This is a genomic window from Shinella sp. SUS2 (assembly GCF_001262505.1).
Classification (GTDB): Bacteria; Pseudomonadota; Alphaproteobacteria; order Rhizobiales; family Rhizobiaceae; genus Shinella.
In genome coordinates this window covers 114,582-170,431 of sequence record NZ_KQ410739.1, presented here as the reverse complement: position 1 = coordinate 170,431, position 55,850 = coordinate 114,582, and the positions used below count along the sequence as shown (strand labels likewise).

Sequence of the window (55,850 nt, the reverse complement as noted above, 5' to 3'; positions counted from 1 at the left end):
GAGCGGCGCGCCGAATGGGTGAGCTGCCCGGAAGCCGCCAGCCGCGTGCAGGAGCCGGGCCTCAAGGACCTCATTCTAGCCTTCGAGCGCACCATGCTCGCCGAAATCGCCGCGAACGGTGCGCCCGACGCCTGATTACGCGCCTGAACGGCCCTCGTCATATTGCCGCCGGTGCGCTGAGGCGATAGTGCCTGTCGGCTGAGCTCCCGACACGACCTCCGCGCAGAGGTCTGCCGCGGGATTTTCGACCGCTCGCGAGAAACCGGCTGCGGCCGATGCCGAGGCATCGGTGACGACCGGCGACCAAGGGGTGGCGAAAGCACCGGCAGACGACCGCGGCGGTCGTGCCAGGAGCTCCAAAACGGAGCAGCAGGAATGGCCAATTCACAGGTTCAGCTACGCAAGCCGACGCTGGACAAGGACCTGGAAAAATTCACCTTCACCGAACAGGCGACGCATTTCGTGCTGCGTCGCTGGACGGGTGTCGGCATCGCCCTCGTCTTCCTTCTCGTCGCCATGGCCGTGGCCAGCAGTTTCGCCACCGGCACGCCCGGCGTGCTCGTCGTCGCCATCACCGCGGCGCTTGCCGCCTACATGGCCATGAACATCGGCGCCAACGACGTGACGAACAATGTCGGCGCGGCGGTCGGCGCGCGCGCCATGAGCATGGGCGTCGCTCTCGTCATCGCCGCGGTCTTCGAGATCGCCGGGGCCTTGCTCGCCGGCCAGGGCGTCGCCGCGACGGTCGCCTCCGGCATCGTCGACCGGTCGATCTTCCCGAGCCCCGACGCCTATGCCTGGGCAATGATGGCGGCGCTCATCTCCGCCGCGCTCTGGATCAACATCGCCACGATCGCCAATGCGCCGATCTCCACCACCCATGCCATCATCGGCGGCGTGATCGGTGCGGGCGCGGCGGCCAGCGGCTTCCACAGCGTGCAATGGGACGCGATCGCCGTCATCGTCGTGAGCTGGACCGTCTCGCCGATCCTCGGCGGCGTGATCGCCGCGCTGTTCCTCTACTTCATCAAGGAATTCATCATCTACCGCGAGGACAAGATCGGCGCGGCAAAGACCTGGGTGCCGGTGCTCGTCGCGATCATGGCCGGCGCCTTCGCGGCCTTCATCGCGAATGGCGGCACCAACGGAACGCTCGACCTTCCCTTCCGCACCGCGCTTCTCATCGGCCTCGGCTTCGGCTTCGCCACCTATGTCGTCACGCGGCCGATCGTCCGGCGCCATGCGGAAGGCCTCGACAACCGCAACCAGTCGCTGCGCACGCTGTTCCGCATCCCGCTGATCTGTTCGGCGGCGCTGCTCTCTTTCGCCCATGGCGCCAACGATGTGTCGAATGCCGTCGGCCCGCTCTATGGCGTGGTCTCGGCGCTGCGCTCGGGCGCAGAAAGTGGCGCGGTCATCCCGCTCTGGGTCATGGTCATCGGCGCCTTCGGCATCTCGCTCGGCCTTCTGCTGTTCGGCCCGCGCCTCATCCGCATCGTCGGCACCGAGATCACCAAGCTCAACCCGATGCGCGCCTTCTGCGTGGCGCTCTCCTCCGCCGTCGCGGTGCTGACCGCCTCGGCCTTCGCCATTCCCGTCTCCTCGACGCATATCGCCGTCGGCGCGGTGTTCGGCGTCGGCATGTTCCGCGAATGGTACACCCGCAATTCGCGGCGGCGCATCGACTATATCCGCGGCCGCGGCAACCGCATTGCACCGGAGGAGGAAGACGATCCGGTGAATGTCGACGAGACGCGTCGGCGTTACCTCGTGCGGCGCTCCCATTTCATGACGATCGTTTCCGCCTGGATCGTCACCCTGCCCGTCTCGGCGCTCCTGTCTGCCGCCATCTTCCTCACGCTCAACGCGCTTTTCACCTGAGATATCGACCATGCGTGCCAATTACCGGATGCAGCGCCTCTTCGTCGGCGACACCCTAGCAGAGGGCGTCGCCTTCGAGGCGTCGAAGGACCATTTCCACTATCTCGCCAATGTGCTGCGCATGGCGGAGGGCGACGCCGTCCTGCTCTTCAACGGGCGCGACGGGGAATGGCATACCACCCTCTCCTTCCCGACCCGCAAGCGGCTCATCCTGACGCCCGTCGAGCAGACCCGGCCGCAGCCGGCGCCGTCAGATCTCCACTATCTCTTCGCGCCGTTGAAGGTCGGCCGGCTCGACTATATCGTGCAGAAGGCCGTGGAGATGGGTGCCGGCGTGCTGCAGCCCGTGCTGACCCAGCATGTGCAGGGCAAGATCACCAGCCTCGAACGGCTGCAGGCCAATGCCGTCGAGGCGGCGGAACAGTGCGGTATCCTGGCGATCCCGGAGGTTACGGCACCGAAAAAGCTCGAGGATCTGCTTTCCGCCTGGCCGCGCGAACGGCGCATCGTCTTCTGCGACGAGGGCCACGGCAGCCAGAACCCGCTTCCGGCGCTGGGGGCCATCGAGGAGCGGCAGCTCGCCCTGCTCGTCGGCCCGGAAGGCGGTTTTTCCGACGAGGAGCGCACGCTCCTGCGCAGTCTCGACTTCGTGACGCCCATCCCGCTCGGCCCCCGCATCCTGCGTGCGGACACGGCGGCGGTGGCCGCGATGGCCGTCATCCAGGCGGCGATCGGCGATTGGCGCTGAACGGCACCCGCGCGGATTTGCGGGAACGCAAGAAAGTGCTTTTATAAAAAAGTCGAATGGGTTTTTTTGAATCTGCCTTGAAAGGAATTCGCTTGCACCGCATCTAATTCCGGTCCAAGCACCCTCCCAAGGCCCGGCGTTCCGTCCGGGCGCCATCCGTTCAGAAGAAGACGCCCATGGCCCGTGACACCACCGACCAGACGCCGATCCGCACCGTCGCGGACATGGCGGATTACCTCGCCGCCGGCAACAAGCCGAAGGAGAAGTTCCGTATCGGCACCGAGCACGAGAAATTCGTCTTCTTTACGGCCGACAACAGTCCCGTGCCCTATTTCGGCGAGGCGAGCATTTCGGCGCTGCTGAACGGCATGCAGCAAAAGACCGGCTGGGATCCGATCATGGATGCCGGCAACATCATCGGCCTTGCCGAACCGTCAGGCATGGGCGCCATCTCGCTGGAGCCCGGCGGCCAGTTCGAACTGTCGGGCGCGCCGCTGGAAAACCTGCACCAGACCTGCAAGGAATCCAACCAGCATCTTGCGACGCTGCGCGAGATCGCCGAGCCGCTCGGCATCCGCTTCCTCGGCATGGGCGGCAGCCCGAAATGGACCTTTGCCGAAACCCCGCGCATGCCGAAAAGCCGCTACGACATCATGACCCGCTATATGCCGAAGGTCGGCACGAAGGGTCTCGACATGATGTACCGCACCTGCACGATCCAGGTGAACCTCGACTTCTCCTCGGAAGTCGACATGCGCCGCAAGATGCAGGTCTCGCTGAAGCTGCAGTCCATGGCGACCGCGCTCTTCGCCTCCTCCCCCTTCACCGAGGGCAAGCCGAACGGTCTTCTCTCCTGGCGCGGCGACATCTGGCGCGATACGGACAACAACCGCGCCGGCCTCATCCCCTTCGCCTTCAAGCCGGATTTCGGCTTCATCGACTATGTCGAATGGGCGCTCGACGTGCCGATGTACTTCGTCGTGCGCGACGGCAAGTACCACGACTGCACGCACATCACCTTCCGCCAGTTCATGGCCGGTGCCCTGAAGGGCGAGATCGCCGACTGGGAACCCAATCTCGGCGACTGGACGAACCACCTTTCCACGCTGTTCCCCGACGTGCGGCTGAAGCGCTTCCTGGAAATGCGCGGCGCCGACGGCGGCCCGTGGCGGCGCATCTGTGCGCTGCCCGCATTCTGGGTGGGCCTGCTCTATGACGACGGCGCCCTCGATGCCGCCGAGGCCCTGACGCGCGACTGGACGGTGGAGGAAGTGACGGCGCTGCGCAATGCCGTGCCGGCGGAAGGCCTCAAGGCCGATTTCCGCGGCAAGCCGCTGCTCGACGTCGCCCGCGAAGTGGTCTCGATCTCCCGCCAGGGCCTTGCCGCCCGCGCGCGGCTCAACGGCGACGGTGTCGACGAAACCATCTTCCTTGCCCCGCTCGACGAGGTTCTGGCGAAGAAGGCGACGCTCGCGGAAGACATGCTGGCGCTCTACAACGGCCGCTGGAACGGCTCCGTCGAGCCGGTGTTCACCGACTACCAGTACTGAGGCAAGACACCAAAAAGCGGTTTGCGCGGCCAAAATTCCCGTTATAGTGCAGGCACATGCCTGCCAACGGGAAGGGGTTCGTTATGCTTTCGCTCTACGACATGATGATGCAGGCGCAGAACGGCAATGCCGTCGAGACCATGGCGCGGCAATACGGGCTCGCGCAGGAACAGGCAGCCAAGGCCATCGCCGCGCTGATGCCGGCCTTTTCCGAGGGCTTCAAGCGCAACGCCGCCAATCCCTATGACCTCGCCGCCTTCATGACCGCGCTGACCTCCGGCAACCACGCGAAATATTTCGAGGACATCAGCAGCGCCTTCACGCCGCAGGGGCTTGCGGAAGGCAACGGCATTCTCGGCCATCTCTTCGGCAACAAGGACGTTTCCCGCGCCATCGCCGCGCAGGCGGCGCAGATGACCGGCATCGGCCAGGACATCTACAAGCAGATGCTGCCCGTCATGGCGAGCACGCTGATGGGCGGCCTCTTCAAGCAATCCTTCGCCCCCTTCTTCCCCGGCGCACAGAGCGGTACCGCCGCGGCCAATCCCTTTGCCGACATGATGCAGCAATGGGCGGAGGCGACCGGCATGGCCAAGAAGCCGCAGCCGTCAAACCCCTTTACCGACAATCCGTTCACACAGGCCGCCCAGGAATTTTTCGGCACGAAGAAGGAGGCAGCGGCCAACCCCTTTGCCGACAATCCCTTCGCCAAGGCCTTCCAGGACATGATGGCGGGCATGGCCGGCCAGCCGGCAGAAGGCGCGAAGCCGAGCGCGCCGGCGGGCTCCCCTGCCGATTCGCTGACGACCTTCGTCAACACGATGTTCGATACCGGCCTGGAAATGCAGAAGGACTATCAGCGCAACGTGGAATCGATCTTCGAGACCATCCGCAACGGCATGGAGACGGGCGGCGGGAAGAAGGCCTGAGCATCGAGGGGTGGTCACGCACGCCTCTCCGGGCATCAGGCGCCAGCAGATCGGCTATTCGACGAGGCCAAGCGGTTTTTCCATCAGGACCGTGGTGAGACCGCTCTGCCATTCCTCGTCCGGATAGTGCGCCGTTTCGACATAGCCCAGCGCCCTGTAGAAACCCCGGGCCTGCTCGTTGAACGTATCCGTTTCAAGCCGCACCCGCGGGAAACCTTTTTCGGCGATGTCCCCCTCCGCCCGGGCGAGCAGACGACGCCCAACGCCCCGGCGCTGGAAATCGGAATGCACATGCAGGGCATCGATGAAGTCGTCCACGCAATGGACAAGGCCGGCAACACGCCCATCGGCCTCGGCCACGAGCATATCAGCACCGCTGTGCGCGACGAAACCGCCGCCGATATCGGTCTCGATGTAGCGGCGAGCGGCAGCCTCCGTGATCTCCGGCCGCCAGGTGCGCTCGAACGTATCGCGCAGTATCGCCTTCATGGCAGGGAAGTCTTGCGGGTGCGCCGGACGGATCAAAATCGCGTCGATCATCGCGCTACCCCTTTGTTTCCGGGCAATTCCGGGTGAAATCGACTTTCGGAAAATCTTTGAAAAAGCCCGACGCGGACCTTGGGAGTCGCACGCCGGGCAAGCAGCAGGGTTATTGGCTCTCACCCTGCGGGGAAGTCAGGTGCCGACCCGGGAGATAGGTCGGCACGATCGGAAATCAATCCATACGGCCGCTGCGCAGGTGACGGCGGGCGCGCTCACGCGCCACGATCGTCAGATGCAGGCCCGCGTCGGTAAAGAAGGACGCGGAGCGTACATCCTGCACGTCGCTGCGGCACAGCCCCATATCGTAGAGCTGATGATCGTCGAGCTCGTTCAACCGATTGATCACGCGGCGATTCTGCCAGGCGCGGACAAATTTGTTGGCGACACCGCGAACGCGGGCAAAGAGGCTCGGCGCCGGACGGCGCGTTGCGAGAATATCGATTTCCAGTCTGCGGTCGATCATGCGCATGGCATTTCTCCTTTCCGGCCCGGCGATCCATCGTCCTTCGATGGGGTTTCGCGCGGCACCCGTGATCGTTCGTCGCCCGCAGGGATCGGGCGGCGGTTCAAAAGTCGGTTTTCAAGAAGAGCCGTCGCCGGGAGGTCGAGGGAGGCGGCAGATCCTGTCGAACGATGGCCTGGCGGAGAGGTCACTCGTTCGACACTTGCTTTTTCGCAGAAAGCCATTGATCAGTCCAACGAATGTTTCTAATAGTATCAATCAAACAATCTTATGGATATCGTTATGTCCGCTCCGCTAGACATAGACCAGCTCCAGACTTTCGTCGCGATCGCCGATACCGGCAGCTTCACCCGGGCCGCCGAGCGGGTTTTCAAGACCCAGTCGGCCGTTTCGATGCAGATGCGGCGCCTTGAGGAGCGCATCGGCAAACAGCTCTTCATGAAGGACGGCCGCGGCAATCGGTTGACCGCGGAGGGCGAGCGCCTGCTCAACTATGCGCGCCGGATGCTGCGCCTCAACAACGAGGCCATCGCCGCCTTCGACGACAACCGCCTCGAGGGCCTGCTGCGCATCGGCACGCCGGACGATTATGCCGACCGCTACATGCCCGAGATCATCATGCGGTTCGCCAAGACGCACCCGAATGTCGAGCTCTTCATCGTCTGCGAGCCTTCGGTGGACCTCGCGGAAAAGATGGCCAAGGGCGAGCTCGACATCGCGCTCGTCACCCACAATCCGCGCCAGCGCCAGTCCGATGTCGTGCGGACGGAGCCGCTCTGCTGGGTCATGTCGGCCAACCATCCGCTGCCGGAAAACGCGCCGGTGCCGCTCGCCGTCGGTCGGCGCGACTGTCAGTGGCGGCAGATCGCCTGTGCGGCGCTCGATTCGGTCGGGCGCGACTACCAGGTGCTGTTCACCAGCTGGTCCTCGACCGTCGTCGCAGCAGCCGTGATGGCGGGCATGGCGGTTTCGGTCCTGCCGGAATCGGCGCTGCGCCCCGGCATGAAGGTGTTGACGCAGGCGGACGGCTTTCCGCCGCTCGCGCCGGTGCAGATCGGCATCATGCGGCGACCGGGTCTCTCGCCCTCGCTTTCCAATGCCATCACCAGCCATATCACCGCCTGCCTCGACAACATCACACCGTTGACAGCCGCCGACGACCTGCCTGAGGCGGAGGTGAAGCTCTTCCCGCGTGTGTCGCGCCTGAGGCCCGGCAACATCCTGCCCGGATGGTGACGCAGCTTCCCCTCGACGGCATTCCCGCAGGCAAGGCCGGGCCGTCGATGGTTACAATCCGCCCTGCCCGCGAAGACGAGGTCGAGGCGCTGCGCCAGATCGAGCGCTCGGCCGCACAGGCCTTCCGCCTGATCGAGGCCTTCTCGTGGCTCGCCGTTGGCGACGTGCAGAGCGCGGATCGGCACTGCGACCTCATCGAAAAGGGAACGAACTGGGTGGCGGCAACCGGGGACGACCAGCCGGTCGGCTTCCTGAGCGCCGAGATTGCCGAGCGGGAACTGCACATCTGCGAGATTTCCGTCGATCACCTGCACCAGGGCTTCGGCATCGGCCGCAAGCTGATCCGGCACGCGATCGACGCGGCCGCGGCGCACCGCCTCGACGCGGTGACCCTGACGACCTTTAGTACCATCCCCTGGAACTGCCCCTACTACCAGCGGCTCGGCTTCGGCACGCTGGACGAGGCCGCGCTGTCGCCGCGTCTCAAGGCGGTGCTCGACCTTGAGGCCGAACACGGGCTGCAGCGCGACACGCGCTGCGCCATGCGCCTCGACCTGCCGGCGGCGTAGAGCGCTTCGAAGACAGGCAGCGCTGTCCATGACCCCGGCATGTCTCCATGCCGGGGCCGTCGATCCATCCAAACGTCCGATCAGTCGTAGGTGGCCTGCTTGCCGTCGAAATAGATCGTGTTCGCCTCACAGATGTTGATCGAGGTCTCCTCGCCCTTGATGCTGGAGCCGTCCTCGGCCTCCCAGCTCACATAGAACTCGATGTCGCACGGACCGTCGTAGTTGAACTCCATATTGGCCGTCTCGCCGCCATCGAGCTTGAAGTTCATCCAGTTGGCGCTCCAGTCACCGTTTTCGCCGGTGTAGAAGCCGTCGATGATGTAGCCGGAATCGTTCTTGATATCGAACTTCATGCCGGCTGCGAGGGTCATGGGCGCAGAAATGAGCAGGGCTGCCGCAGCAAGGGCGGCAACCGACTTGGTCGCGATGAATTTCACGGAAAATATCCTGTTTGACTGATGATGATGTCGCACGCTCGCGCCCCGCAATGTTTTGCTGGGTTCGCAGGTTTGCGATGTTGCTGTTGCCCCTATCGAAAGCGGGGCCGCGCCCTGATGGAACCCGGCCCCGTTTGCTTATACGGAACAGTCACTTATTTTATTCTGGCACAATTTTCCGAAGGCCGCTCAGGCGAGGTTCTTTTTCAGGAAATCCACGGTGCGCTGCCAGGCGAGGTCCGCCGCGGCCTTGTCGTAGCGCGCGGCCGATGTGTCGTTGTTGAAGGCATGGTTGACGCCGTCATACATGTGGATCTCGAAGGTTTTGCCGTTTGCCTCCAGCGCCTTGCGATAGGCGTCGATGCCGGCATTGATGCGCTCGTCGAGGCCGGCATAGTGCAGCATCAGCGCAGCCTTGATGCCGGGCACGTCCTCGGCCGCCGCCTGCGCTCCGTAATAGGCGACACCCGCCTTCAGGTCCGGCGACCTGGCGGCGAAGCGATTGACGAGGCCGCCGCCCCAGCAGAAGCCGACGGCGCCGACCTTGCCATTCGCACCGTCGAGCTTTGCCAGGAACTGCAGGCTTGCCTCCGCATTGGCCACCGTTACCGCCGGATCGAGCTTGCCGATCATTTCGCGAGCCTGATCCTCATTGTCCGGCGTACCGCCGGACGGCGAGAGGAAATCGGGGGCGAGCGCGATGAAGCCATCCAGCGCCATCCGGCGGGCGACATCGCGGGTGTGCGGGTTGAGGCCGCGGTTCTCGTGGATGACGATCACGCTACCGAGCGGCGCCGTCGCCTCCTTCGGCCGCACGAGATAGCCCTTCATCTCGCCCGAGCTGCCGCCATAGACGACATCCTTGGCGGCAAGGCGCTGATCATCCGACGCGATGATCTCGGCGCTCGCCGAATTGGCGGCGAGCAGCGGGGCGATGGCGGCAGCCGCCGCACCCGACCCGGCGAGCGCCGTCAGGCGCTCCATGAAACGGCGGCGATCGAGCGTCAGATGGGTGTATTCATCATAGGCGTTGATCATCGCCTGCGTGATCTGCGGCTTGTCCATGGCGGATCCTCCGGCTGGTTCTCCGCAGGATAAGATAGGCCGCGCGCGAAAAGCTGCCGAACACAACTGCGTTACCGCAAGGGTCAGCCGATGTTATGCCGGCTGGTCGCGGATCAGGTGAAGGCAAGCCATATGCCGAGCCAGAGCCAGAGGAGGCCGAGCACCGCAAAGCCGGCAATGAAGAGCGGCCGGCGATAGCGCAGGCGGTTGCTGGTGACATGCACATAGGCATGGGCATAACGAAGCGCCACGAACAGCCAGCCACCGGCGACGGTCACCGGATTGTCCGCATCGACGAGATAGAGAAGGATGCTGACGGCATAGAACAGCACCGGCAACTCGAACTGGTTGGCGATGGCGTTCTTGACGACGAGGCTTTCGGTGGGCTCCTCGCGATTTTCGCGGAACTGTTCCGGCCGGGCCTGCCCTTGCCTGACGGCCCGCATGCGGCGCATCGACAGCAGAAGGTAGAGAGAGAAGACGAGCGCGACATGCGCGATCATCGGCCAGATCGTGGCTTCCGTGGGAGACATGGTTATCCTTCGGCTTGTCGGTTTGAACCGGTTTAGGGGTTTCCGGTGAAAGCCTCAACCGGAAAGGACCATTGCGACAAGCCGAAGGAGGAAGCGATTATTGCGGCGTCAGATTTTCGGTGCCCGAACCGTCCTTGCCGCTGATCGTCCAGGCGCCTTCCAGCGATCCGTCGCCCTTGACCTGATAGACGATGAGGCCGACCGCATCGCCAAGCACGTAGCCGGCGGCGAAGGCATCGCCATAGAGCATGCAGATGCCGTTCGACGTGGTCGAACCGGTATGCCACTCGATCGAGCAGGTCGTCTCGCTCGTCAGCTCGATCGTCGCCGTGCCGCCATAGGTCGAGCCGTCGAGATTCGTGCCTTCGACATTGTAGGTGCCGGCATTGACCGTCTGCGCATGCGCAGGCACGACCAGACCCAGGCCCAGAAGGGCGCCAGCCAGTATCTTCTTCATGTTGTCCCCCAGTGAAACCGGCGAGATTGCCGGTGGCCGATCCTAGCGCATACGTGGAAAAACAAAACAGGATTCGCGCAGGCCCCGGAGACGAAAATGCCCGGCAAAGCCGGGCATTCGAAGGCATATCAGCGATCGGCGATCGATCAGACCGCGCCCGGATAATTCGGGCTTTCGCGGGTGATCGTCACGTCATGGGCATGGCTTTCGCGAAGGCCCGCGCCGGAGATGCGCACGAAGGTCGCCTTCTCCTGGTAATCCTTGAGGTCCTTGCCGCCGACATAGCCCATGGACGCCTTCAGGCCACCGGCGAGCTGGTGCAGCACGCCCGAAACCGGGCCCTTGTAGGGCACCTGGCCCTCGATGCCTTCGGGCACCAGCTTCAGCGTGTCGCGCACTTCCGCCTGGAAGTAGCGGTCGGCCGAGCCGCGGGCCATGGCGCCCACCGAGCCCATGCCGCGATAGGCCTTGAAGGAGCGGCCCTGGTACAGGAACACCTCGCCCGGGCTTTCATCCGTGCCGGCGAGCAGCGAGCCGACCATGACGGCCGAGGCGCCGGCGGCGATCGCCTTGGCAAGGTCGCCGGAGAACTTGATGCCGCCGTCGGCGATGACCGGGATACCCTGAGCCTGCGCCGCCTCGACCGAAGCCATGATGGCGGCAAGCTGCGGCACGCCGACGCCGGCGACGATGCGGGTGGTGCAGATCGAGCCCGGGCCGATACCGACCTTGACGGCATCGGCACCCGCATCGATCAGCGCCTTGGTGCCGTCGGACGTGGCGACGTTACCGGCCATGATGCGCACGGAGTTCGACAGCTTCTTCACGCGGGCGACGGCGTCCAGCACGCGCTGCGAATGGCCGTGCGCCGTATCGACGACGATGAGGTCGACGCCCGCCTCGATCAGGCGCTCGGCACGTTCGAAGCCGTCATCGCCGACAGAGATGGCGGCGGCGGCGCGCAGGCGCCCCTGCACATCCTTCGACGCATTCGGGTTGAGCTGCGACTTCTCGATGTCCTTCACCGTGATGAGGCCGACGCAACGGCCGTCGCCATCGACCACCAGCAGCTTCTCGATGCGGTGCGTGTGAAGCAGGCGCTTGGCTTCCTGCTGATCGACACTTTCCTTCACCGTGATCAGGTTCTCACGGGTCATCAGTTCATAGATCTTCTGGCTCTGGTCGGAGGCGAAGCGCACGTCGCGGTTCGTCAGGATGCCGACGAGGCGGCCGGCCTTGCCATTGCCGCCATTCTCGACGACCGGGATGCCGGAAATGCCATGCGCCTTCATCAGCGACAGCGCGTCGGCAAGCGTCGCATCCGGGCCGATCGTCACGGGATTGACGACCATGCCGCTCTCGAATTTCTTCACCTGGCGGACTTCCTCGGCCTGTTCGGCGGGGGTCAGGTTGCGGTGGATGACGCCGAGGCCACCGGCCTGCGCCATGGCGATGGCGAGACGGCTCTCCGTCACCGTGTCCATGGCGGAGGAGAGGATCGGCAGGTTGAGTTCGAAATCGTGCGCGATGCGGGTGGCGATGTTCGTCTGGCCCGGCATGACCTCGGAGTGACCAGGTTGCAGGAGGACGTCGTCGAAGGTCAGGGCTTCGAGACCGGTTGCCGTTTCAATGATGCGCGCCATGGGCCAAGTTCCTTTTAGGATAAAGCTTACGCACCAAGGGGAACATTGGGAGTTGTCCGCCTCGGTCGCTTGCAAGAAATTCTTGGAAGTTGGCGAGGGCTGGTAACACGTTCATGACGGCTTGGGAATAGCAAAAGCGGCCGCTTCCCCGCATTGCGCGATTGACGAATTCTTAGCCGTGTCCGCTGCCGGTCTTTTAAATCTTCGCGTGTATAACCGTTTTCGTGGCCAGGACAGAAAGGGCCATACACAAAGCAACAATAGAAGAACGGGGAAATCGATGTCTGCACTGAAGAAAAGAGCACGTGCGCTCGAAGACGAATTCGCCTACCAGCAGGAATTCATGTTCAAGGCCAACGCGCGCCGCAATGCGCTGCTCGGCCTGTGGGCTGCCAATACCATGCACCGCCCCGACGGCGAGGCCTATGCCCGCGAACTCGCCATGGCCGACGTCAGCGCTGCGGACGGTGCCTTCAACCGTGTCCGCGCCGACCTTCGCTCGGCGGGCGTCAACTGTCCCGACGACGAGCTGCGCGACCGCATGGTCATGATGCTCAAGGATGTCGCCCGGGACATGCGCGGCTACTGACAAATCCTTTCGAGGAAACGGCCCGCCCTTGACGAGGCGGGCCGTTTCGATTCCGGGGAACGGAAGGCGTTCAGACGTCGAACTGGTAGCTCACCGGCACAAAGCGGTAGCCCTCGCCCGCCTTCTCCACGAAGCCGGCCGCCGGGAACGGCATGTGGTAGCCGACGAAGGCCAGCCTGTCGGTGGCGATCATGTCGAAGACCTTCTTGCGCGTCGCGGCGGCCTGAGCCTTGTCCATGTCGAAGCGCACTTCCCAGTCGGGCCGCTGGAGCGAGAGCACGAAGTGGTTGGCGGTGTCCGCCGTCAGAATCAGCGCCCTGCCCTCCGATTCGACGCGGAAGATCATGTGCCCCGGCGAATGGCCGAAGGCGTTGAGCCCGCGAATGCCGGGCACGACCTCGCCCTCGTCCTCGATGAAGGTGAGCTTCTCCGCCAGCGGCTGCACCTTGGCGAGCACGTTCTGGTGGCTCTGTTCGGCGGGCGTTCCCATGCGCTCCGGATTGACCCAGAAATCATATTCCGTGCGGCCCGTGACGTAGCGCGCATTCGCAAAGGCCGGTTTGCCGCCCTCCATCAGGCCGCCGATATGGTCGCCATGCATATGGGTGATGACGACGACGGAGATCTGATCCGGCGTGTAGCCCGCATAGTTCAACCCTTCCAGAAGACGGCCCATGCCCGCCTCGCGTCCGCCCTCGCCCATGCCGGTATCGAAGAGCACGACCTCCGAGCCGGTATCGACCAGTGTCGGCGTGAAGCTGTTGACGAAACGGTCGGCCGGAAGGAAATTTTCGGCCAGCAGGGCGCCGACGGCCTCGGCGGGCTGGTTGGTGCCGAACGTCTCGTTCGGCGCACCGGAAGGGCGCATGCCGTCGCGCACCGTCAGCACGCGGAAACTGCCGAGCTTCAGGCTGCGGGTCTCAAGGGGGCTCACGCGCATGTCGGTGGCGTCGCTTTCCGATTGGGCAAGGGCGGTGGCGCGGTTCAGCACCAGGGGCGCGGCCAATGTGCCGAGGCCCGCGGCGAGAAACAAGGACCGGCGCGAGATTGTCGAATGGTCTCCCATGGATCTTCCTCTTTGGTGAAGGGCTGCCTTGCCGGCCGAGCGTCCGGCTCGGCATGAAGATGACATGCGTCCATCTAGGGCGCTGTCACGATCCGGGCACGCGGTTTCACGGGCTTGTGATGCGCAGGCGCGAGACGCGTCCCCGCACCCACGGCCCTTTTACCGCCGTTTTCCACGTCCCCTGCCGGCAACACCGCTGCGCCTCCTTGCCCGCAATGCGGCCCGGGAAGGGCCTTACGATTTGACAGATCGCAACGCGGGGCGCAGAAGTCGGGCGGGCCTGCACGAGGGCCTTGCACCCTGATTTGCCGATGAACCGTATCGTCCCGCTCATCCTTGCCGTCGCGCTCTTCATGGAGCAGATGGACTCCACCGTCATCTCCACCTCGCTGCCGGCCATCGCGGCCGATCTCGGCGTGGGGCCGATCACGCTGAAACTGGCGCTCACCTCCTACATGGTGTCGCTCGCGACCTTCATTCCGCTCAGCGGGTGGATGGCCGACCGCTTCGGCGCCAAACGCGTCTTCCGCCTCGCCATCCTCGTCTTCGTCATCGGCTCCATCCTCTGTGCGGTTTCCGGCAGCCTTCTTGCCTTCGTCGTCGCACGCTTCCTGCAGGGCATGGGCGGAGCGATGATGACGCCTGTCGCACGCCTCGTCCTGGTGCGCAGCACCTCGCGCGCCGAACTCGTCTCGGCCATGGCGCTGCTGACGATCCCCGCGCTTGTCGGCCCGCTCGCCGGTCCGCCGCTGGGCGGCTTCATCACCACCTACTTCTCCTGGCACTGGATTTTCCTGATCAACGTGCCGGTCGGCATTGCCGGTTATGTGCTGTCCGGCCTCTACCTCCCGGATATCCGCGCCGCCGCGCCGCCGCCGCTCGACTGGCGCGGCTTCTTCCTGAGCGCGGTGGCCGCGTCCGGCACGATGTTCGGCCTCTCGGTCGTCAGCCTGCCTGCCCTGCCACCCGTCATCGGCATCGCCGCAACGGCCATCGGCCTTCTCTGCGGCGTGCTCTATGTGCGCCACGCCCGCCGGCACCCGGCGCCGCTGCTCGATCTCAGGCTTTTCCGCGACAGCGCCTTCCGTGCAGCAGCCATCGGCGGCACGCTGTTTCGCATCTCCGTCGGCGCAGTGCCCTTCCTGATGCCGCTGATGCTGCAGGTCGGCTTCGGCCTCTCGCCCTTCCAGTCGGGCCTCGTTACCTTCACGGGTGCGATCGGCGCCATCACCACCAAGTTCCTCGCCAAGCGCGTGCTGACCTTCGCCGGCTTCCGCACGACGCTGATCGTCGCCAGCATCTGCGGGGCGATTCTCACCTTCGTGAACGGCCTTTTCACGCCCGCGACACCCTTCTGGTTCATGGCCGGCGTGCTCTTGATCGCGGGCTTCGCGCGCTCCTTCTTCTTCACCAGCGTCAACGCGCTGTCCTTCGCCGATATCCCCGACGCGGATGCCAGCAAGGCGACCTCGATGAGCGCCGTGCTTCAGCAGATCAGCCTGGCACTGGGGGTCGCCGTTGCCGGCGCGATCCTCGAAATCGAGACCGCGCTGACAGGCTCCCCGCTGGAACTGCGCGATTTCCAGATCGCCTTCATGATCATCTCCGCCCTGACCCTCGCCGCCGTCCTGCCCTTCATCACCATGGCCAAGAATGCCGGCGCCACCGTCTCGGGCCATCGTCTGCCGGGGCCGGACGAGGAAGCGGCAACGGCGAAGTAACCCGCCCCCACCCGCAAACCGGCGCGAACCCCAAGCGTGCCGCAAATCCCCGGCAGGTTCGCACCTGCCCTATCTTCTTGACGTTTTTGGTTCCGCTGCCTCAGCCGCTCTCACCCCGACGCAAAAAGGCGCGCCGCACCCGCCCATCCGCACCAGCCCCCATCTTTTGTCCGTGCGAACAATGCACTAAACCTACCCCAGTCGCCTCCCTCACGGAGGCGTGGATTGAAACTGCGGCACGAGTACGAGATCCGGACAGAGGCGCTTGTCGCCTCCCTCGCGGAAGCATGGGAAAACGGCGGGTTGCTGGAATATATCGAGTGGTCGGAGACTTCCGGCCCGGCGCGGGCTATTCGGCCTGCTCGCAGACGGCGGCGAGTTTGTTGCCGTCGGGGTCGCGGATGAAGGCGGCGTAGAAGGTGGCGTGGAACGGGCGCAGGCCGGGAGCGCCTTCATCGCTGCCGCCGGCAGCTAGGGCCGCGGCGTGGAAGGCATCGACGGCCGCGCGGGTCGGGGCGACAAGCGCGATGGTCACGCCGTTGCCGAAGGTGGCGGGTTCGCGGTTGAACGGCTCGACCACCCAGAAGCGGCAGCGCACGTCGCCCTCCGCCGCATAGCCGATCTCACCCGGCGCCTGCTTCTGCCTGGCATAGCCGAGCAGCGGCAGGACCGCGTCATAGAAGCGGCCGGCATGATCCAGATCGTTCGTGCCGACGGTGGTGTAGAGCAGCATCAGGCGTCCGCATCCTCTTCACCTGCCTCATCCTTCGCCTTGCGCCCCTTGAAGCCCTTGGCGAGCAGGAACATTTCCACCGATTCGGCACGCGAGGCGCCGGGCTTCACATGGATGACCTGCTTGAAATTCTGCTTGAGCATGTTGAGCAGCTCGCGCTCGGTGCCGCCCTGGAAGGTCTTTGCCAGGAAGTGGCCGCCTTCCGCCAGCACCTCCACGGCGAAATGCGCGGCAACCTCGCACAGATGCATGGTGCGCAGGTGATCCGTCTGGCGATGGCCGGTCGTCGGCGCGGCCATGTCCGAGACGACGAGGTTCGGCGTGCCGCCGACCGCCGCGATCAGCTTTTCCGGCGCATCGGGCTCGAGAAAGTCCATCTGGAGGATGCTGACGCCCGGCAAGGGGTCCATTTCCAGGAAATCGATGGCCGCGACGCGCGGATCGGCATCGGTCGAGCCGGTCACCTTGGCGGCGATCTGCGACCAGCTGCCGGGTGCCGCACCAAGGTCGATGATGCGCTTCGCGCCGGCGAGGATGTTGTGCTTCTCGTCGATCTCCAGCAGCTTGAAGGCCGCCCGGGCGCGATAGCCCTCCAGCTTGGCGCGCTGCACATAGGGATCGTTGATATGGCGCTCGAGCCAGCGGCGCGAGGAGGCCTTGAGCTTGCCCTTCTTGACCTTCTGGCCGAGCTTGCGGCCGATGGGGGGCTTGGTCATGACGCCTGTCCTTCGGGCTTTGCCGGGTTGCGAGGGCCGCCGCGCTGGTTGCGGCGGTGGCGGCCGCGGCGCCAGACGCCGTCATCGGCCATCATGTCGGTGAGCAGGCCTTCGCGCAGGCCCCGGTCGGCAACGCGCATGCGGCGCGATGGCCAGCGCTTGCGGATCGCCTCCAGGATGGCGCAGCCGGCGAGCACGAGATCCGCCCTGTCCGGCCCGATGCAGGGATTGGCCGCGCGGGCGGAAAAATCCCAGGAGAGAAGGCGCGCCTGCATGGCCGTCACCTCGTCGTCCGAAAGCCAGACGCCGTCCACCCGGCGCCGGTCGTAGCGCGGCAGGTCGAGATGCACGCCCGCCAGCGTCGTCACCGTGCCGGACGTGCCAATGAGGTGGAAATCCTCCGGCGCCGCGCGCACGACATCGCCAGGGCAATCGAAGCCCGCCAGCATGGTCTCGACCTCCGACACCATGCCCGCAAAGCTCTCCGGCGTCACGTCGCGCCCGCCGTGGCGTTCGGACAGCGTGACGACGCCGACCGGCAGCGAGGTCCAGTGCGTGATGTGGTTGGCAAGCCGGCTGGAGCGATTGTCGCCGATGCGGATGACCGCGATTTCCGAGGAGCCGCCGCCGATATCGAAGAGCACGACGGATTTCGCCTCGCGCCCGACCAGCGAGGAGCAGCCGGACACGGCAAGCCGCGCTTCGGTCTCGCGGTTGATGATCTCGAGGTCGAGCCCCGTCTCCTGCCGAACCCGCTCCAGGAACGCCTCGCCGTTGACCGCCGCGCGGCAGGCCTCTGTGGCGATCAGCCGGGCGCGGCGGATGTTGCGGTTCTTCAGCTTGGCCGCGCAGACCTTCAGGGCCTCGACGGAGCGGTCCATCGCCTCGTCGGACAGCCGGCCGCTCGCCGCAAGCCCTTCGCCGAGGCGCACGATGCGCGAAAAGGCATCGACAACCCGGAACTGGCCGGGGCGCGTCGGCTGGGCGATGAGAAGGCGGCAATTGTTGGTGCCAAGGTCGAGCGCGGCATAGAGCGGCGCGTCATAGCCTTCGCGCTCGGCCGGGCGCGGGGCGGATTGCGTCTCCGGAGCATGGGGGGTGGACCGCGCCTCCAGGGCCTGTTCGGCCGCGGGATGCAGGACCGTCGCCTCGGCGGCGACGGGCACGGTGCGCGCGCCGGCCTTCTTGCCGCGATGCTTGCGACGGTTCCTGCGGCCTTCCGCCTGACGCGGGTCCTCGCGGGAGGCTTCCCGCTGGCCGACGGGGGCAAGCGGGCGCACGTTCTCGCCGCCAGCACCCTTGCCGCGCCGACGACGCTTGTTCCTGCGCGCGGTATCACCACCTTCGCTGGCCTTGGGGCGCTCAGCCGATCCGGACGAACCGGCCGCCTGGCCTGCGGACAGGGAAACGGCAGAGGGACCTGTAGCGCCCTTCTGCTTGCCCTTGCGTCGGCGCGACCGCTTCGGTCGCCCCGCATCGCCCGCATCTCGCGCCCCGGAAACGGGCGGCTTCAAGCCGCTGTCGGGGTCGTTCACGTTACTGCCTATGGCGCCGCGCAAAGCTTTAAAGCTGCAAGCAGGCGCTCTCTCGATCTTCGTTGCCGCGACATTACCAGCGCCCGGCCCGTTCGCCAAATTCTTTTTATGACGAAACCGCGATGCACGGGCCTCGGACACGCCGGCTGCATTTTCCCGAAAAAACCATTTGCATCTCGCCGCCGTTTGTTTATAAGCCCGCCTCACAGGCACCGGCCAAGCCGGTTTCGCCCCTGCTGGGGAATAGTTCAACGGTAGAACGACGGACTCTGACTCCGTTAATCTTGGTTCGAATCCAGGTTCCCCAGCCATCTTCCTCCTAACTCACTGAAATCGTTCAAATGCCTCACGCCAACGTCGGCGGATAACGGCATTTTGCTACAATCCGCTGCTACAAACCGCCTCACGGCGGCTGGCGGAACCCTTGGCAATATCGAACGTCGTCCGCCGAGGCGGAACCTATCATTTCCGACGAGCCGTACCAGTCGAGCTTCGGGAGCGTATCGGCAGGCGCGAACTGGTCCGCAGCCTCGGAAGTTGCAACGCGAAGACTGCACGGCTGCTTTCGGATCGGCTATACGGGGAATCAGAACAACTCTTTGAACTGGCTCGCCTAAATCCTATGCTCTCAGACGATCAACTCGCCCGCCTCGTGCAGGATTTTTATAGTCTCATTCTGCGACAGGAGAGGTCTCACCGAGCCAAAGGTCGTTTCATGTCGGAGGAGCAGCGTGTCGCCCGCGCAGAACATTGGCGCACCACGGCTGACAACATTCGCAAAGAACTCGGTGCGAATGCACTGCATGGCGGAAGCTGGACCGCTATTGGAGCGGCAAGACTCCAAGGCTTGAAGTGGCCGGAGCTTACTAGCGAAGAACAATATCAATGCGCCGAGGCCGTCCATCGCGCCGGTATCGACCTCTCGAACGCCTTGGCGGCACGATATGAAGGCGACTTCAATTTCGAGCCGAAGGACAAACTGCTGACCCGCGTCCTTCGCGAGGAGGCCTCAGCCGCTTCGCCCGTATCAGTACCGCCATCGCCAAAAACCGAACCGGCAGCACCGACCGCACAGGCCGGGCCAGCTTTTTCCACTATCTTTCCCGACTTCATCAAAACACAGGTAGTGCGTGGCGACTGGCGGCAGCAGATGGCCAATCAGGCAAGTGCGACCTATCGATTGTTTGCAGCGATATGCGGCGACCGCCCGATTGTCGACTACCGACGCGCGGATGCTGCGACGTTTCGTAAAACACTCGAAAGGATGCCTTACGACTACGGAAAGGCCGCGCTATACCGTGATCTAAACCCCTTTGAAATTATTGCGAAATACGAGGCGTCACCACAAAAAGACAAGTCCGAACCTTTGACGCAGAAGACCATTAAGCGACATTTCTCTGCCGCCTCTAAATTGTGGTCGGACGCCCTGGCTGGCGGCGATGTTTCTGAAAACATCTTTACGGGCTTCAAGTTTTCAACCTCCCAACCGGCTCATAAAGACACCGACATGTGGGAGGCGGATGAACTCAAAGCATTGTTTTCCTCACCTGTTTGGACGGGCTGCATAAGCGAACGGGAGCGAGACACCAAAGGCGATAAAATCATTCGGGATGATAAGTTCTGGGTTCCACTTATCACTCTGTTCAGCGGAATGAGGCTCGAAGAAATCTGCCAGCTTCGAACCGATGACATTCTCGAAGAAAACGGCATTGCCTATTTCGACCTCAACGACCGGCCACCGCGCCAACTCAAAAATAGGAACGCGGTGCGGAAGGTGCCGGTCCATTCGGAGTTGATCCGGCTCGGGTTTCTCAAGTACGTCGAAGGCTTCGGAAGTCGTTCATACGCGCTGTTTCCTCAACTCAAACCGGGCGGCGCTGACGATAAGCTTGGCCACGCTTTCTCGAAATGGTTCACGCGTTACCGCAAACAGATCGGTCTTTACCGAAAGAAGCTCAATTTTCATTCTCTTCGGCACACGGTCACGACATGCCTTCATCAGGCGGACGTCAAGGACATGGTAATCGACCACCTTACCGGCCATAGCACGAAGGGCGAGACCGCCCGTTATACCAAAGGCTCATCTTTGCGCCAGTTGTCGGCGGCCGTCGAGATTATGCGGCCACCGCTGGATTTCTCGCATCTGTATGTCCCTGACTAGACGTAGCGCGTCCAAACTAGGCTCGCGCCAACCCTACGGACAGTGCCGTAAAACGCTCCAGGTCTGGCGCGATTTTCATCTGACGAAACTGACTGCACCTCACTTTATCGCGCGGGGGGATGAAAGATCGATCCCATCGATCCTTCCTCCCATCCGATCCTACCCTCTCCAATCCTTCCCTCCCTCTGCTCCCTCCCTTTCCAAGGACAATCAGCAGGACCCCGGCAGGGAAACCAAAGTGCTAGGAGTTTCCAATGACTGCGACCTTTCATTCCCGCCCGGACCGGAAAGCCACCATGCAAGAGGCAACAGCCGCATTGCAGCGTGCGGGAGCCCCATTCGAGCAGAAAACCGGATTTCATATCAAAGTCCACGCATTCAATTTCTGGCCTGCAACGGGCACAATTATGGTGGATGGCGATTTGAAACGCCGGCAGGAACAAGGTCTACCTGCCTTCATTCGCCTGCTGCGGGACGCCGGACTCATCTCCAACAAACCCACTCAGTCAGTGGACACCCCCCAGGACTTCATCATCGATCGCTGCGATCACGAAGGCGAGTTCGCGACCTGTTAGGCTTCTGACGATCCCGGAATCGCGTTTCCAACTGCATTCAAAATCCAGAGCCCAAGTGGAAGTCTAACCTCTTGGGCTCATTCGTTATTTCAGGGCCACTCGTTCACGCCCCTTGCCTTAACGTTCCAAAATCAAATCTGGAGCGTTTCCAGCAACACACGCTGCCGACGCCGCGCCTCCTGCCGTTCGCGCTCACCAATCTCCCAACCGCTGTATACCTCCTCGAAACGACCTTCGGCATACCGAGAGGTAAAGTCGGCAAGTTTCTGCTCAGTCTCGTTTAGACGGTGGGTGATCCCGCATAGCTGACCGGCTTCGATTTGCACTGGCGTGCAGTCATTGGGATGGGGTTTGAAGATTTCACGTGCCGTCCAGATCGGGTCTTTCTGGCCACGCATAATGGCGTGTTCGTCGGTGGTTTTGACAATGTACCGGAAAAGTTCGACCTGCCGCTCATACTGTCCTTTGGCATACGAGGGATGCTTGATCCGAAACGCAATGCCATTTTCTTGAGCTGTGCCAGGCGATTTCATGCGCCACCATGCCCACGTCTTCTCCTCAAAAGCTTTGACGGCATGCTTGGGGACGACGCATAGCACATGCACGTGGACACCCTGATTGCGGGCATATTCCACGCCCCCTATCCAATAGTGAGGATGATCCACCCTATCCAAGTCACGGCGAGTGACGCGCCGCGCTTGCCCATCTTGCCGGCTCCGCTCGGCCGCCTTGCGCCACCCATCAAAAAGGCATCGATTCATTTCCTTATGCCAATGCGGCATTTGAGCTAGAAATTCCCTATAATCAGGAAAGCCGAGCCCGGAGGCCGTCAGCGTGACGTGCGCATTGAAGCAAAGTCCGGTCTTCCACGTCAGGAACGACATTGCGTTGTAGAGCCGTCGCGGCTCGTCCACGAGCAACGTCCGCCGATGACGGGAACGATCTTTTGTGGAAACCGGAACGTTGAAAAGGTGTTCGGTAGCGCCGCCCGGTTCGAAGGAATCGAAGTCAACCTCGACAACGGAGCTATATTCGGCAGTTGAAACTGTTAGGAAATCTTGCGATCGATCTTGATATGTCATCGGACATACATCTCCATTTTGATCGCAATCACACTTGGGGCGTTTTCGCTGCAAGCGATTGCTTGCAGATATAGTGTTCAGGCGCCATTTCACGCACGATCGCGGCCAAGAAAAATGGCGCTGTTGCCGAGACGCAACAGCTCGGACGGTCGGCATAATCGTATAAATAATCGTTCTTTTTCAATTTCTTGAAGAGAATTCTCCGCATCCTTTCGCGCATCCAAACGCTATGTCAGATGCCGTTCGAAGCCCTGTGAACATGCTGGTCGGCCAGCGATATTCACTAGTACCCCCTCCGGAAACAGGAATACCACTCCCGAAGTGCGATAGCGCACTCCCTCTTCCCTTCTGCGCTCCCCTCCTGCTCCCTCTCTCTGCACTCTTTCGGAACGCGATACGCGCGCTCCGCTTCCGCTCTGGCAACTTCTCCCACTCATCCGAGAAGCTATCCGGGACCGCACTCCCGTGGTCGCCAACCGGAACACTTGGATGACATCGACAGCACCTTCCCCCATCGCCGACACTCACGTCCCGCCGCACACCACCCTCGATCCTTCAGGGCTCGGCTCCATCCCCGCCCTGCCCTTCGTCCCGGAAGCCCTCCTGCGTCATCACCGGGCCTTCATCCCGACCGACAACCGTTTCCGCGCCGCCGCCCGGCTCCTGCAAGCCCTCTGGCGCGAAGACCGCAACCTGCCCATCGGCGTTCATCCCGGCAAGGAAGGCAAGACCCGCCGGCTCGGCTCCTCCATCGCTATGTCGGCAGGCATGACCGGAGCGAACTTCATTCATCCGGCAATCGCCCGGCTCGCCAAGCGGGAACTGATCTATCGCGAAGCGGGCGCCGCCTATGACGACAATCGCCTCCTGACCAACCTGCTGTCGTCCCAACCGCTGGTCTTCAACCTCTTCGGCCCCCTGAAACTCGATCTCGCCACGGCAACGGCCGTTTTCGACGCGCTCGCGCCGGGCTTCATGTCGGAAGTAACCGAAATCCTTTTCGAGCATTCGCCCGGCCGTGGCGACCTTCGTTTCAGCGGCGACGGCACGGCCTTCGATCTTCTCGTTCGGGGAATTGGCCCGGCCGGGCAGCGGCGCTTCATCGCTATCGAAGTCAAATATTCCGAGAGCGGGCACGAGCCCCTGCCGCGCTTCTCCGGGCGCTATAATGAAATCGCTCCCGGCTCCGGCCTCTTCATCGACGCGGCGAACCCCGCCCTTCGGGCAAATCCGGTCCAGCAGCTTTTCCGGCAGATGTGCCTTGCCAATACGATGATCGAGACCGGACTATACGACGAAGGGCTGCACCTCTTCATTGCTCCGGCCCTCAACACACCTGCACAGAACGCTGCAACGAGCTTTGTCCGGCACCTCGCATCGCCGCAGGACGGGAAGGTGCCCTTCATGGCGGTAACGCTTGAACGGTTCATCGAAATCCTCGCGGATGTCGGCACGACCGGCCATGCACGGGCGCTTCATCGCCGCTATTGCGACTGGTGGCTGATCGATGGGGAACTCAATCTGGAAGAACCCTCCGGTTGCGATGACGCAGGCTTCATGAAACCGGAAATCCCGCTGACCGGGGAGGCCGGGCCGGAGGTTGGACAGGCGGCATAAGCCGCCCAGCCGCGCAGTACCTCTTCCCTCTTCTAACTAATTGTATTGGCGCCTGTTTTGGACCTTACCTCACCATATCGGAGGTTTCCGCTTCCAATATTCATTGGCTTCCAAAAATTTTCGGCGCTCCCGCCTGCTCCGTAAGAAGCGGGTGGGAGTCCGCCGGGGGCTCGACCTCGAAAAGGCCTTCCATTGGCAATCGGCTCTCGCGTGGCAGTTGCCAAAATTGCCGCGCCATCAAGCGCCGCTTGGACAGCCTTTCCGAACTCCGTGAACTTCCCGCTACCCTCATCCTCGACAAACTCGGCAATGATCGGGAAATCCGGCTTGGCGAATGCCGTCACGCATTGCCTTTGATGCCTTAACCACGATGCAGAGATTGCCAGCTCGCTTGCGGCATGCGCGGGGCGGTTCAGCCGCCACAGCGATTTGCGGCTGATCGACTGAGGAGTCCTCCAACCCCGTTTACATCGCATCTCCAACATTTTATAGTGTTGGGACGCAACACAATGGAGCGATCTTGTCCATACTCTTCACGCCCGGACAGATTATGGCTGCGCTTTCCCTGAGCAAGCAGCAGTGGCGCACGTATCGACAGGCGCTGCCCAGTCTAAACGCTGAGGGTCGCCGCTCCGCATGTTTCAGTGCAGGCGATCTTCTCGCGACGGCGGTCGTTCAATTTGCGACCGCCAGCTTGCAAATGCCGGTCTCCGGCTTCTCCTCCGTTGCAGGCGAGTTATTTGAGGTTTGCGGTGCTTACCCGTGGATTCGGCTAGAGCGATCCCACCTTGCTTTAATTGTTGACGATGGACGTGTCGTCCTACTCGATCTCGATCAACGACTGCCCGCCTGCGGGCTTGCCATCGTCATTCAGCTTCAGCCGTTGGTGGACAGCCTTCGGGAACGACTCCTCGCGACGGCAAGCAACCCACAGCAAAGTTTAGCGTTTCCGCCAATGGTTGCGGGCGCTAGATCATGATACTTGATCGCGTCCTAGAAATAGTCGTCGAGCAGACGACGAGGCTTGGCTATCGTGACGATGCAATTCGTCGTGACTATGCTTACAGTGACATCTGGAAATCGTCGGGTGGAACCAAGTCTGTCCCGCTGGTGGCGTTCACCCAAACTCCCCCCTCCTACCGATCTGCCGCCTTTGCTGTCGCAGAGGGGGCAGCCGACGGAGCGCAAGGCCTAGTCGAGGGCCATCGCGCGCTCGGAGCCCCGCTGTTTTTCGTCATAGAAGGCGATAACGTCTCATCTTGGCAGGTCTATGCGAAGCAGTCCCCACGACTTCTCGATCGATTCCCGATCGATCGTTTGCCTGAGACTTTCTACCACCATCGCGACGATTGGGCACCGGACGTCATCCATCGGGCAAAATCGATCGGCCGCGTCGATACCGCTTACCAACTAGATTTCGTTGACATCGGTTTGATCCCGGCAATTGAGGGCGAGATCCATACCAAACTCGACCGTCTAATCCGTGAAGCTGTGGCTGATGTGCGGAATGTCACCAACAGCAATACGATGCGTCTTCTTTTCCGCGGTGTCTTTCGGTTGCTCGCAGCAAAAATTCTGACCGATAGACAGAATGCACGGGCGCAGCGATGGAATGCCGACAATGTAGCCGATGTCTTGTTGGCGATGGGTGACTATTATCTGCTCGGTAATGACACTCAGGTCTGGCCAACCAGCACTCTAACCTTATTGGAGCCCGTATGGGCCGCGTTCCGAACCGGGTTTAATGTCGCGAACATCTCCGCAGACGACTTAGCCTACGTCTATGAATCAACGCTCGTCACGCCACAGGCCCGAGCACAGTTTGGCACGCACAGTACGCCCCGACATGTCGCCGACTACATCCTCGATCGCTTCCGGCTATGGGAGTATGGCGTCAACCCACCAAAAGTATACGAACCGTTCGCTGGTGCTGGCGTTTTTCTGGGCTCAGCGCTGCGGCAAATGCGAGATGGCCTTCCGCATGACTGGACCGACAAGCAGCGTCACGATCTTCTGATTCAGCACATCGGTGGTGCTGAGACCGATCCCTTTGCCTGCGAAGTGGCAAAATTGTCCTTGATTCTTGCGGACTACCCGAACGCAAATGGATGGCAAATTGAGGAAGTCGACCTTTTCAAGAAGGGGACACTCGCGCAACGCCTCGAAGGCGCCGATGTCATTTTGTGTAACCCGCCTTTTGAAGCTTTTACTTCGCCGGAACGTTACAACTATCCCGATGCAAGCGCGATAGATGGGTCGAAAGCGGTCTTTGCGCTAGAGACAGCGCTGCAGACGCGGCCAAAGATGCTTGGTTTTGTGGTGCCAAACACACTATTGGTCGACCGCCGATATCGCAGCCAGCGGCGGCAGGTTGAGCAACTCTATCGTGACATTGAGTTGGTCTCGTTACCTGATGGCGTATTCAACGTATTACAACTCGATACGGCACTTCTTATTGCGCGCGAACTCCGGCAGTCTGGAGAAACACAACGTATCCGTTCCAGCGCTGTTTATGATGCGGACAAGCGGAGTTTCGCTGTCGACCGCACCGCCTCCCATACTACGGAAGAACTTCGTACATCGGATTCGTCGCGGAGTGGGACACTTTGGTCGCCGCCACTCCATCACGTCTGGTCCGCACTTGCTGACCTGCCCACCTTGGGAAAGCTGGTCCGCGGCCATTGGGGGCTGCGCTGGCACGGGGGACAGAAGAAGACTATTCGTGTTTTCGATCACTCCGGCCCTGGACGGGTGCCTGGCTATATGGACAGCAGTGCGCTCGACCAGTTTGTGCTTGATGCGCCCCGCTTTCTTGACGTCAGGTCAGAAGCTCTTCTAGCGGGCGGAAACTATGATTGGGACGCGCCGAAAATCCTTTCAAATGCAGGCCGTTTGAGCCGGGGCTATTGGCGCTTGGCAGCTGCTGTTGATCGGGAAGGCAGACGAGCTTCACAGCAGTTCATCGCTTTTTGGCCGAATGAAGATGCAGGCGACATTGATCTGGATGCGATTGTCGCGTTGCTCAATGGACCAGTTATAAACGCTTTTCTGGCCGAGCATTCCTTCGACAAGCGTTTTCGAATTAGTATGTTAGAGCGTGCGCCCATCCCTGCTTTCATTCCTGAGCGCATTGGCGATCTCAGTCGGGCGTATGCGGCTGCCGCACGCCAGGAGGCAGGCAACGCCGATCAGCTTACCGCACTCCTTGATGAGATCGATGCCCTCACCATCGAAGCCTATGGGCTCAACGATGACCTGAAGCGGGATTTGTACGCGGCTTTGGGAGACAGTGAACGGCCGTTGAAAGGACTCACTACGCGCCGTCGTCGGTCTCAAAAACGTCTTGGCAAAGACATTGGGCCCTCACTGCTCGCGCTTCTTTCGAATGAAAAAACTGTAGAAGAAGACACCGGAGAAGTTCTGGGTGTTCCGCTTTCACCGGAGGACGCTGTCGAGGGAATCCGATCAATCGCACGCTCGATACCGACAGATCAATGGGCAGGAAGGACGCTATCTGCCGCCGAGTTGCAAAATCGGGCTTCTATACAGCCAAGCGAGCTCACCACTTGGATCAGGCAGGAGCGGGTCATCTCCATTTCCGATGAGGAAGGAAATAAGCGCTATCCACTAGAGCAATTCGACCACGATAAGCCACTTGGGGGGCTGGACGAGATCATATCGACAGTCGGCGATCCTCGCGTCGCATGGCTATGGCTTCGACAGCCGCATGTCCTTTTGGACGGTCATACGCCGCTCGAAATTCTCAGACAAAGCGGAATCGAAAGGCTCCGTTCTCTTGTCGCGCGCGATTTTTGCTGACTGAATGAAGCTCTACCCGGCAGCACTCACTAAGATTACACAGGCATTTAAGCCAAAGAATTACGCGCGCATATTTCCCGCTGCTCACAAAGCGACACCGTTGGGTACAGGTCCCGGCATGGCTCGCTTCAGCAGTGTTAATGGAAATTTCAACACGCTCTACGCAGCGAGCTCTTTGGCGACGGCCATAGCCGAAACAATCATAAGGGACCGCTTCGAAGGAGGTGGGGCAAGGCTGCTGTTCAGTTCTGAACTAGAGAATTCTTGCATTGCCTCGATTTCATCGATCTCACCGTTGCAACTTATAGATTTGCGAACAGACGGTTGCTTTCAACTGGGAGTAACGACTGACATCGCCTCTGCAAAAGGGTGGGATGATTCACGCGCTCTGGCCCAACACATCCACGACCATACTACGCTTGATGGTTTCATTTACCGCTCCCGCCTAACAGGAGCGAACTGTATTGCCATATTTGACCGCGCAGTCTCGGTGAAACTGACAGCCGGAAAATCCACTGAACTAGCGGCAGTCCCTCAATTGCCGTCAGCGCTCGAAAGCTTGAGCACGGAGATCATTCTGTAGCCGCACCCACGGCGAGGAAACTATGACGGCGGTGGCGACCAGCAACTCAAGCCAGGGCAAGAAGGCAGTTCGAGCGGTTGCCAGGGTTCGCAACCGGTGATTCCCATTTTTGGCTATTCAGCACAAACCAAACATAACGAGCTGTGCGCTTGAACACTTCGCCACTCAGCGCGGCTCAGCGGGGCCAGATCTTGCCTTCTCATAGAGCAATGTCGGCATCTGGGTCGCCGGCGGCGAGGGCGTTTATGTAGGCGAGACACAGTTCGCAGGAACGGAAACGCCCGCCATAGATCTCCTTCTCTTGCCGCTCAAGGATCGGGAACGTGGAGTAGATGTAGCGAACATCGTCGCGATGCGTGATTCCATAGAGGTGGAAGAAAATCGCGTCGAGCTTGGCTCGCAGTTTCAATCTTCGTTCGTCATTCCAAACGAATGGCGGCCGAACCTCGCCGACGGCGTCGAGGTATCCCATGTCACGCGCAAATGGCGCCATGTCGTTAGCGGTGTACGTCAATTCCAGCACGGCTTCACGAACGATCTCGCCGGCCTTCCTTGAACCAAACCGAATATCATCGAAGCGCTGCGGGGGAACTACGGGGAGTTGCTCCGCAATGTACCAGTTGAGTGTGGTGCTATGCACTTTTGATCTGGCAACAAAATCGAAAACCAGAGCGTTCAGATTTGCCACGTACAAGGAGCCGTCGCGCCGATACTCGTCTACGTTCGTCGGCATTAGCAGTGGGAGCTTGTTGCCGAAACCAGCCTTGGGAACAATCGCACTGATTACCGTTCTGGCGTCCGTCGCACGAGCGATGTCGCGGAAACCTATCAGCCAATCGAGCGGAACATCGACCTCGCTTCCGGGCACCCAGAAGTGCGGCAACGGCACGAAATCAGGGTCTGCTTTCTGCTCAGGCGTGACATCGCCGCTTAATGCCGCATTGTGAACATTCTCCTCGTTCACTTCGACAGATGCTGCCCGGTGGTCAAACTGATAGATCATGCGGCCGACATAGAGCGGCAACCATGGACCGGAGGCGCTGCCATATTGATTGCCGCCAACCGGATATGCACCTTCCCGCTCTTGAAGCTCCGAAGATGTTCGAAACAGCTTCGAGTCATTTGTCATATGGAACATGGTCGCATATTTGACCGGCCAAGCTCTCGCCGGCTCGCTGCCGGAGTGATCGATCAGAATTGGCAGGTGCGCGTAAATTGCACTCGCAAGCTTTGCATCCCGTAGCGAGCGGAAAATCGGTGCCGTGCCTGTATTCGGATTGACGCGGGAGAAATCGTCAGCCGTCAGAGAAAAACGCCGATCGGGATCAGAGAGTTGCGCGACATCGTGCAGAAAGAATGCGCAGGTCGCGGGAAGCTCCGTCGGAGACGGACTTGCCACGAAGGCGCAGAATTTAAAACTACGATGCACGTCGGGAAAGAAGGGCGCGCTGTTGATTCCCTGGCGACCATTCTCAAAATCGTAGAGCGCCTTGAGCCTTCCCTGTGTTGCGACTCCTTTGAAAAACACAGACGCAGTTTTGTCGGACGCAATCCCGGATGGCGTCAACAGCCCGACCATTCCATTACGCTTGACCAGCACCATCGCCCGCTCAACGAAGAGCGAATATATGTTGATGTCGCCCCCAGACAGCAGAGGATAGTCACCGCCAGCCCGGGCCATGCGGGTCGCCGCACCGGCGCGCTCGCTCGCCTTCCGGAAATCAATAGCTAGGGGATCGCCTGCGGCTTCCAATTCATCAATCATCCTCTTGCGGTCAGCCGCCCGCTGCGCGAGAGCGATTTCACGTCGACGGGCAGCAAACCATTCGACCTGCTGAAGCTTCATCTTATCCCACGGCGGATTGCCAATGATCGCATCGAAGCCGCCAGTGAGGCCGTCACCCTCCCAATCGCTCCATACGCCCGGAAATGCGACCTGCCAGTTCAGGAAGCGCTCTTCCGCCATCAGTTCGCGAGCAATGGCTAGTATTTCGACAAAACGGCGGCCATGATCGTCGCGGACTTTCGGCTCGCGTCTGCCAAGTGCAATCTCAAAGGGGTCCCCGAAGGAGCCGTCGAAAAAGCCCTGGATTGCCTTCGCGTTGTTCTTCCCTTTCAGGTCCTGCCATTCTATCGCATGGAGCAACGACAGGAAGGCGTTAAGCGGCGCCGTCATCACCTGTACGCCTTCGAAGATTTCTTGCGAGCGGTGCGCTTCTGCGATCTCCGCATCCGGCAGGCCCTCGATGGTCTGCATCGAGGCCGCGGACCCAAGCGCCGTTTTAACCGGTTCATGAAGCAGCAACGGACTACCATAGGCCGTGGCCTTTTCGATGCCGGTTTTCACCCAAGAGCCGAAAAGACTGTCGCCACAGCGTAGATGGTGGTCGAGGAACGATAGCGGGGCGCCGACCGTAAAGCTGTGCAGCCAAAGCGCGACCTTGGCCAATTCGACCGCCATCTGATTCTTGTCAACGCCGTAAACACAACGCTTGAGGATCATACGTCGGATAATGTGACGGTCATCGAGCTGTTCGGGGTCGACCGTCCAGTTGCGCTCTTCCGCGTTGCCGAGAATGGTGTTGCGGATGCCTTCGATCCGGTCGGCTAGCGGGGAGATATAGTCTGCCCACTCAACCATCGTTTCGGTTTCGGCTATGGCGGTAATTACCTGGTCGGCCATGTAGTCGACAAGGCTCACAAGAAAGTGCCCTGAACCCATCGCCGGATCGCAGATTTTGAGATCGAGCAGTTTCTCCGCCGGATCGAACCGTCTCAGGATACCGAGCTTGCGCCCCTCGTCCTGGTCCGAGGTCGCCAGTTCTTGGGCTTTCTCACGAAACGCGGTGAGGCGTGCCTCGATCAGCGGCTGCAGTGTTTCGCGGATGATGAGATTCACTAGATCGTCAGGCGTGTAGTAGCTGCCCGAGCTCTTGCGAGCAAAAATGTTTGGTCGGATGTCGACGATCGCGCCTTCCCTGACGACCTCATGCTCGAGTAGCCGTTCGTAGATTGAACCGAGCTGTTGCACACTGAGGTCACGATAATTGATGTACTTTCGCGCGCCGTCGGTGCGTTCAAAAGACAGCTTATCGATCACCTCGGCCATAACTGAATCGGAAAGCCGCACCCGCCGAAGCAGTGGAGTACGATCAGCGTCGAACAGTCCACCATTGTAAGGCGGCAATCCGATTGACACGTCACCTTCGTCAATGGCGCGGCACAGATCATCGAGGACGGACCAGTAACGAGCCGCTGTCGTCGAGAAGGTGTCTCCGCTATCCTTACGATCCCCTACATCGAGGCGGACACGGTCACGCAGGCCATAGTCGTCGTATCGCCGATCGTTGACAGGGAGCAGATTGCGGTCTTCAGCATAGAGGATAAATAACAGGCGGTAGAGAAGGATCAAGGCCGCTTCTCGCACGTCTTGAAGCGGAGCATCGACTGCCCGGTCGGCAAGCGAACGCGCTAACAAAGGGTACACATGGTCGAACACGAGGTTCGACAGGTCGGCAGCGACACGCTCCTCATAAAATCTACCCTCTTCAAGAGCGCGAACATGAAACGTCCGTGTGTCCGTCGCGGAAGGCAAAAACGCCTCCCTTCGAAACACAAGAGCGAAGACCCGAAGGGCATGGCGGCGTTGGTCATCATCCAGCGCGAAAAGGCCATCGCCGTACCCAGGAATTCCAAGCACGCTGGCGAGGTCAACTTCAAAGAACTGTTCGGATACCGAACGTGCACCAGAATGATAAAGACGCCACTTGCCGCCGTTCGTGAGAATGCCCCAACGCAAGCTGCCGGTCGTAAGATCATCGACTCGGCGCAGGTAGCGGAGCATCTGCGTTGAAGGCGCAAGTTCCTCACCGCGCCTTCCAGACTGTCGGTCAAGCGGCCGACGCCACCGCTTCGATTCGACTATCGCAAGGCCGAACTGGTAGCGCCTCCACTCTTCAGGAAATCGATCTGCTTGCGCCTTGATTGCCGCATCGGCAAACAGCAGACCATCCGGCACATCATCCCGCCCTTTGACCGTGAGGTTTTGCTGGCGCATGGCTTGGCTCCAGCCCAGCCGCCGGAGAATTGGCCAGATCAAATCGTCTTCAGTTCGGGTTTCGTTAGGCGTTTGCCCGGTCGGGAAGGATGAGAAAACGGCACCAAAATCCGCCGCCAATGCATCGACATCGTGGTCGCTTAGGCTTTTCCAGTCCGCATTGCTGACAATCGACTGCATCAGAAAATCGCTGGTAAAAAGGCTTCCTTGAAAGGTACTTTCGATCATTAATTTTTCTGCCCAACCTTAATTGCCCACGCGACAACCGATAACTGAAGCGGGGGATTCGCGCGCGCCCTATTGATCCTTTTCCAATGCTATCCCACGCTTATCCAGGGCTGAGGCGGTGAGCAAAGCGCTAGAAATCAGATGAAGGAGATTGACTGCGCCCTACCTCAGTACCGTTCCGGCCATATAAGCGACTGTTTAACCTATATTTTCGTCAGCGGCCTACCATAATAAGAGAGCTTTGCTTCCAATATTCATTCGTTCCCAGAATTTTCAACGCACCCGACCATCCGTAAGAAGCAGGGCGGGTGCGTTTATGTCAGCAACGATGAGAAATGCGCCCGTTGGAGGTTCGACCTCAAACAGCTTTCCACCGGCAATCGCCTCACGCGTGGCAATCGCCAATATTGCCACCTTGTCAATCGCAGCCTGAAAGGCCTTGCCGAACTCAATAAGCTCCCCGGAATCCTCATCCTCGATAAACTCGGCTATGATCCGGAAATGCGGCTCGGCAAATGCTCCCACGCATTGCCTTTGATGCGTCAACAGCAACGTCGAGATTTCAGGTTTACTTGAACGCACCCTGTAGCAGGCGACGAGATCGGTCATGTGAGAGCTGGCAAGATGACCGAAGCCTGCAATCCCTTTTCCGCCCGCCGTTCATTCAGAACCGCGAAAAGATAGTCAACGACCGGCACGCATCGCTTGTAGGACCATCCGTGCGAACCCGAAGGATGCGGTATATGCGCGGCAACAGCCCCCCATTCGGAACTCCAGTTGATCTCATGCGCTTCGTAATGACGCGGCCCAGCCTGATACGCCGCAGAAATGGTTTTGTGGATCGGCTTGCGACGCCACAATTCCGTTCCGCATACCAGCACTATTTCCGCCTCTGTCCTTTGGATATTGGCGACAAACTCATGGGATGCCGACCCATTCCACAACTGTTCCGGCGGGCGATCACCCGGCTTGTTCCCCGCGACGACCGGAATGTAGTTGCTGAAGATCACGGAATGCCAGAATGCGGCAGATTGCTCTTGGGTCAGCCCATCGTGGAGACGCTTCGTAACGAGCCGTTCCACGCGCCTGAAAAACTGGGCGTTCGCACCAAGCCGCCCCTCAATGTAGGCAGTGACCACATCCTTTGTCATCTCCGGGATACCGGAGCCGATTGGAGCGCTATGATATAATGGGCCTCCCCCAGCACCATGAGCCGCGCGCCGCCCAAAAGATTATCGCTCTGCCCGTAAAAGTCGCCGCGCCAATAGTCTGTCATTTCGTTCTCCGTAAATCGTGGAGCCGCAGAATCCCTTGAGAGACCTAATCGACGCCTATCAAATGAAAAAAAACTGACGGAATAATCAACGGTTTATCGCAGAAATACCGATTAGCTGGCTTTCCTGCCGCTTCTCAGCGGCTTCGGCGGTGATGCCCCTTCGTCCGGCACGACGAACAATTCCGACACGCTAAGTGACAAGGCATCCGCGATCTTATCGAGGAGATCGACGGTGGGATTTTCCGTCTGCCGTTCCAGGCCGCCGAGGTAGGCGCGATCAACACCGGCATCGGCGGCAAGCTTCTCCTGAGAGACGCCCCGATCCACCCTTAACCGGCGTAAATTCCATGCGACAAGCGCCCGACCCTTCATATGCCAAGGTCAACAGTTCAGTCGCCTAAAAAACCACTGGCAATAGCCACATGAAAGTGTTTATGGTGCCCGCCAAGGTTGATGTTTCGGCATCCATGGAGGGGCGATGCGGGTCAGAATACACCGGGGAACCAAGGAGATCGGCGGAAGCTGTATCGAATTGGAGGCGCAGGGCGCGCGCATTCTGCTTGATCTTGGCCTGCCACTCGACGGCGATCCCGATGATACCGCGCTCCATCCAAAGGTTGACGGTTTGCAGGGCGGAAGCGAGCTTTTGGCTTTGGTTCTCTCCCACGGTCATCTCGACCATTGGGGGCTGGCACACCTGGTAGGCCCGGATTTGCCGGTAGCACTTGGCGCGGCCACCCACCGAATCTTGAAGGCCGCGCAACCGTTCCTGCCGAGACCCTACGTCCCACGTCAGGCAAGTGAGTTTTCCAGCAGAACACGCCTGACCTTCGGCCCCTTCACCGTGACGCCGCATCTGGTAGATCATTCCGCCTATGACGCCTATGCGTTGGAAGTCGAGGCGGACGGAAAGCGGCTCTTCTATTCAGGGGATTTCCGGGCGCATGGCCGCAAAGGAGCGCTGTTCGACCGCCTTGTCGCCAACCCGCCCCGCAATATCGATGTGCTGCTGATGGAGGGATCGACGCTAGGACGGCTCGATGCCGACCGCCAGTTCCCGACCGAAACCGAGATCGAAGGCAAGTTGCTCGATATTTTCCAGCGCACGGACGGCATGGCGTTGGTCGCCGCGTCGGCGCAGAATATCGACCGGATGGTCAGCCTCTATCGCGCCTGCAAACGCAGCGGGCGGACGATGGTCATCGACCTCTACGCCGCCGAAGTCCTCCGGGCGACCGGCAATGCCAACATTCCGCAATCGGACTGGCCGAATGTCGCCGTCTATGTGCCGCATTACCAGCGCGTTCGTATCAAGCAGGACGAGTGCTTCGACCTCCTGGAGCCGCACAAGGCGAACCGCGTCTTCCCCGAAGACCTGAAAGCCTTGGCAGGCAAGGCTGCATTCCTTTTTCGGCCCGCCATGCTGGGAGACCTCGACCGGGCCGAATGCCTTGAGGGCGCGGTGGCCGTCTGGTCGCAATGGGACGGTTATCTGCAACAGGACAAGGGCCGCAACATCGCGGAGGCATTCGCTGCGCGCGGCATCCCGCTCGAACACGCTCATACATCAGGACACGCCAGCATCGGAGATTTGAAGCGATTGGCGGACGCCATCGCGCCGAAGATGCTGGTTCCCATTCATACATTCGAACCGGGCCGTTTCCCGGACTATTTCGGGCCTCGTGTCACCCGGAAGGAAGACGGCGACTGGTGGGAGATTGCCGCATGATGGATGCCGTTACCGCCGCTCATCGAAAGCTCGATACCGACTTTCTTAACGCCTTGGAGGCGCTGGCCGCAACGCCAGCCCCGAACTGGTGGCGAGACGTGCTCACTAACGATGACCTGTTCATTGCTGTCAGGCGCAATTCGCTCAATGTTTATTATCGCGGCGCATCCATCTTCAAGATCGATTGGGTCAACGGGCGGATTGTCCCTTCCACCCATGTCAAATATCTGGTCCGGCAGGCACAGACCTATGTGCCTTTGATCGACGGGCGATTCCAGTATCCGGCTGCGGCATCGATGTGGGAAAGCTATGAAGGGGCGGAAACCCTTCGCCAGATGATGCGGGCCGCAACCTCTTTTGCAGGAGCGGAGAAGTCCGGGCTTCATCCCCTACTCGTCGGCGATCCCTCAATCATCGATGCCGAAATCGCGCTGACCCGCGCGGCAACGGAGGAAGCGGCCACGCAGCAGCAGGACCGACTTGACGCAGCCGTCATCCGCAACACCAAGACCGGGCCGGAGGTCGTTTTCTGCGAGGCCAAGCACTTCACCAATGTCGCATTACGAGCCAACGGAGATGGCTTGCCCACTGTCATCGGCCAGATCAAGGACTACGAGAGCGCGTTAACGCGGTACGCCAACGCATTGAAGGAAGGCTATGTCGAGGTCGCCAGCGCCCTCGTTCGCATCAATGCGATGAAGAAGCTGGTTCGCAGCGGTGATGCGCCCACGCTACATGACGCGATTCTTCATATCGCCGAGAGCAAAATCCCTCCGGCCATCGACGCCAAGCCCCACCTTCTTATCTTCGGTTTCGACAAGGCCCAGCGTGACGATCCGGCATGGCGCGTCCATCTGCAAAAATTGGAGCACCATTTGGGCGGGCGTGTGCGCGCCATCGGCAACCCAACGCGCCAATCTGTTGCAATCCGGTAACATAGAGGATTTCTTCGCAAAAAGGCGCAATTTTCGAGGGGCTGAAGTGAATACTAGGGGCGACCTGCTTTCAGCGAAGACGGCCGCATCCTGACACAGCAAGATGGGAGCCCCATGAAAGCTACCAAACACCCGCACAGACCGAAAAGCATGTCGCATTCTGACTTGCCGATTCTCCAATCGAATGCCCGCAGCCATCAACTCGCACGGCACGGATGGCCGGAAACAATCAGCCTCGATGGGCCATCGTCCGGCGTTGCCCTGCTCTTCGGAGCGCCGCAGACAAGCAGGATTGTTCCCATTTATCTGGCGAACGCGACAGGCTCGCTATTGATCGACGTTTTCGTGTCAGACGCTGGTTTCATCAATTTCGATGAAACTCACGAAGACACCCGACCGCATGTCCGTGCATTGGAAACCATAGAGAGTGGCACAGGCTCCTTTTTGGATGCCTACCTGCTCGACCTCGCAGGCGACTTTCTCGTCTCTTACAGCGTGATCGCTACCACGGAACAGGGTGTCCGATATTACGGATCGGCACCCATTTCGCGACCACCCCACGATGGCTGGATCGCAATCGAGGACTGGGCGCCAATCCGCGCCTGATCCCCCACACCATTTCCCTGACAACGACCTTCAGGCGCGAAAAGCGCCGCATGGAGTTTCCCTATGGACGCCGAATATTTTAAATCGTGGAAATTTGCCTTCACCCTCGCCGCAGGCTTCACCATCCTCATGACCGGATACAAAATGGCAGTCCGGCCTGATCTGCCGACGCGGCTTGCCGAAAGCCGGGCAGCGGCTGCATTTCCCGAAGGCGAACCTTCGTCAGCATTGCGCGGCAAGCTGATGACCGAAGGCATGACCTCGCTCAGTCTAAACTTCACCCTTGACGAGTTCGAGCGCTACATGCGGTCCAACAACAACGAGATCGTCTGGGAGCCGGAGAACGACCGCTCCTTCGTCGTGGTCGCTACACGCGTTGATCCATTAACCCAGGTCATGAACGAGATGGCCTTCCAGATGAAAGTTCGTCAGCCGTCCGAACTGCCGAATTTCCCGCATTTCGCATCCGGTGCCATTTCGATCACTGCAATCGCGTTCAATGCCGAGATGGTCGATCCGCGCGTTGCGCAAAACCTGCTGTTCCAGATGCAAACCGACATCGAACTGAGACGGCAGAGGGGAGCGCTGTAAACGCTTCCGGGCCATACAAATCGCTGCTACAATTCTCAGTACAATTTCAACCGTGAGGCATTGATTTCATTGAGTTAACGGCGACGGAACCCGGATCGTGCAGGGTCCAGGTTCCCCAGCCAAACTCCTTTAAAAATAAGTGACCGACTTCACCTCATCCCTTGCCAGCGGTTTTCTCGGCTGGCACGTTGCTTGTGTCTGATTCCCATCTGCGTGGAGGAAAACCCATGGCGCACAAGTTCGAGATCTACAAGGACAAGGCTGGCGAGTTTCGTGTTCGCTTCAAGTACAACAGCGAAGTGATGTTCTCCACGGAAGGCTATTCCAGCAAGGCCAGCGCGCAGAACGCCATCGATTCGATCAAGAAGAACGGTCCTGGCGCGCCTGTCGAAGACAACACGACGCCGCAGGCCTGATCGATCCACATTCGCCAAAAAGGCCCGCCGGTTTTCGCCGGCGGGCCTTTTTGCGTTTCCGCGCCGGAGGATTGCCGGAGAAACTGCGCGGTGACGCCCCGGAGGCGGCGGCAGCCCTACGGGCCTTAACGTCTCGCCATGAAAGCCCGGGCTCCTTGCGAGTTGCAGGCTTCCTTGCTGGACTGGAGACAGATGGCGCGCACCACCGAACCGGGAAGGCACTCTGGCAGCACTATCGGCAGGCGACCTGAAACCCGCGATGCGCCGATGCCGCGCATAGCCGGCCGCGATTACTGTTTTCGGAAGAAGGAAGCCAAGGTCCATAAATGGAAAAGCCTGCCGCGGGAGGAGGTGCGGCAGGCTTTCCGATAGAACCGAATGGCGACTGGGAGGAGGAGTGCCGCCATTCCCGCAGTCGGCCCTGGGAGGAGGAGTGGGCCTTCTGCAATCATCGAAGCTTCGTGGGAGGAGGTACGTTGCTTCGATAAATATGACTATAGCCGATTCCTGATTATTTGATAGGCATCGTTTTGCAGGGCAGCTATGCGCTATGCGCGGAGCGTATGCCTCAACACCATCGAACTGCCCCGCCGCACCGCCACTTCTTCGCACATGCAAAAACACCCGCCGGAGGCGGGTGTCTTCGAATTCTGCTAGATGGCGGCGGGTCGGTCAGAAGCCGACGGCAGCGCGCGCGACGGCCTTGATTTCCGAACGCTCGATGCCGAGATCGCGCAGTTCGCGGGTGGTCATGCGGTCGAGTTCGTTGACGGTCTGACGGTACTTGCGCCAATTGCTGAAGGAACGTGCCATGTTCATGATGATCCCCTTTCCGGAGGCTCTCTGTTCGGCACCGGTCCGTGGCGCCGCGTCTTTCGATGGCCGTCTTATAGGCTTATGCTGCAATGCAGAACAGCGCCAAGCGAGCACGCCACCCATGCGTATGACGCATGGGTATGGCCATCTTCTGTTAAGGTTCCATTTCACGCATAATTCGGATTCGGAGGCTGTTTTCGGCAAAAAGTACGACTTTTTAGCCGGCGCCGTGGGAGAATCGCGCGAAAGTACGTCTCTTTCTCTTTGCAGCGTCCGGAATGCCGCCCTTCGCCGTCCCTAGCGTTTTGCCGATATCCACGGCAAAAGCCCTTCGCACTTTCGCCGGACTTGCTCTAAGAAGGCGTCCCGCGGCCGCGCCGCCCTTCTCGATGACGGAAAGACATGAGCGACATTCTGCAGGGTCAAGAACGCGGCGACGTGCTCGCCCATGTCTCCGGCAACCTGCGCCGCCTTCGCCAGGCGACCGGGCTCAGCCAGGCCGCGCTGGCGCAGGCCTCCGGCATCAGCCGGCGCATGATCGTGGCGGTCGAGGGGGGCGATGCCAATATCAGCCTGTCGAGCCTCGACAAGCTGGCCGCCGCCATGGGCGTGCGCTTCGTCGATCTCGTGCGCGATCCGGCCCGCGCGCCTTCAGCGGAAATCAACGAGGTGACCTGGCGGGGAACCGATGCGGACAGCACCGCCGTGCTGCTCGGCACGGCACCGGCAACGGCGGAGGCGCAGATGTGGTTCTGGTCGCTCGGCCCCGGCGAGCGCTACGCCGCCGAGCCGGACCCGACCGGCTGGCACGAAATGCTGTTCGTGACCGAAGGCACGCTGCGGCTTGAGCTTTCGGGCGTCGCCAGGGATTTTGCGGCGGGCAGCTTCACCGTCTACGCCACCGACCAGGCCTATGCCTATGCCAATCCCGGCACCGTGGCCGTGCGTTTCGTGCGCAACGTGATCTCCTGATCATCAGCCCGTTGCCAGTATCCAGGCCATGCCGGCAAGCGCGGACAGCGCCAGCGTCAACAGCACCGAGGCCTTGAGGCGGAACAGCGCATAGGCCGCCGCCGCGGCGAGCAAGGCCGATGGCAGGATGAGTGTCGATGGAACGGGCACTTCCAGACGCAGCGGGCCTGCGGCAAGAACCGTCACCTCCCCGAACAGCGTGTGCAGGGCGAACCAGACCGCCAGGTTGAGGATGACCCCGACGACGGCGGCAGTGATTGCCGACAGGGCGCCGGAAAGCGCCGCATTGCCGCGCAATTTCTCGATGAAGGGCGCCCCGAGGAAGATCCAGAGAAAGCAGGGCACGAAGGTGACCCAGGTGGTGAGGATCGCCGCAAATGTTGCCGCCACGAGCGGATCGAGGCCGCCGGGATCGCGGTAGGCGGCGAGGAAGCCGACGAACTGCAGCACCATGATCAACGGCCCCGGCGTCGTCTCGGCCATGCCGAGCCCGTCGAGCATTTCGCCGGGCCGCAGCCAGCCATAGTGCTGCACGGCCTCCTGCGCGACATAGGCGAGCGCCGCATAGGCGCCGCCGAAGGTGACGACCGCCATCTTGCTGAAGAAGGCGCCGACCTGCGTGAAGACGTCGTTGCCGCCGGCGAAAAACCAGATCGTTGCAACAGGCCCGAGCCACAAACAAAGCAGCGCCGCGGAGATCTTCAGCGACCAGACGAGATGCGGACGGGCATGGGCGGGTGTCGCCTCGCCGAGCAGCGACTCCTCGTCCTTCAGGGCATTTGCGCCCGCCCCCGCATGGCCGCCCGCCGTGCGGAAAAGACGGGAGCCGGATCTGGAACCGAGGTAACCGACGATCGCCGCAACGACGATGATGAGCGGAAACGGCACCTTGAAGGCGAAAATGGCGACGAAGGCGGCGGCGGCGAGAAGGATCATCGCCGGATTGACGAGCGCGCGGCTGCCGATGCGGAACACGGCCTGCACGACGACGGCGAGCACCGCCGCCTTGAGACCGAAAAACAGGCCCTCGACCACGCCGGCATCGCCGAAGAGCACATAGACATAGCTCAGCGCGAGGATCGACAGGAAGCCGGGCAGGATGAAGAGAAGGCCGGCAAGAAGGCCGCCCGCCGTGCGGTGCATCAGCCAGCCGATATAGACGGCGAGTTGCTGGGCCTCGGGTCCGGGCAGGAGCATGCAATAGTTCAGGGCGTGGAGGAAGCGCTTCTCGCCGATCCAGCGTTTCTCGTCGACGACGATGCGGTGCATCACGGCGATCTGCCCGGCGGGGCCGCCGAAGCTGAGCGCCGCCACGCGCGCCCAGACGCGGAGCGCCTCGCCGAAGGAGACGCCGTGCCCTTCGGCAGTGGCCGGATCGGGCAGTGTCGCCGCGCCGTCGTTCATCGGATGTCCTTTCCCCGTGTCGCTGCGATCGATTGCAGCGTCCCCCTGCCCTGTCAAGGCGGCGGAGGACTTGACGGGCGTGGGTATCGGCATTATTAAACTCATCAGTTAATTAACCTAATGGATAAATGACGTGAGCGACCCGCTGAGCATGACGTTTGCCGCCCTTGCGGACCCGACTCGCCGGGCGATCCTCGCACGGCTTTCCGAAGGGGATGCGACAGTGAACGAAATCGCCGCCCCGTTCGAGATGAGCCTGCCCGCCGTCTCGAAGCACCTGAAGGTGCTGGAGGCTGCGGGCCTGATCACCCGCAGCCGCACCGCCCAATGGCGCCCCTGCCACCTGGAGGCGGGGCCGCTGAAAGAGGTCAACGGGTGGATCGCTAACTACCGGCGCTTCTGGGATGAGAGCTTCGACCGGCTCGACGACTACATCAGGCAATTGCAGGCCGGCGAGCCGGACAAGAAGAACTGAGGAGGACGACCATCATGCAACAGACCGCTGGAGCCGCCGAGCCTATCGGCCTTGCCATCGAACGCCTGATCGACGCGCCTGTCGCCCTCGTCTTCAAGCTCTGGACGGCGCCGGAGCACCTTGCCCGCTGGCTGGGGCCGAAGGATTTCACCGCCCATGCGGTGCGCATGGACGTCCGCCCGGGCGGCGCCTGGTCGGCGGTGATCCGCTCGCCCGATGGCGAAGATTATCCGATGGGCGGCATCTACCGGGAAATCGCGGAAAACCGCCGCCTCGTCTTCACCTTCCGCTGGACCGCGGAGGACGAGCCGGAAACGCTGGTGACCGTGACCTTCGAGGATGTTGCCGGAAAAACCCGGCTGACCTTCACCCAGACGCCGTTCGAGACGGTCCAGTCCCGCGACAGCCATGCGGAAGGCTGGGGCGAATGCCTCGACCGGCTGGTCGCCTATGCCCTGCAACAGCACCCCGGAGGAGAAGAGCGATGAAGAAGACCTATCACGGCAGCTGCCATTGCGGCGCCGTCCGCTACGAATGCGTGCTCGATCTCGACGAGGGCCTGAGGCGCTGCAACTGCTCCTTCTGCCGGCGCACGCGCATGCTGAAGACATTCTCGAAGCGCGAGGACTTCAAGCTGCTGTCCGGCAAAGACCAGCTCCTCACCTACCGCGCCGCCAATTCGAACTGGCCGGAAGGCGATGTCGACCACTACTTCTGCAGGAATTGCGGCGTCCGCTCGTTCTCGCGCGGCTACCATGAAACCTTCATGGGGCATTTCTACTGCATCAATGCCGGCACGCTGGACGACGTGTCGGAAGAAGACCTCAGCGCCGCGCCCGTCATCTACGAGAACGGCATGGTGGACGACTACGAAAATCCGCCGCCGCACCACGCCCATCTCTGATCTCACGCCGCGCGGGCCTGTTGCTGGAGGTAGCGGTCCATCGCTCCCAGCATGGCCTGCCAGCCGGCCTGATGGTCCTCCGCCCTGTCGCGACCATCGAAATAGGTGCCCTGTTCGACAAGCCGCATACGCGTGCCGTCGGGAACCGGCTCGAAGGTCACGACGACCGTGCCGGAAAAGGAGAGCGTGCCGTCCTCCCGCAGCAGGGTGGCATAGACGATGCGCACCTCCGGGAGGATCTGCAGGTAGCGGTTCTCGTTGAGATAGACAGGCCCGTCCGCGGGACCGAAGCGGCAGAGATCGCTTTCTCCGACCGCAAAGCCGAAACGCTCGAAGCGCATCTGCCAGTCGGGTCCGGGATCGCCCCAGGCTTCCTGCGCCGCCTGTTGCGACCAAGCCGCAAAGACCGACGCTGCCGGCGCAGCGAAGGTTCTGGTGATATCGACGGTGCCGAGTTCGATGGACATGGCCTTTTCCTTCCTGTTGGGGGAACGGGAAGAGCATGCGCGTACCCGGCTACGGCCGGTAGAGACGTTCTCGACACTTTCGGGGCAGATGTGCCAATCTTGCGCCATGCCGACACGCCCGAAGCCGACCACTCCCCTCACCGTCGCCATCCTCGCCCTGCCGGAAAGCGGCACCATGGCGCCCTATGGGCTGCACGAGATCCTCGGCGAGGCCGGTCGCGGCCCGAAGGCGCAGCGCCCTCTCAAGCCGGTGCTCGTCGCCGCGCAGAGCGGCCCCCAGGAGACGGGCAGCGGCCTCAGCGTGACCCCGCAGCAGGGGCTTTCCGGCCATCTTGCCGATATCGTCGTCGTCTGCGACATCCATCTCGACCCGGGCCTTTCGCCGGCTGGGCGCTGGCCGCGGGAAATCGCCTGGGTGCGCCGGCATATCGAGGCGCAGGCGCTGGTCTGCTCGGCCTGCAGCGGCGCGGTGCTTTTGGCCGAGGCCGGGCTGCTCGACGGCACAGAAGCCGCCTCGCACTGGATCATGGCGGATCTTTTCCGCGACCGTTATCCAAAGGTCGCCTTCCGGCCGGAGCGCATTCTCTGCGACAGCGGCAGCGACGGGCGGCTGATCACCACCGGCGGCGCCACGTCCTGGCAGGATCTGGCGCTCTACCTCATCGGCCGCTTCTGCGGGGCGGAGGAAGCGACGCGCATCGCCCGGCTCTTCCTCATCGGCGACCGGGGTCACGGGCAGCTCCCCTTCGCCTCCATGGCCCGACCCCGCCAGCACGGCAATGCCGCGATCGCCGACGTGCAGACCTGGCTTGCCGACAACTATGCCGCCCCCAACCCGGTGGCCGCCATGGTGGCGCGCTCCGGTTTGGCCGAGCGCACCTTCAAGCGCCAGTTCAAGGCCGCCACCGGCTATGCGCCCGTAGACTATGTGCAGGCCATGCGCATCGAGGAGGCCAAGCAGATGCTGGAGACCGGGCCGGACGCCATCGAGGACATCGCCGTCGCAGTCGGCTATGGCGATCCGACCTTCTTCCGAAAGCTCTTTCGCCGCCGCGTCGGCGTCACGCCGGCACAGTATCGCCAGCGCAACCGCCAGCGCGGTCTCGGCTGACAATGGCCGATTTGCCCCGAAACCAGCCCGTTTGCCTCTGACCTTCGGGCCCCGGCGCCGGCACACTCGTCTCATCGAAACACGAGGAGACGCAACATGGACTTCTACTACGCCCCCACCGCCTGCAGCCAGGCCGCCCATATCCTGCTTCATGAAGCCGGTCTTTCCTTCCGGTCGCACACGGTCGACATCTTCCAGCACAGGCTTGAGGACGGCAGCAGCTACGAGGCGGTCAATCCGAACGGCTATGTGCCGGCCCTTCGCCTCGATGAAGGCCTGCTCCTGACGGAAAACGTCGCGCTGCTCGACTGGATCGCCCTTGCCGGCGACGGCCTTGTGCCGGACGGGCCGCTCGGCCGCACACGCCACCTCCAGATGCTCGCCTTCCTCTCGACCGAGCTGCAAAAACCCTTCGTGCGGCTGTTCTTCACCGAGAACGAGGAGGAGAAGGCCTGGCTGACCGAAACGCTCGGCCGCCGCTTCGGCTGGATCGCCACGCGCATCGAGGGCGACTATTTCTTCGGCGCGCGCTTTTCCGCTTCGGATGCCTTCTTCTATGTGATGGCGCGCTGGGCCGCGATGTGCGGCATCGCCCTGCCGGAGAGCCTGCAGGCGCTGGCGGGCAGGATAGACGCGCGGCCGTCGGTGAGGGCCGTGCTGGTGAAGGAGGGCGTCGCTCCCCTCGGCGAGGCCGCCTGAATCCCTGAAGGAAAAGCGTTGCGCCCACCCGGTGATCCGCTAGGGTCTTGCCGCCGGCGTGAGGGGCCTGCAACAGGTCCGGTTCCGGCGACTGTCGGAACTGGTCGCTGGCGAGTCGCAGACAGGCTGCACTGGCAGGCGAGCAGGCCCTAAAATCGGCAGCAATATTTCATCGGGGTCCAGCACATGGCAGAGTTTCCGCAAAAGGCGAAGGTCGTCATCATCGGTTTGGGTGGTATCGTAGGCGCATCGATCGCCCACCATCTCATCGAGCGGGGATGGGACGACATCGTGGGCATCGACAAGTCGGGCATCCCGACCGACATTGGTTCGACGGCGCATGCCTCGGATTTCTGCTACACGACCAGCCACGACTATCTTTCGGTCTGGACCACCCAGTATTCGATCGATTTCTACGAGAAGATGGGCCACTACGCGCGCATCGGCGGCCTCGAGGTCGCGCGCACCGGCGACGACACCTGGATGGAAGAGATCAAGCGTAAGCTCTCCTCCGCCCGGGCCTTCGGCACCCGCGCGCATTATGTTTCACCGGCCGAAATCAAGGACATGTTCCCGCTGATCGAGCAGGATCAGGTGATGGGCGGCCTGTTCGATCCCGATGCCGGCCTCGTCGTCCCGCGCTCGCAGACGGTTGCCGGCAAGCTGGTCGATGCCGCCGAAAAATCCGGCAAGCTGCAGGTCTACGGCAACACGCCGGCCCAATCGCTGATCGTCGAGGGCGGTCGCATCAAGGGCGTTGTCACCCATCGCGGCACGATCATGGCGGATCACGTCATCGTCTGTGCCGGCATCTGGGGCCGCCTGATCGCCGAAATGGTCGGCGAGGACCTGCCGGTCATGCCGGTCGACCATCCCCTCACCTTCTTCGGCCCGTACAACGAGTTCGAAGGCACCGGCAAGGAAATCGGCTATCCGCTTCTGCGCGACCAGGGCAACTCCGCCTATATGCGCGACACCGGCGACCCGAAGACCACCGAGGGCGGCCAGATCGAGTGGGGTTACTACGAGCAAACCAGTCCGCGCCTCTGCCACCCGCGCGACATTCTCGAAAAGCACGAGGCGCGCCTCTCGCCCTCGCAGCGCGACCTCGACATGGAGCAGATCCTCGAGCCCCTCGAAAAGGCCATGGAACTGACACCGATCCTCGGCGAACTCGGCTATAACGAAGGCCATTCCTTCAACGGCCTGTTGCAGGTCTCCGCCGCCGGCGGCCCGTCCTGCGGCGAAAGCCAGAAGGTGCGGGGCCTCTGGTACTGCGTCGCCATCTGGGTGAAGGACGGCCCCGGCTACGGCAAGCTGATCGCCGACTGGATGACGGACGGTCGCACCGAGATCGACCACAACTCGATCGACTATTCCCGCTTCTACCCGCACCAGCTCACCGAGGAGTTCATCGAAGGCCGCAGCTACGAGGCCGCGCAAAAGATCTACTTCCCGGCGGTGCACAACCGCGAACCCTATGCCTCCGGCCGCGGCGCCAAGCGCTCACCCTTCCATGAGCGCGAAAAGGAACTCGGCGGTTACTTCATGGAACTCGGCGGCTGGGAGCGTGCCCATGGCTACGCCGCCAACGAGCATCTGCTCGAAAAATATGGCAACCGCGTTCCGGTGCGCGAGAACGAGTGGGACAGCCGCCATTTCTGGCGCGTCTCGAATGCCGAGCATCTCGCGATGAGCGAGGATTGCGGCATCGTCAACCTCTCGCATTTCCACATGGTCGACATCGAAGGCCCCGACCATGTCGAGCTGCTCGAATGGCTCTGCGCGGCCAAGATCGGCGGCGACGGCAACATCGGCAAGGGCATCTACACCCACTTCCTCGACGACGAGGGCATGGTGCGCGCCGACTTCACCGTCTTCCGCATGGCCGACCGCTGCCGCCTGGTGAACGGCGCCGATGCCGGCCCGCGCGACTTCCACTACATGAAGCGCGTCGCCGAGGATCGTGGCCTTGACGTCACCATCACCGACACGTCGGAAAAGTTCATCACCATCGGCATCTGGGGCCCGAACGCCCGCGAAAACCTGAAGAAGGTGGTGGCGGACCCGGCCGGCCTCGATATCGAGAATTTCCCGTTTGCCGCGATCAAGCAGATCGAGATTGCGGGCAAGCCCGTCACCGCCTTCCGTATCTCCTATGTCGGCGAGCAGGGCTGGGAACTGCACATGAAGTACGAGGACGGCCTCGCCGTCTGGGATGCGCTGCGCGCCGCCGGCGTCATGGCCTTCGGCGTCGAGACCTATGCCAATTCGCGTCGCATGGAAAAGAGCCTGCGTCTGCAGAACGCCGACCTTCTCACCCAATACAACCTCATCGAGGCCGACCTTGCCCGCCCGAAGGTCAAGGAAGCGGATTTCCGCGGCAAGGCGAAGCATCTGGAATACAAGGCGCGCGACCACCAGCCCGCCATGCTCTGCACGCTCGTCATGACCGAGAACACCGACAGGAACGGTGTCAAGCGCTACCCGCTCGGCAACCTGCCGGTCATCGACCCCGCGACCGGCGACGTCCTCATCGACGACCTCGGCCGCCGTTCCTACACGACGTCCATCGCCTTCGGCCCGACCATCGGCAAGAACATCGCGCTCGCCTACCTGCCGCACGCCTATTGCCAGGAAGGTCGCAAGCTCAACATCGAGTATTTTGCCGAGACCTACCCGGTCGAGGTGGTCGGCATCGGCTACAAGCCGCTGTACGACCCTGAAAACCTGAAGCCGCGCACGTAATCGGTTTTGGAGACGTCAAAAAGGAAAGGGCGCGCCGGCGAAAGCGGCGCGCCCTTTTGCTTGGTCGGTTTGCCGACGTCCGCTCCGCCAACCGCCAGCGCGAGAACCTGCTGCTCTACCGCACCAACGCCCCATTCTCCGCGACAAGCCGCCCGGCCTTGAACACCCGCCGTCCCTTCGGCACCGCCACGACGGCCTCCGGTACATGTTCGGCGGCGAGCGTCACGAAATCGGCCCTGGCGCCGATAGCGATGCCGTAGCCTTCGAGACCGAGGGCCTTCGCACCGGCTGATGTCACCACGTCGAAGGCGGCCGTCAGTTCCTCGTCCGTGTAGAAGCCGGAGCGGTAGCCGATCATCATGGCCCGGGCCAGCATGTCCCCGTCACCGTAGGGCCACCAGGAATCGCGGATATTGTCATTGCCGGCGAAGACGTTGACGCCTTCCGCGCGCAGCAGCGCGACCGGCGGGAAGACATGATCGCCGGGGGCGTTGGTCATGATCGACACGCCTGCGGCAGCGATTTTCGCCCCGATGCGGCGGGCGGCGTCGGCATCGAGGTCACCGAGGCCATAGGCATGACTGATCGCCACCTTGCCCTGCAAACCGAGCGCCACGGTGCGCGCGCAGATTTCCTCCACCGTGAAGGCGCCGAGCGAGCCGAAATCGTGCAGATGGATATCGACCCCGACGCCGCGCTTTTCCGCAACACCGAAGACGACATCGAGATGGCCGTCGATATCGCGGTCGAAACTTGCCGGATCGAGGCCGCCGACGAGGTCTGCGCCGAGCGCGACCGCCTCGTCCAGCAGCTCAGGCGTGCCGGGGCTCTTCAGGATACCGCTCTGCGGGAAGGCGACGAGCTGAATGTCGATGATATCGCAGTACTCCTCGCGGATACCAAGGATCGTCTCCAGCGATTTCAGCCCGACCGAGTCATCCACCATGACATGGCTGCGCATCTGGAGGGAGCCGTTCGAAACGCAGAGTTCCAGCTGCTTGCGGGCGCGCTCGTCCATCGGCGCGGCGCTTGCCATGTTCTGCGCCTGGAAGGCGACGCGTTCGTGGACGTCAAAACCGTTGGTGCAGGGTTTGTGCGGGATCCATTTGTCGCCGTAGAAGCTGGTATCGAGGTGGATGTGGCCCTCGACAAAGGCCGGCACCAGCAGCGCGCCGGCAATGTCCACCTGCAAGGCCGCGCCCGCAAGCGCGCCCGCTGGCGCGATGGCGACGATGCGGCCGCCGGCAACGCCAATATCGTTCAGCGAACCGTCCGCCAGTTTCGCGCGGGTGAAAAGGGTCTCGATCTCGGCCATGGCCTCGCGTCTCCATCTGCATACGACCCGACCTGCCCCATTCCGGGCAGATCAAGTATTGTACGCAACAAGACGCGAAAATCGTATGCAGTCAATAGGCCGCAGCGACGGCGGCGGTGCCGAGCACCAGGATGGGCGTGCCGTTCTGCACGCGGTTATAGAGATCGATGACATCCTGATTCAGCATGCGCACGCAACCGGAGGAAACGGACTTGCCGATCGTCCACCATTCCGGAGACCCGTGGATGCGGTAGAGCGTGTCTTCCTTGTTCTGGAAGATGTAGAGCGCGCGGGCACCGAGCGGGTTCTTCAGGCCCGGCTCCATGCCGCCGTTCGCGATGCTGTAGGGCTGCAGTTCCGGCTGGCGGGCGACCATCTCATCCGGCGGGGTCCAGCGCGGCCATTGCCGCTTGTACTGGATGACGCCGCGGCCCGCCCATTCGAAGCCGGCGCGACCGAGGCCGACGCCATAGCGCATGGCCTGGCCGTCCTCGTAGGTGAGGTAGAGAAAGTGGCTGGACGTATCGACGACGATGACGCCAGGCCGCTCGCCGGTCGGGTTCGGCACCATCTGGCGATAGAAGCGCCGGTCGATCTTCTGATAGGGAATGGCCGGAAGCGGGAACTGCTCGTCGGGCTTCGGCCCGTACATGGCGGCGTAGATGCTGGTATCGACCGGTTCTGGTTCGATGGCGACCCGCTCGCGCACCGGCGTCGTGCAGCCGGCCAGAACGGTGGTTGCCAATCCTGCCCCGCCAAGCAGGAAGGATCGGCGGCTTACGCTTTCACCAGTCAATACATGTCCTCACGTCAATCGTCATAGGGATCGGCCAGCGCGGCATCGGGCCGGCTGACCGGATATTTCGTGCGCGAGATGCGGGCAGCCATGCCCTTCGCGCCTTCTTGCTTCAGGAGCGTGCGGAAGCTTGGATGCATGCCACCGTCCATGTAGGCAAAGCTCGACACCGTCGTCGTGCTGGCAAGCGCCGCATCCAGCTTCTTCTGTTCCGCGCCGAGCTTGGCAACGAGATCGGTCGTCGCGTCGCCCAGCGTCGCCGGGCACTGCGCCAGCGGATCGCTCGGTTCGCCGTCCGCGAACTCCTTGTTGAAGACATAACGGCCGCCGCAGACGGAGACCTTCGGCTGCTTGCGCGTGAAGGCGAAGGCGTCATAGCCTTCCTTCAGCGTGCGCCAGAAGGGCATGTTCGGGTCGCCACGATGTTTGGCCATGTTCTGCGTCGTCATGCGGAAGGGATAGGCCTGCACCTGGAAGCGCTGCTGCCCGCCCTCCAGCGCCCGCTGCACGATGGCGTAGATCTCGCCGACACCCTGGTCGGTCATTGCGTAGCAGCCCGAGGAGGAACAGGCGCCATGCACCATCAGCGCCTCGCCGGTATAGCCGAGCGCCGATTCCAGCCTGTTCGGATAACCGAGGTTGAAGGAGACGTAATACTGCGAGTTCGGGTTCAGCATGCCGGCCGAGACATGGTAGAAGCCCTCCGGCGCCTGGCGGTCGCCGCTCTTCGTCTTGGGGCCGAGCTTGCCGGACCAGCGGCACATCGGATAGGTCTTGAACAGCGCATATTGGCCGCTCGTATCGACCTTCCAGACCTCCAGTTCGCTTTCCTGCTTGAAGATGCGCACCAGCACTGGGTTTTCCGGCCGCATCTTCTTCTTCGACATCTCCGCTTTCACCTTGTTGGAAAGCTCCGGCGCCTCGGCCAGCGAGGCGACATCCATGGCCATGCAGCCGGCAAGCAGGCTGCCGGCGACGGTGGCGGCGGCAAGCCGTGCAAGAAGCGGCAGGCGCCGGCGGGCGGTTTCACGGAAGAGACGGTGGCGAAGCGCAAACATGGTTCGTTTTCGGTTGTTAGAGGTCCGGGCACGCCGGCTCGAAAGCGGCGCATCTCGGGGTTCAGATTCCAAGCGATTGCTTAGAACTTCGTTAATCTTGTGACCGTGACCGGCCTCAGTGCGGCGTCATGCCCCGGCAAACGCCCCGAATCCGAAGCACCAGCCGCCGCGGAGAGCATAAAACCTCAAGCAACTTGAGCATCAAGGCCCGTTTTGCCGAATTTCGCAGCCCGGCGATCACACGGCGAACAACAAATCGTTAGCGGATACTTTCCAGGGGCACCGGACGGGGCGAAAGGCAAAGAAGACTTGATTTGCCGGCGCTTCCGGCACATCTCTCACCCAGGTATATTCGATGAGGCAGAGACGATGCTGACGATCGGCGATCTTTCCAAGGCCACGGGCGTCAAGGTTCCGACCATCCGCTACTACGAACAGATGGGCCTGCTCTCCCATGCCGAACGCTCGGAGGGCAACCAGCGGCGTTATTCCAGCGAGGAGCGCGAGCGCCTGGCCTTCATCCGCCACGCCCGCGATCTCGGCCTCACCATCGACGCCATCCGCGAGCTGATCGACCTCAGCCAGCACCCTGAGCGACCCTGCCACGATGCCGACCGCATCGCCGCCGAGCAGCTTTCCACCGTGCGGCGCAAGATCGCCCGGCTGCGCAAGCTGGAGGCCGAGCTGGAGCGCATCACCAGCCATTGCCATTCCGACCAGATCCGCGACTGCTACGTCATCCGGGCACTGGCCAACCACGACCTTTGCCACGACGAACACGATTGAACGTGCTCAGGAGCCAGCAAGCAGCCTCAGCTTCTGGAGCTGCGTTTCGCGCGGCTCGTGCATATCCAGCATGCCCTGCAGCCGCCCGTCCGCACGGATGAGGAAGAGGCCGGCGGTGTGGTCCATCGTGTAGCTGTCCGAGGCGGTCGGCACCTTCCTGTAGAAGGCCGAAAAGGCGTCCGCCGCCGCTTTCGTCTGCGCAGCATCGCCCCGGAGCGCGATGATGCGCGGATCGAAGGAGGTCATGTAGAGCTTCAAGAGGTCCGCCGTGTCCCGCTCGGGATCGATGGAAATGAAGAGCGGCGTGATGCGATCCGCCGCCGGGCCGATGTCCTTGAGCAGACCCGACAGTTCGAAGAGCGCGGTCGGGCAGACATCCGGGCAATGGGTGAACCCGAAGAAGACGAGATAGGGCTTTCCGGCCAGAGCGGCGGAGCGGAACGGCTTGCCGTCGACGGTCTCAAGCTCGAAGGCACGCCGTTTTGCCGTCTCGCCGGAAGGCGCCTTTGCCGCGACCGTCACGGTGACGATCGCGGCAAGACCTGCGGCAAGGGCAAGAAGCGTCCGGCGCCTCATCCCTTGATCGGCCGCAGGAGGCGCAGCGCATTCAGCGTGACGAGCACGGTGGCGCCGGTATCGGCAAGGATCGCCGGCCAGAGGCCCGTGATGCCGATGACGGTCGTCACGAGGAAGACACCCTTGAGGCCGAGCGACATGACGATGTTCTGGACGATATTGCGCATCGTGCGCTGCGACAGGTCCGTCATCAGAGCGACGTCGCCGACGCGGCCGTGCAGGATGGCGGCATCGGCCGTCTCCAGCGCCACGTCGGTGCCGCCGCCCATGGCGATGCCGATATTGGCGGCGGCGAGTGCCGGGGCGTCGTTGATGCCGTCGCCGATCTTGCCGACGACATACCCTTCGCGCTGCAGCTCGCCGACGATGCGCTGCTTGTCCTCGGGCATCAGCTCGGCGCGGACCTCGATGCCGAGCTTCGCGCCGACGGCCCTCGCCGTGCGGGCATTGTCGCCTGTCAGCATGACCGTCTTGATGCCGGCATCCTTCAGCGCCTTGAGGCCGGCAGCCGCATCCGGACGTGGCTCGTCGCGCATGGCGATGGCGCCGGCGAGCACGCCGTCGATCACTAGCATGGAGACGGTCTTGCCGTCGTCGTTGAGCGCGGCGGTGGCGGCCTTCACCTCGTCGGAGAGCGCGACCGTCTCGGCGACAGCCTTGGGCGAGCCGAGGAAGACCTCCCTGCCCTCGACGGTGGCGGCGACACCCTTGCCGCCGAGTGCCCGCGAGCCGTTCGCGACCGGCGGCACGACGCCGCCCTCGGCCGCCTTGCCGAGAATGGCGAGCGCCAGCGGATGGCTGGAACCGGCCTCCAGTGCGGCGGCAAGCCGCAGCACCTCGTCGGCCGGGGCCGCGAAGGCGACGATGTCGGTGACAACAGGCTTGCCCTCGGTCAGCGTGCCGGTCTTGTCAAAGGCGATGGCGGTGAGCTTGCCGAGGCCTTCCAGCACCGCGCCGCCCTTCATCAGGAGGCCGCGGCGGGCACCGGCGGAAAGCGCGGCGGCGATGGCCGCCGGCGTCGAGATGACCAGTGCGCAGGGGCAACCGATGAGCAGAACGGCAAGACCCTTGTAAACCCACTCGCTCCAGACGCCGCCGAAGAAGAGCGGCGGGATGATCGCGACGAGCGCGGCGACGACGACGACTCCGGGCGTGTAGTATTTGGAGAAGCGGTCGATGAAGCGCTCGGTCGGAGCCTTGGATTCCTGGGCCTCCTCGACCAGCTTGACGACGCGGGCGATGGTATTGTCCGCCGCTGCCGCGGTGACGCGCACGCGCAGGGCCGCATCGCCGTTCACCGTGCCGGCAAAGACGGTGTCGCCGACCTCCTTGCGCACCGGCGTGCTTTCCCCGGTCACGGGCGCCTCGTCGATGGAACTCTCGCCGTCGATGATCGTGCCGTCGGCGGAAATGCGGTCGCCGGGACGCACGAGAATGACCGCGCCGACGGCAAGCGCCTCGGCCGGCACTTCCGTCGTCCGGCCACCTTCCTCGAGAAGCGCGGTCTTCGGAACAAGAGCGGAGAGCGAGCGGATGCTGTCGCGCGCCTTGCCGGCGGCGACCCCCTCCAGCAGTTCACCTACGAGGAAGAGGAAGACCACGGCCGCCGCTTCCTCGGTCGCATTGATGACGACCGCGCCGACGGCAGCGATGGTCATCAGCATTTCGATGGAAAACGGTGTGCCGGCCAGCGCGGCCATGATGGCCCGGCGGGCGATCGGCACGAGGCCGACGAACATGGCGATGACGAAGGCATAGGTCTCGATGGCCGGAAAGAGATGGCCGATGCCGTAGGCAACGACGAGCGCCGCGCCGGCAAAGATCGTCAACCGTCCCTTCTTGCCCTTCCACCAAGGCCCTTCGGAGGGACTGTGGTCGTGGCCATGCAGCCCCTCGACAACCGCCGCCTTCGGCTTGTGATCATGGCCGGCATGGTCGTGATCCTCATGATCATGATCGTGGCCATGCGCATGGTCATGGGGATGATCGTGGTCATGTCCGTGCCCGTGATCGTGGTTGCAGCCGGGACCATGAACATGTTTTGCGACCGGCTTTTCCGCGACGGCCGCAGCCGGCGTCACCGAATAGCCGAGACCGGAGACCTTGCGGCGGATCGCCTCAAGGTCGCTGGTCGCATCGTGCTGCACGCGCATGGTGCCGGCGGTAACGGATACGGAAACCTCCGAAACCCCCGGCATACGGCGCACGGCGGTATCGATCTTGCTCGCGCAGGACGCGCAATCCATGCCGCCCACCCGGAACCGGGTCTCTTTCACATCGGACATCGTACATTCCTCTTCAGTCTCGTGAGGAGGTTCTACGACCTCTAGCGACTAGAGGTGCAAGAGAGGAGTACGAAGTTTTCTCAACCTTCTGAAAATAAGGTGCACTTGCTCCACCTTTCCATGTAATGCCGGCTTAACGCAGGAGTTCTCCACGGGAGGCGTTCGCAGTGAAAAAGTTCGAAATCTATGCCGGCGGCATCCTTATCGGTAGCACGTCTTTTGAACATGGAGACCCGCCGATGGGTGTTGCCTATGGCAATATGGCTCTGGCTCCGAACTGCCGCTTTAATCACGCCATGGCCAAAAGCACCCTCAGCGTTCGGCTGGATGGGAAGCCGATCCCGTCCAATGGCGGGCTTTTCGTCGAGGACCTCCTAGAGGAATTAGGGGAGATCCAGGTCACGATTCTTGGCATCGATCACGAGCTGTATGAGGAACTCTTTCCGGAGCATGTAGCAGCCTATCAAGAACAGTTTGGTTCCTAGAGATCGCCCTTCAAAAAAAACCGGCGAACGAGTGCATTGAAATCCACGAGCGCGCTGTGCTAGAGAGCGCCCACTTATTGCAGGTTTCATCTGCTGGTTGGGGAGGACGCCATGTCTTGCGACGCCCTCTTCCAATCGGGGATGGGCTCGGTCGACGCCCCCCGAACGGAAGAACGCTTTTCGATGTGTGCCCCGGTGGCATGCTCTGGCCTTGACGCCGTTGCGCCGACCCGCCCCGTGCGGCCGGTCAAGGCCCCGCGTCTGCCTGCTCTTTTCCCGACGAGACACCACGAGCGTGGCAACAGCGCGAAAGCGCTGTCATATCGCCGTGTCCGGACGACGATACCGTAATTTCCGGTTTTCCTTTCTGAAATCCACGCGAGAGCGGAGGCCTGCGCCTCCCTCGCCTCGCGTTTCTATCGCGTTGCCGGCTTTTGCCGGCAACCGGCACACCCCGAGAAGACAGGTCCAGCATGTCCCTGACGACACCCTATTATCTGATCGACAAGTCGAAGCTGCTCGCCAACATGGAAAAGATCGCGCTTCTTCGCGAACGCTCCGGTGCCAAGGCGCTCCTGGCGCTGAAATGCTTCGCCACCTGGTCGGTCTTCGATTTCATGCGCGACTACATGGACGGCACGACCTCTTCCTCGCTGAACGAGGTGCGCCTGGGCCACGAACGCTTCGGCAAGGAGACGCATGCCTATTCCGTCGCCTATGCGGACTATGAGATCGACGAGGTCGTCAGCCATGCCGACAAGATCATCTTCAACTCGATCGCCCAGCTCGACCGCTTTGCCGACAAGGCTGCCGGCATCGTCCGGGGTCTGCGCCTCAATCCCGGCATCTCCTCCTCGAGCTTCG

55 protein-coding genes and 1 tRNA gene (2 of these 56 cut by a window edge) are annotated in these 55,850 nt (G+C 62.0%); 31 read left to right on the top strand and 25 right to left on the bottom strand.

Annotation, left to right across the window (positions count from 1 at the left end):
- The 5 genes from AKG11_RS24735 to AKG11_RS24715 form a co-directional block, all read left to right on the top strand.
- Positions 1–135: the 3' portion of an NUDIX hydrolase gene (locus AKG11_RS24735; protein WP_088016544.1), read on the top strand. Its footprint begins 369 nt before the window's first position; the window shows 135 of its 504 coding nt (coding positions 370–504); its start codon lies beyond the left edge, outside the window; the stop codon is at positions 133–135.
- Between the two features lie 240 nt (positions 136–375).
- Entirely contained in the window at positions 376–1,881 is a 1,506-nt protein-coding gene (locus AKG11_RS24730; protein ID WP_050745832.1) for an inorganic phosphate transporter, read from the top strand.
- Between the two features lie 10 nt (positions 1,882–1,891).
- The gene (locus AKG11_RS24725) at positions 1,892–2,629 is read left to right on the top strand and encodes a 16S rRNA (uracil(1498)-N(3))-methyltransferase (protein ID WP_023512634.1); all 738 of its coding nucleotides are present in this window, start codon (positions 1,892–1,894) and stop codon (positions 2,627–2,629) included.
- A 176-nt stretch (positions 2,630–2,805) separates the two neighbouring features.
- On the top strand, positions 2,806–4,179 hold the full coding sequence (locus AKG11_RS24720; RefSeq protein ID WP_050745831.1) for a glutamate--cysteine ligase: 1,374 nt from the start codon (positions 2,806–2,808) through the stop codon (positions 4,177–4,179).
- Between the two features lie 83 nt (positions 4,180–4,262).
- Positions 4,263–5,108, top strand: a complete 846-nt coding sequence (locus AKG11_RS24715) for a DUF937 domain-containing protein (RefSeq protein ID WP_050745830.1) — start codon at positions 4,263–4,265, stop codon at positions 5,106–5,108.
- A 54-nt stretch (positions 5,109–5,162) separates the two neighbouring features.
- Here AKG11_RS24715 and AKG11_RS24710 read toward each other — a convergent pair whose 3' ends face one another.
- Entirely contained in the window at positions 5,163–5,648 is a 486-nt protein-coding gene (locus tag AKG11_RS24710) for a GNAT family N-acetyltransferase (RefSeq protein ID WP_050745829.1), read from the bottom strand.
- 175 nt (positions 5,649–5,823) lie between these two features.
- Positions 5,824–6,120: a DUF1127 domain-containing protein gene (locus AKG11_RS24705; protein WP_023512630.1), complete on the bottom strand. Its 297-nt coding sequence runs from the start codon at positions 6,118–6,120 to the stop codon at positions 5,824–5,826.
- A gap of 276 nt (positions 6,121–6,396) precedes the next feature.
- On the opposite strand from AKG11_RS24705, the gene AKG11_RS24700 reads away from it, so the two are divergent.
- A complete protein-coding gene (locus AKG11_RS24700; protein ID WP_023516870.1) occupies positions 6,397–7,350 on the top strand; it encodes a LysR substrate-binding domain-containing protein in 954 nt (317 codons plus the stop codon).
- Positions 7,344–7,919, top strand: a complete 576-nt coding sequence (locus tag AKG11_RS24695; RefSeq protein WP_088016542.1) for a GNAT family N-acetyltransferase — start codon at positions 7,344–7,346, stop codon at positions 7,917–7,919. Before AKG11_RS24700 ends, AKG11_RS24695 begins: the two co-directional genes overlap by 7 nt.
- Before the next feature lie 80 nt (positions 7,920–7,999).
- Here AKG11_RS24695 and AKG11_RS24690 read toward each other — a convergent pair whose 3' ends face one another.
- The 5 genes from AKG11_RS24690 to guaB form a co-directional block, all read right to left on the bottom strand.
- Positions 8,000–8,356, bottom strand: a complete 357-nt coding sequence (locus AKG11_RS24690) for a hypothetical protein (protein ID WP_023516872.1) — start codon at positions 8,354–8,356, stop codon at positions 8,000–8,002.
- A 189-nt stretch (positions 8,357–8,545) separates the two neighbouring features.
- Positions 8,546–9,421 (bottom strand): dienelactone hydrolase family protein, encoded by an 876-nt coding sequence (locus AKG11_RS24685; protein ID WP_050745828.1) that lies wholly within the window; start codon positions 9,419–9,421, stop codon positions 8,546–8,548.
- A 113-nt stretch (positions 9,422–9,534) separates the two neighbouring features.
- Positions 9,535–9,954, bottom strand: a complete 420-nt coding sequence (locus AKG11_RS24680; protein ID WP_023517118.1) for an MAPEG family protein — start codon at positions 9,952–9,954, stop codon at positions 9,535–9,537.
- A gap of 97 nt (positions 9,955–10,051) precedes the next feature.
- Positions 10,052–10,411 carry a hypothetical protein gene (locus AKG11_RS24675; RefSeq protein ID WP_023517117.1) on the bottom strand — a complete coding sequence of 120 codons (360 nt, stop codon included), beginning with the start codon at positions 10,409–10,411 and terminating at the stop codon, positions 10,052–10,054.
- A 146-nt stretch (positions 10,412–10,557) separates the two neighbouring features.
- Complete coding sequence (gene guaB, locus AKG11_RS24670) at positions 10,558–12,054, bottom strand: IMP dehydrogenase (protein WP_023517116.1); 1,497 nt, start codon at positions 12,052–12,054, stop codon at positions 10,558–10,560.
- A 280-nt stretch (positions 12,055–12,334) separates the two neighbouring features.
- On the opposite strand from guaB, the gene AKG11_RS24665 reads away from it, so the two are divergent.
- Entirely contained in the window at positions 12,335–12,643 is a 309-nt protein-coding gene (locus tag AKG11_RS24665; RefSeq protein ID WP_050745827.1) for a DUF1476 domain-containing protein, read from the top strand.
- A gap of 70 nt (positions 12,644–12,713) precedes the next feature.
- Here the strand turns inward: AKG11_RS24665 and AKG11_RS24660 are convergent, their stop codons facing one another.
- Positions 12,714–13,709 (bottom strand): MBL fold metallo-hydrolase, encoded by a 996-nt coding sequence (locus AKG11_RS24660; protein WP_023515291.1) that lies wholly within the window; start codon positions 13,707–13,709, stop codon positions 12,714–12,716.
- A 311-nt stretch (positions 13,710–14,020) separates the two neighbouring features.
- On the opposite strand from AKG11_RS24660, the gene AKG11_RS24655 reads away from it, so the two are divergent.
- Positions 14,021–15,430 carry a DHA2 family efflux MFS transporter permease subunit gene (locus AKG11_RS24655; protein ID WP_050745826.1) on the top strand — a complete coding sequence of 470 codons (1,410 nt, stop codon included), beginning with the start codon at positions 14,021–14,023 and terminating at the stop codon, positions 15,428–15,430.
- A 349-nt stretch (positions 15,431–15,779) separates the two neighbouring features.
- On the opposite strand, the gene AKG11_RS24650 is transcribed toward AKG11_RS24655, so the two are convergent.
- From AKG11_RS24650 to AKG11_RS24640, 3 genes are read right to left on the bottom strand one after another with little or no spacing between them, the layout of a single operon-like run.
- Positions 15,780–16,163 (bottom strand): VOC family protein, encoded by a 384-nt coding sequence (locus AKG11_RS24650; protein WP_023515293.1) that lies wholly within the window; start codon positions 16,161–16,163, stop codon positions 15,780–15,782.
- Positions 16,163–16,879 (bottom strand): RlmE family RNA methyltransferase, encoded by a 717-nt coding sequence (locus AKG11_RS24645; protein ID WP_050745825.1) that lies wholly within the window; start codon positions 16,877–16,879, stop codon positions 16,163–16,165. Before AKG11_RS24645 ends, AKG11_RS24650 begins: the two co-directional genes overlap by 1 nt.
- Positions 16,876–18,414 carry a Ppx/GppA phosphatase family protein gene (locus tag AKG11_RS24640; RefSeq protein WP_050745847.1) on the bottom strand — a complete coding sequence of 513 codons (1,539 nt, stop codon included), beginning with the start codon at positions 18,412–18,414 and terminating at the stop codon, positions 16,876–16,878. Before AKG11_RS24640 ends, AKG11_RS24645 begins: the two co-directional genes overlap by 4 nt.
- A 237-nt stretch (positions 18,415–18,651) precedes the next feature.
- Between AKG11_RS24640 and AKG11_RS24635 the strand changes: the two genes are divergently transcribed.
- The 3 genes from AKG11_RS24635 (at position 18,652) to AKG11_RS24625 (ending at position 21,150) form a co-directional block, all read left to right on the top strand.
- Positions 18,652–18,725: transfer RNA gene (locus tag AKG11_RS24635), tRNA-Gln, on the top strand.
- Between the two features lie 113 nt (positions 18,726–18,838).
- A complete protein-coding gene (locus AKG11_RS24630; protein WP_050745824.1) occupies positions 18,839–20,575 on the top strand; it encodes a site-specific integrase in 1,737 nt (578 codons plus the stop codon).
- Positions 20,576–20,829: 254 nt separating this feature from the next.
- Positions 20,830–21,150 (top strand): hypothetical protein, encoded by a 321-nt coding sequence (locus AKG11_RS24625; RefSeq protein WP_156334133.1) that lies wholly within the window; start codon positions 20,830–20,832, stop codon positions 21,148–21,150.
- Positions 21,151–21,281: 131 nt separating this feature from the next.
- Here the strand turns inward: AKG11_RS24625 and AKG11_RS24620 are convergent, their stop codons facing one another.
- Complete coding sequence (locus tag AKG11_RS24620; protein WP_050745822.1) at positions 21,282–22,232, bottom strand: hypothetical protein; 951 nt, start codon at positions 22,230–22,232, stop codon at positions 21,282–21,284.
- 489 nt (positions 22,233–22,721) lie between these two features.
- Between AKG11_RS24620 and AKG11_RS24615 the strand changes: the two genes are divergently transcribed.
- From AKG11_RS24615 to AKG11_RS33795, 4 genes are all read left to right on the top strand, one after another.
- Positions 22,722–23,849 carry a PGN_0703 family putative restriction endonuclease gene (locus AKG11_RS24615; protein WP_197284010.1) on the top strand — a complete coding sequence of 376 codons (1,128 nt, stop codon included), beginning with the start codon at positions 22,722–22,724 and terminating at the stop codon, positions 23,847–23,849.
- A gap of 520 nt (positions 23,850–24,369) precedes the next feature.
- The gene (locus AKG11_RS34680; protein WP_156334132.1) at positions 24,370–24,828 is read left to right on the top strand and encodes a hypothetical protein; all 459 of its coding nucleotides are present in this window, start codon (positions 24,370–24,372) and stop codon (positions 24,826–24,828) included.
- On the top strand, positions 24,825–27,668 hold the full coding sequence (locus AKG11_RS24610) for an N-6 DNA methylase (RefSeq protein ID WP_050745821.1): 2,844 nt from the start codon (positions 24,825–24,827) through the stop codon (positions 27,666–27,668). Before AKG11_RS34680 ends, AKG11_RS24610 begins: the two co-directional genes overlap by 4 nt.
- A gap of 4 nt (positions 27,669–27,672) precedes the next feature.
- Positions 27,673–28,251, top strand: a complete 579-nt coding sequence (locus AKG11_RS33795) for an RES family NAD+ phosphorylase (RefSeq protein WP_082342628.1) — start codon at positions 27,673–27,675, stop codon at positions 28,249–28,251.
- Between the two features lie 199 nt (positions 28,252–28,450).
- On the opposite strand, the gene AKG11_RS24605 is transcribed toward AKG11_RS33795, so the two are convergent.
- The 5 genes from AKG11_RS24605 to AKG11_RS35445 form a co-directional block, all read right to left on the bottom strand.
- Entirely contained in the window at positions 28,451–32,536 is a 4,086-nt protein-coding gene (locus tag AKG11_RS24605; protein WP_050745820.1) for an Eco57I restriction-modification methylase domain-containing protein, read from the bottom strand.
- A gap of 273 nt (positions 32,537–32,809) precedes the next feature.
- Positions 32,810–33,145, bottom strand: coding sequence for a hypothetical protein (locus AKG11_RS24600; protein ID WP_156334131.1), 336 nt, complete (start codon positions 33,143–33,145; stop codon positions 32,810–32,812).
- Complete coding sequence (locus AKG11_RS24595; RefSeq protein WP_245290229.1) at positions 33,142–33,687, bottom strand: hypothetical protein; 546 nt, start codon at positions 33,685–33,687, stop codon at positions 33,142–33,144. Before AKG11_RS24595 ends, AKG11_RS24600 begins: the two co-directional genes overlap by 4 nt.
- 236 nt (positions 33,688–33,923) lie before the next feature.
- Positions 33,924–34,184, bottom strand: coding sequence for a helix-turn-helix domain-containing protein (locus tag AKG11_RS24590; RefSeq protein WP_050745817.1), 261 nt, complete (start codon positions 34,182–34,184; stop codon positions 33,924–33,926).
- Between the two features lie 25 nt (positions 34,185–34,209).
- Complete coding sequence (locus AKG11_RS35445) at positions 34,210–34,494, bottom strand: hypothetical protein (protein WP_245290234.1); 285 nt, start codon at positions 34,492–34,494, stop codon at positions 34,210–34,212.
- Between AKG11_RS35445 and AKG11_RS24585 the strand changes: the two genes are divergently transcribed.
- The 5 genes from AKG11_RS24585 (at position 34,384) to AKG11_RS24565 (ending at position 38,089) form a co-directional block, all read left to right on the top strand.
- Entirely contained in the window at positions 34,384–35,541 is a 1,158-nt protein-coding gene (locus AKG11_RS24585) for an MBL fold metallo-hydrolase (protein ID WP_245290232.1), read from the top strand. The two genes, AKG11_RS35445 and AKG11_RS24585, sit on opposite strands and share 111 nt — an antisense overlap.
- Positions 35,538–36,476 carry a hypothetical protein gene (locus tag AKG11_RS24580; protein WP_050745815.1) on the top strand — a complete coding sequence of 313 codons (939 nt, stop codon included), beginning with the start codon at positions 35,538–35,540 and terminating at the stop codon, positions 36,474–36,476. Before AKG11_RS24585 ends, AKG11_RS24580 begins: the two co-directional genes overlap by 4 nt.
- Positions 36,477–36,590: 114 nt before the next feature.
- Positions 36,591–37,082, top strand: a complete 492-nt coding sequence (locus AKG11_RS24575; RefSeq protein ID WP_156334130.1) for a hypothetical protein — start codon at positions 36,591–36,593, stop codon at positions 37,080–37,082.
- A gap of 63 nt (positions 37,083–37,145) precedes the next feature.
- Positions 37,146–37,673, top strand: coding sequence for a hypothetical protein (locus AKG11_RS24570; RefSeq protein ID WP_050745813.1), 528 nt, complete (start codon positions 37,146–37,148; stop codon positions 37,671–37,673).
- Between the two features lie 227 nt (positions 37,674–37,900).
- Positions 37,901–38,089, top strand: coding sequence for a YegP family protein (locus tag AKG11_RS24565; protein WP_024270606.1), 189 nt, complete (start codon positions 37,901–37,903; stop codon positions 38,087–38,089).
- Positions 38,090–38,761: 672 nt separating this feature from the next.
- On the opposite strand, the gene AKG11_RS33790 is transcribed toward AKG11_RS24565, so the two are convergent.
- Complete coding sequence (locus AKG11_RS33790; protein ID WP_024270607.1) at positions 38,762–38,908, bottom strand: DUF1127 domain-containing protein; 147 nt, start codon at positions 38,906–38,908, stop codon at positions 38,762–38,764.
- A 399-nt stretch (positions 38,909–39,307) separates the two neighbouring features.
- Here AKG11_RS33790 and AKG11_RS24560 point away from each other — a divergent pair, with 399 nt between their 5' ends.
- A complete protein-coding gene (locus tag AKG11_RS24560; protein ID WP_050745812.1) occupies positions 39,308–39,877 on the top strand; it encodes a helix-turn-helix domain-containing protein in 570 nt (189 codons plus the stop codon).
- A 3-nt stretch (positions 39,878–39,880) separates the two neighbouring features.
- Here AKG11_RS24560 and chrA read toward each other — a convergent pair whose 3' ends face one another.
- Complete coding sequence (gene chrA / locus AKG11_RS24555) at positions 39,881–41,281, bottom strand: chromate efflux transporter (protein WP_050745811.1); 1,401 nt, start codon at positions 41,279–41,281, stop codon at positions 39,881–39,883.
- Positions 41,282–41,432: 151 nt separating this feature from the next.
- On the opposite strand from chrA, the gene AKG11_RS24550 reads away from it, so the two are divergent.
- Genes AKG11_RS24550 through AKG11_RS24540 form a run of 3 tightly spaced genes read left to right on the top strand, consistent with a single transcriptional unit; the run spans position 41,433 to position 42,660 of the window.
- Complete coding sequence (locus tag AKG11_RS24550) at positions 41,433–41,756, top strand: ArsR/SmtB family transcription factor (protein WP_037407361.1); 324 nt, start codon at positions 41,433–41,435, stop codon at positions 41,754–41,756.
- Between the two features lie 14 nt (positions 41,757–41,770).
- Positions 41,771–42,244, top strand: coding sequence for an SRPBCC family protein (locus AKG11_RS24545; RefSeq protein ID WP_050745810.1), 474 nt, complete (start codon positions 41,771–41,773; stop codon positions 42,242–42,244).
- The gene (locus AKG11_RS24540) at positions 42,241–42,660 is read left to right on the top strand and encodes a GFA family protein (RefSeq protein ID WP_050745809.1); all 420 of its coding nucleotides are present in this window, start codon (positions 42,241–42,243) and stop codon (positions 42,658–42,660) included. Before AKG11_RS24545 ends, AKG11_RS24540 begins: the two co-directional genes overlap by 4 nt.
- A gap of 2 nt (positions 42,661–42,662) precedes the next feature.
- Here the strand turns inward: AKG11_RS24540 and AKG11_RS24535 are convergent, their stop codons facing one another.
- Entirely contained in the window at positions 42,663–43,127 is a 465-nt protein-coding gene (locus AKG11_RS24535) for an SRPBCC domain-containing protein (RefSeq protein ID WP_050745808.1), read from the bottom strand.
- A 106-nt stretch (positions 43,128–43,233) separates the two neighbouring features.
- On the opposite strand from AKG11_RS24535, the gene AKG11_RS24530 reads away from it, so the two are divergent.
- From AKG11_RS24530 to AKG11_RS24520, 3 genes are all read left to right on the top strand, one after another.
- Positions 43,234–44,238: a GlxA family transcriptional regulator gene (locus AKG11_RS24530; protein WP_245290228.1), complete on the top strand. Its 1,005-nt coding sequence runs from the start codon at positions 43,234–43,236 to the stop codon at positions 44,236–44,238.
- A gap of 96 nt (positions 44,239–44,334) precedes the next feature.
- Complete coding sequence (locus AKG11_RS24525) at positions 44,335–44,937, top strand: glutathione S-transferase N-terminal domain-containing protein (protein WP_050745807.1); 603 nt, start codon at positions 44,335–44,337, stop codon at positions 44,935–44,937.
- Positions 44,938–45,123: 186 nt separating this feature from the next.
- Positions 45,124–47,685 (top strand): GcvT family protein, encoded by a 2,562-nt coding sequence (locus tag AKG11_RS24520; protein ID WP_050745806.1) that lies wholly within the window; start codon positions 45,124–45,126, stop codon positions 47,683–47,685.
- Positions 47,686–47,800: 115 nt separating this feature from the next.
- Here the strand turns inward: AKG11_RS24520 and AKG11_RS24515 are convergent, their stop codons facing one another.
- From AKG11_RS24515 to AKG11_RS24505, 3 genes are all read right to left on the bottom strand, one after another.
- Positions 47,801–49,000: an amidohydrolase family protein gene (locus AKG11_RS24515; protein WP_050745805.1), complete on the bottom strand. Its 1,200-nt coding sequence runs from the start codon at positions 48,998–49,000 to the stop codon at positions 47,801–47,803.
- 91 nt (positions 49,001–49,091) lie between these two features.
- Positions 49,092–49,745 (bottom strand): L,D-transpeptidase, encoded by a 654-nt coding sequence (locus AKG11_RS24510; RefSeq protein ID WP_050745804.1) that lies wholly within the window; start codon positions 49,743–49,745, stop codon positions 49,092–49,094.
- Between the two features lie 65 nt (positions 49,746–49,810).
- The gene (locus AKG11_RS24505) at positions 49,811–50,854 is read right to left on the bottom strand and encodes a L,D-transpeptidase family protein (RefSeq protein ID WP_088016541.1); all 1,044 of its coding nucleotides are present in this window, start codon (positions 50,852–50,854) and stop codon (positions 49,811–49,813) included.
- Positions 50,855–51,223: 369 nt separating this feature from the next.
- Here AKG11_RS24505 and AKG11_RS24500 point away from each other — a divergent pair, with 369 nt between their 5' ends.
- The gene (locus AKG11_RS24500; protein WP_023513969.1) at positions 51,224–51,640 is read left to right on the top strand and encodes a MerR family transcriptional regulator; all 417 of its coding nucleotides are present in this window, start codon (positions 51,224–51,226) and stop codon (positions 51,638–51,640) included.
- Positions 51,641–51,646: 6 nt separating this feature from the next.
- On the opposite strand, the gene AKG11_RS24495 is transcribed toward AKG11_RS24500, so the two are convergent.
- A complete protein-coding gene (locus AKG11_RS24495) occupies positions 51,647–52,216 on the bottom strand; it encodes an SCO family protein (protein WP_023513970.1) in 570 nt (189 codons plus the stop codon).
- The gene (locus AKG11_RS24490) at positions 52,213–54,501 is read right to left on the bottom strand and encodes a heavy metal translocating P-type ATPase (RefSeq protein ID WP_050745803.1); all 2,289 of its coding nucleotides are present in this window, start codon (positions 54,499–54,501) and stop codon (positions 52,213–52,215) included. The genes AKG11_RS24495 and AKG11_RS24490 overlap by 4 nt, the downstream gene beginning before the upstream one ends.
- A gap of 167 nt (positions 54,502–54,668) precedes the next feature.
- On the opposite strand from AKG11_RS24490, the gene AKG11_RS24485 reads away from it, so the two are divergent.
- Both AKG11_RS24485 and AKG11_RS24480 read left to right on the top strand, forming a co-directional pair.
- Positions 54,669–54,986, top strand: coding sequence for a hypothetical protein (locus AKG11_RS24485; protein WP_053190861.1), 318 nt, complete (start codon positions 54,669–54,671; stop codon positions 54,984–54,986).
- A gap of 473 nt (positions 54,987–55,459) precedes the next feature.
- On the top strand, positions 55,460–55,850 hold the 5' end (the start) of the coding sequence (locus tag AKG11_RS24480) for a carboxynorspermidine decarboxylase (RefSeq protein ID WP_050745801.1). It continues 710 nt past the right edge of the window; only the first 391 of its 1,101 coding nucleotides appear in the window; its start codon is at positions 55,460–55,462; its stop codon lies off the right edge, out of view.

What these genes read in the sequence shown, in the direction of transcription:
- AKG11_RS24730 (WP_050745832.1), top strand. Translation starts at nt 376, where the DNA reads ATGGCCAATTCACAGGTTCAGCTACGCAAGCCGACGCTGGACAAGGAC.
- AKG11_RS24725 (WP_023512634.1), top strand. Translation starts at nt 1,892, where the DNA reads ATGCGTGCCAATTACCGGATGCAGCGCCTCTTCGTCGGCGACACCCTA.
- AKG11_RS24720 (WP_050745831.1), top strand. Translation starts at nt 2,806, where the DNA reads ATGGCCCGTGACACCACCGACCAGACGCCGATCCGCACCGTCGCGGAC.
- AKG11_RS24715 (WP_050745830.1), top strand. Translation starts at nt 4,263, where the DNA reads ATGCTTTCGCTCTACGACATGATGATGCAGGCGCAGAACGGCAATGCC.
- AKG11_RS24710 (WP_050745829.1), bottom strand. Translation starts at nt 5,648, where the DNA reads ATGATCGACGCGATTTTGATCCGTCCGGCGCACCCGCAAGACTTCCCT.
- AKG11_RS24705 (WP_023512630.1), bottom strand. Translation starts at nt 6,120, where the DNA reads ATGCGCATGATCGACCGCAGACTGGAAATCGATATTCTCGCAACGCGC.
- AKG11_RS24700 (WP_023516870.1), top strand. Translation starts at nt 6,397, where the DNA reads ATGTCCGCTCCGCTAGACATAGACCAGCTCCAGACTTTCGTCGCGATC.
- AKG11_RS24695 (WP_088016542.1), top strand. Translation starts at nt 7,344, where the DNA reads ATGGTGACGCAGCTTCCCCTCGACGGCATTCCCGCAGGCAAGGCCGGG.
- AKG11_RS24685 (WP_050745828.1), bottom strand. Translation starts at nt 9,421, where the DNA reads ATGGACAAGCCGCAGATCACGCAGGCGATGATCAACGCCTATGATGAA.
- AKG11_RS24680 (WP_023517118.1), bottom strand. Translation starts at nt 9,954, where the DNA reads ATGTCTCCCACGGAAGCCACGATCTGGCCGATGATCGCGCATGTCGCG.
- AKG11_RS24675 (WP_023517117.1), bottom strand. Translation starts at nt 10,411, where the DNA reads ATGAAGAAGATACTGGCTGGCGCCCTTCTGGGCCTGGGTCTGGTCGTG.
- guaB (WP_023517116.1), bottom strand. Translation starts at nt 12,054, where the DNA reads ATGGCGCGCATCATTGAAACGGCAACCGGTCTCGAAGCCCTGACCTTC.
- AKG11_RS24665 (WP_050745827.1), top strand. Translation starts at nt 12,335, where the DNA reads ATGTCTGCACTGAAGAAAAGAGCACGTGCGCTCGAAGACGAATTCGCC.
- AKG11_RS24660 (WP_023515291.1), bottom strand. Translation starts at nt 13,709, where the DNA reads ATGGGAGACCATTCGACAATCTCGCGCCGGTCCTTGTTTCTCGCCGCG.
- AKG11_RS24655 (WP_050745826.1), top strand. Translation starts at nt 14,021, where the DNA reads ATGAACCGTATCGTCCCGCTCATCCTTGCCGTCGCGCTCTTCATGGAG.
- AKG11_RS24650 (WP_023515293.1), bottom strand. Translation starts at nt 16,163, where the DNA reads ATGCTGCTCTACACCACCGTCGGCACGAACGATCTGGATCATGCCGGC.
- AKG11_RS24645 (WP_050745825.1), bottom strand. Translation starts at nt 16,879, where the DNA reads ATGACCAAGCCCCCCATCGGCCGCAAGCTCGGCCAGAAGGTCAAGAAG.
- AKG11_RS24625 (WP_156334133.1), top strand. Translation starts at nt 20,830, where the DNA reads ATGACTGCGACCTTTCATTCCCGCCCGGACCGGAAAGCCACCATGCAA.
- AKG11_RS24620 (WP_050745822.1), bottom strand. Translation starts at nt 22,232, where the DNA reads ATGACATATCAAGATCGATCGCAAGATTTCCTAACAGTTTCAACTGCC.
- AKG11_RS24615 (WP_197284010.1), top strand. Translation starts at nt 22,722, where the DNA reads ATGACATCGACAGCACCTTCCCCCATCGCCGACACTCACGTCCCGCCG.
- AKG11_RS24610 (WP_050745821.1), top strand. Translation starts at nt 24,825, where the DNA reads ATGATACTTGATCGCGTCCTAGAAATAGTCGTCGAGCAGACGACGAGG.
- AKG11_RS33795 (WP_082342628.1), top strand. Translation starts at nt 27,673, where the DNA reads ATGAAGCTCTACCCGGCAGCACTCACTAAGATTACACAGGCATTTAAG.
- AKG11_RS24605 (WP_050745820.1), bottom strand. Translation starts at nt 32,536, where the DNA reads ATGATCGAAAGTACCTTTCAAGGAAGCCTTTTTACCAGCGATTTTCTG.
- AKG11_RS24600 (WP_156334131.1), bottom strand. Translation starts at nt 33,145, where the DNA reads ATGACCGATCTCGTCGCCTGCTACAGGGTGCGTTCAAGTAAACCTGAA.
- AKG11_RS24595 (WP_245290229.1), bottom strand. Translation starts at nt 33,687, where the DNA reads ATGACAAAGGATGTGGTCACTGCCTACATTGAGGGGCGGCTTGGTGCG.
- AKG11_RS24590 (WP_050745817.1), bottom strand. Translation starts at nt 34,184, where the DNA reads ATGAAGGGTCGGGCGCTTGTCGCATGGAATTTACGCCGGTTAAGGGTG.
- AKG11_RS35445 (WP_245290234.1), bottom strand. Translation starts at nt 34,494, where the DNA reads ATGGTCGAGATGACCGTGGGAGAGAACCAAAGCCAAAAGCTCGCTTCC.
- AKG11_RS24580 (WP_050745815.1), top strand. Translation starts at nt 35,538, where the DNA reads ATGATGGATGCCGTTACCGCCGCTCATCGAAAGCTCGATACCGACTTT.
- AKG11_RS24575 (WP_156334130.1), top strand. Translation starts at nt 36,591, where the DNA reads ATGAAAGCTACCAAACACCCGCACAGACCGAAAAGCATGTCGCATTCT.
- AKG11_RS24570 (WP_050745813.1), top strand. Translation starts at nt 37,146, where the DNA reads ATGGACGCCGAATATTTTAAATCGTGGAAATTTGCCTTCACCCTCGCC.
- AKG11_RS24565 (WP_024270606.1), top strand. Translation starts at nt 37,901, where the DNA reads ATGGCGCACAAGTTCGAGATCTACAAGGACAAGGCTGGCGAGTTTCGT.
- AKG11_RS33790 (WP_024270607.1), bottom strand. Translation starts at nt 38,908, where the DNA reads ATGAACATGGCACGTTCCTTCAGCAATTGGCGCAAGTACCGTCAGACC.
- AKG11_RS24560 (WP_050745812.1), top strand. Translation starts at nt 39,308, where the DNA reads ATGAGCGACATTCTGCAGGGTCAAGAACGCGGCGACGTGCTCGCCCAT.
- chrA (WP_050745811.1), bottom strand. Translation starts at nt 41,281, where the DNA reads ATGAACGACGGCGCGGCGACACTGCCCGATCCGGCCACTGCCGAAGGG.
- AKG11_RS24550 (WP_037407361.1), top strand. Translation starts at nt 41,433, where the DNA reads ATGACGTTTGCCGCCCTTGCGGACCCGACTCGCCGGGCGATCCTCGCA.
- AKG11_RS24545 (WP_050745810.1), top strand. Translation starts at nt 41,771, where the DNA reads ATGCAACAGACCGCTGGAGCCGCCGAGCCTATCGGCCTTGCCATCGAA.
- AKG11_RS24540 (WP_050745809.1), top strand. Translation starts at nt 42,241, where the DNA reads ATGAAGAAGACCTATCACGGCAGCTGCCATTGCGGCGCCGTCCGCTAC.
- AKG11_RS24535 (WP_050745808.1), bottom strand. Translation starts at nt 43,127, where the DNA reads ATGTCCATCGAACTCGGCACCGTCGATATCACCAGAACCTTCGCTGCG.
- AKG11_RS24530 (WP_245290228.1), top strand. Translation starts at nt 43,234, where the DNA reads ATGCCGACACGCCCGAAGCCGACCACTCCCCTCACCGTCGCCATCCTC.
- AKG11_RS24525 (WP_050745807.1), top strand. Translation starts at nt 44,335, where the DNA reads ATGGACTTCTACTACGCCCCCACCGCCTGCAGCCAGGCCGCCCATATC.
- AKG11_RS24520 (WP_050745806.1), top strand. Translation starts at nt 45,124, where the DNA reads ATGGCAGAGTTTCCGCAAAAGGCGAAGGTCGTCATCATCGGTTTGGGT.
- AKG11_RS24515 (WP_050745805.1), bottom strand. Translation starts at nt 49,000, where the DNA reads ATGGCCGAGATCGAGACCCTTTTCACCCGCGCGAAACTGGCGGACGGT.
- AKG11_RS24505 (WP_088016541.1), bottom strand. Translation starts at nt 50,854, where the DNA reads ATGTTTGCGCTTCGCCACCGTCTCTTCCGTGAAACCGCCCGCCGGCGC.
- AKG11_RS24500 (WP_023513969.1), top strand. Translation starts at nt 51,224, where the DNA reads ATGCTGACGATCGGCGATCTTTCCAAGGCCACGGGCGTCAAGGTTCCG.
- AKG11_RS24495 (WP_023513970.1), bottom strand. Translation starts at nt 52,216, where the DNA reads ATGAGGCGCCGGACGCTTCTTGCCCTTGCCGCAGGTCTTGCCGCGATC.
- AKG11_RS24490 (WP_050745803.1), bottom strand. Translation starts at nt 54,501, where the DNA reads ATGTCCGATGTGAAAGAGACCCGGTTCCGGGTGGGCGGCATGGATTGC.